Origin of the sequence: Paraburkholderia heleia NBRC 101817 (assembly GCF_000739775.1) — a bacterium.
Lineage (GTDB): Bacteria > Pseudomonadota > Gammaproteobacteria > Burkholderiales > Burkholderiaceae > Paraburkholderia > Paraburkholderia heleia.
The window spans coordinates 1-56,820 of the sequence record NZ_BBJH01000006.1; the positions used below are offsets into that span (position 1 = coordinate 1).

Below are 56,820 nucleotides of genomic sequence, written 5' to 3' on the forward strand. Positions count from 1 at the left end.
GAACGGCTGGCCGATCGTGTACTTGTACGCCATGGCAACGAGCGTCGGCAGCTTCGCGATCATGCGGATCGCCGACACCTCGCGATGCTTTGCGTCGTTGATGTCGAGCGAATCGTGATAGAACGCGGACAGCGCGCCGACCGCCGCCACCAGAATCGCCATCGGATGTGCGTCACGGCGGAACCCCCTGAAAAAGAAGTGCATCTGCTCGTGAACCATCGTGTGATTCTTCACCGAGGCCACGAACTCATCCTGCTGCTGCTGCGTGGGCAGCTCGCCCTTGAGCAGGAGGTAGCAGCTTTCGAGGAAATCGGCGTTTTGCGCAAGGTTATCGATCGGGTAGCCGCGATAAAGCAGCTCGCCCTTGTCGCCGTCGATGTACGTGATCGCCGAGTTGCACGACGCCGTCGACATGAAGCCCGGGTCATACGTGAACATGCCGGTCTGGCCGTACAGCTTGCGGATGTCGATCACATCCGGGCCCATCGTGCCCTTGTAGACCGGCAACGGCACGCCTTCAGCGTGGCCGGGGATCGTGAGCGTGGCGTGTGTTTTCGAGTCGATCATTATCTGTCCTTGAATTGCTGTGACTTCGCAATACTTCGCGCAAACCTCGCGCAACAGGACGCAGCCGCCGGAAGGGCCGGCATTGCTGCGACCGCCTGCCGCATTCTAAGGCGCGCTGCAGCAACGATTGATAGCGCAGCCAGCAACAATCCCTCTTCAGGCCCGCAACACTGCAAAGCTTGCGGCTTCCTTAACGTCGATTCCTGCAACAATATTTTTCTCTTGCGGCGCAACATGTCGCACCCCATCTTTGCGATACTGCTTGACATGCAAGGGTTTTCCATTACTTGCATTTTGTAATCCAGCCTGCTTCTGGTAGCAGGCTTTTTTCATCGCCACACGCGCTTAAAGCAAAACGTAAGGAAGCAACAGATGAACATCTCGGTCGACACCCTGTTCGCAGAAGACGAACAAGCAGAGGGCGCCGTCGTCACGGCACTCAATCACCAGGACATCGTGGTCGCGCTCTCGGCCGCACTCGCCAGCGAGCGCGTGGCCGTGCTGCACATGCTGTATCCGCGCACCGACGCGCGCACGCACCGCAGCCTCGATCACCTCGTGGACGCGCTCAACGGCCACGGCCTGCACCGGGTCGCCCGCCTCGTTTCGCAGGAAGCACACTATCTCGTGTTCAAGGATCCGGCGAAGGCATGGAAGGCCTTCCACGAAATCCGCAACGATTCGCTTGCGATCGGCGTCCACCTCTTCTACGCGGGCCTCGTAGGCGAGGCTGCCGAGCACAAGCTCGACGCCCACGCGCACGGCCGCGACTAAGCGAAAATCGTTCGGATAGCGATATTTATCGCAGCAATAAAGAGGGCGGCCGCGGATCCAGTTCTGCATGGCCGCCCTTTTTGCATCGGCGTGCGTCAGCGCCCGTGTCCGCTCACGAAGCGATCGATCAATTCGTTGAACGCCGCGGGCCGCGCCAGATTCATCCCATGCGATGCGCCCGCCACACTGGCGCGGCGCGCATTGGGCAGCCATGCGTCGAGCGCGGCCACGGCCCGGTGAAACACCTCCGGGCTCAGCTCGCCGTCGATCAGCTGCACGGGGCATCCCACTTCGGCGGCTTGCTCGCGCGTGTACGCGGGCAGCGGATCCTGGAACTGCGGCCCGAGTGTGTGCGCGTTGTCGGTGGCCATGCGGCGAAACGCATGCGTGCTCCTTGCCCAGAAGCCGGGCCGGCTCACCGAGTCGACGAACAATTCCAGCCCCGCGTCCACCTGGCCCGACTCGATCAGCGCCACGGCGCGGGCGCGCAGCGCGTTGACGGTCTCCGGCAGCGTGGCGAATCGCTGGCCCGGCTGCTGGACCGGCCCGCCCGGATCGGCGAGCGTGAGCGTGCGCACGTGCTGCGGATGGCGCCGCGCGAACTGGAACGACACGAGGCCGCCGCGCGAATGCCCGATCACGTGCGCGGGCCCTGCGCCCAGGGCTTCGACAAACGCCGCGAGTTCGTCCGCATGCTGCCGCCAGCTGAAAGGCTGGCCGCGCGCAACATCCCCGGCGGGCCAGTAGTGCGTGAGACTCACCGACACACAGCGATAATGCTGCGCGAGGCCGGCCAGCTGCGGCCGCCAGTAGCGGTAATCGCAAAGCGAGCCGTGCACGAAGAGAAGGAGTTCGCCCGTGCCCCGTTCGACATAGGGCATGGGCAGGCCGCCGGGCAGTTCGATGAACGTGCCGGGGGCCGGAAAAGCGGCTGGATTCACGGCTGGACGATGTGGAGACAACGGGACAGCGGCGCATTGCAACGGACTACGGCCTACGGCAACCCATCGCGGCGCACACCGGTAAAGTGGCGTATTGTCCCATGCCCGCGGCGCGAACACCGGGGACGCCGGCGCCCTGGCGAAGCCCTGTTGCCGCGTGCGCCGGCTCGCGCCGTTATTCGACCATTTCGAAAGCGTGCTCGCTCATGAGCGAGGCCGCCGCGCCCGCGCCGCGCACCGCGCAGGTGAGCGGCTCGTCGGCCACCCGCACGGCCACGCCAAGCTCGGCGGCGAGGCACTGGTCGAGCCGGCCGAGCAGCGAGCCGCCGCCCGTGAGCACGATGCCGCTATCGGCGATATCGGTGACGAGTTCGGCGGGCGCCGTCTCGAGCACCTGCCGCACGGTGTTGATCACCACGCGCAGCGGCGCGGCCAGGGCGTCCACCACGTCGTGGCTCGTGATCTCGACCGTGCGCGGCAAACCGTCTTCCATGCTGCGCCCGGTCGCGCGTATGCGTTCGATGGGTTCGCCATAGAGCGCGCAGCCAATTGTCTTTTTCACGTGTTCGGCGGTCTGCTCGCCCAGCACGACGCCATAGAGCGTGCGCACATGATCGACGATGGCACGGTCGAACTGGTCGCCGCCCACGCGCACCGAACCGCTGCACGCCACGCCGCCCAGCGCGACGATGCCCACTTCCGTCGTGCCGCCGCCGATATCCACGACCATCGAGCCGGTTGCCGCGTGCACCGGCAAACCCGCGCCGAGCGCCGAAGCCAGCGACTCGCCGATCAGGTTCACGCTCGCCGCGCCTGCTGCGAAGGCCGCCTCGCGAATCGCGCGGCGCTCGACGCGCGTCGCGCCCGCCGGCACGCACACCGTGAATGCCGCACGGCGGCCGAGCAGGCGGCGCGGCTGCGCCATCGCCACGAAGCGGCGCATCATGTGCTCGGCAGCGGAAAAATTGGCGATCACCCCGTGCGAAAGCGGCCGCACCGTCTCCAGGTTCGCCGGCGTGCGGCCGAGCAGATCCTTCGCCTCACGGCCCACCGCGGCCACCGTCGTCTCGCTCGCGCCCGCGCGCCTCTCGAAGCAGACCACCGAGGGCTGGTCCAGCACGATGCCCTTGTCGGCGGTATAGATGAGCGTGTTGGCCGTACCGAGATCGAGCGCCACGTCCTCCTGGCGGAACAGCCTTTTGGAAAAGATGGAATGCGGCTTGGCTCGGGCCATATGGGTCTGAAGTTCGGTTCTTTTTGGCGACCCGGCAGACGATGCGCCGCCGGATGGCATTCCCGATGGCGGCCTCGTCCAGGCAGCGCGAACTCGCCGCGCGCCGGGCGGAACGGGCCTACGCGGCCCATAAGGTCGCGGCGACTCCCCGTATTAACGGCCGCGACCGGCGCGAACTTTAGCCGGTCTAAAAACGACTGCCTAGGTTATCCGGAAAATATGGCCGAAATACGACACCGCGGGCTTATGCGACTGCCAATTTGTACCGGTTTGGCCGCCGGGCCATGCCGCTTAACGGGGCCCGACCTCGCCCCGCCAGCGATCGGATCCGCCCCGCGGTTAGCCATGCGCGAGCGCGCGCACCAGCGCGTCGCGCCCGAGCATGACGCCCTGCGGCGTGATCGTGTGGCCGACGCCCGGCAACGCGAAAGCGGTAACCGCGAAGCCCGCATCGCTGAACGCAGCGGCGGCGCGCTCCAGTTCGCTCGCCGGAATCACTTCGTCGTCCTCGCCGTGCACGAGCGTGAGCACCGTGCGGCTTTTCGCGACCACGGGCGTGACGAGCCGGCCCGCATACGCGACCACGGCCGCCGCGCCCGCCGCCTGCGTGGCCACGTGGTAGAGCGACATGATCGAGCCTTGCGAGAAGCCCACCAGCGCGAGCGCGTCGTGGCCGAGCCCCCAATGGGCGAGCTCGGCGTCGAGCCGCCGCTCGAGCACCTGCGAGGCGGCAACGACGCGCGCCTCGCGGTTGCTCTCGCTGATGTCGCGCAGACTGAACCACTGGCGTCCGCCAAAGCCGCCGTCGAACGGTTCGCTGCCGTCGAGCGACGTGAACGCAACGCCCGGCAGCGCATCGCGCCAGACGTCGGCGAGCGGCGTGAGGTCCTGTGCGTTGCTGCCGACGCCGTGCAGCAGCACGACGAGCGCGCGCGCGGCGCCATCGGCCGGCGCCAGACGCCAGCCCCCTTCGAATGCTTCCCAGCTCATGGTCGAACCTCCCCTTGACTGACGATCGTATTGTGGGTCCAGCGCACGCATCTTGCGCGGCGCGCGGCAGGCGCAAGGATACGCTCGCCGCGCAACGCGTGTACGAAAGACTCCATTTCCTCTCGCTAGCTAAAGCCGCCACGGCAGCCCGATCGCGCGAAAGCCATTCGCAAGCCCCATGACCCTGCTCCGCATGGGGGTGCTCCGCGGCCGGCGATGACAAAAGGCGATTACAGGTATCCTGTGCCGCAAACCGGATACGCGGAGAACACGCTTGAACCAGCCCGCCGCATCATCGACGCCGCCCGCGCCACCGCCCCCGCTCCAGGGCGGCAGCCTGATCCTCGGCACCGTCGCGGTCTCGCTCGCGACCTTCATGAACGTGCTCGACACGTCGATCGCCAACGTCGCCATTCCGACCATCTCCGGCGACATGGGCGTTTCCGTGGACGAAGGCACGTGGGTCATCACCGTGTTCGCGGCGGCCAACGCCGTTTCCATTCCGCTCACCGGCTGGCTCACGCAGCGCTTTGGCCAGGTGCGCCTGTTCGTCACCTCGATTCTCTCGTTCGTGCTGGCGTCGTGGCTGTGCGGCATCGCCCCGACCCTGCCGTTCCTGCTGGTCGCGCGCGTGTTGCAAGGCGCCGTGGCCGGCCCGCTGATTCCGCTCTCGCAAGCCATCCTGCTCGGCTCCTGGCCCAAGGACAAATCGGCGACCGCGCTGGCGTTCTGGGCGATGACGACGACGGTCGGCCCGATCGCGGGACCGGCGCTCGGCGGCTGGATCACGGATAGCTACAACTGGGCGTGGATCTTCTACATCAACATCCCGGTGGGTTTCTTCGCGGCTTTCGTGACGTGGTCGATTTACCGCAGCCGCGAATCCGCCACGCGCAAACCGCCTATCGACGTGGTGGGCCTCGGCCTGCTGGTCGCCTGGGTCGCCTCGCTCCAGATCATGCTGGATAAAGGCAAAGACCTCGACTGGTTCAACTCGCCTGTGATCGTCACGCTCGGCCTCGTCGCGCTCATCAGCTTTGCGTTCTTTCTCGTCTGGGAGCTGACCGAGGCGCATCCGATCGTCGACTTGCGTTTATTCGGACAACGGAACTTTCTCGGCGGCACGATCGCGATTTCCGTGGCCTACGCCGTGTTCTTCGGCAATCTCGTGTTGCTGCCGCAGTGGATGCAGGAGTATCTGAATTACCGCTCGGTGGACGCGGGCCTCGTGACCGCGCCGCTCGGCGTCTTCGCGATGCTGCTCTCGCCCGTCGTGGGGCGCCTGCTGCCGCGCTCCGACGCGCGCATCATCGCGACGCTCGCGTTCGTGATGTTCGCGGGCGTGTTCTACATGCGTTCGCGGTACGTCATCGAAATCGACACCTTCCACCTCGTGCTGCCCACGCTGCTGCAAGGCATCCCCATGGCGCTCTTCTTCGTGCCGCTCACGGCGATCATTCTCGCGGGGCAGCCGCCGGGCCGCGTGCCCGCGGCGGCGGGCCTGTCAAACTTCGTGCGCGTGTTCTGCGGCGCGGTGGGCACCTCGATCGCAACCAACGCATGGAACAACCGCACGATCCTCCATCACGCGCGGCTCACGGAGCAGGCTTCGATCAACAACCCGACCTTCGTGCAGGCGATCGACCAGACCCAGAAGGTGCTGAATCTGAGCGAGCCCTCCGCACGCGCGCTGTTCGACTTTCAGCTCACCACGCAGGCCGCCATGATGGGGCTGAACGACATTTTCTATATCTCGGCGATCATCTTTCTCGTGATCATTCCGCTCATCTGGATCACGAAGTCGACGAAGGGCGGCGGCGGCGGCGGCGCGGCGGGGGCGCATTGAGCCGCGAGAGGTTCGGTCAACGCGCGCAATGACGCCGTGGCGGTAAGCGCGAGCCGCTACAATCGCGGGGACCGCGGCGGGCGCTCCGCCGCGACTGCCCTGCTCCGCCCATGAATCACACGTTCGACTACACGCCCATCCTCGAAGCCATCCATCGCGACCTGCAGCCGTATATCGGCGCGGGCCGCGTTGCCGACTACATTCCCGAACTCGCCACGGTGCGCGCCGATCACTTCGGCATGGCTATCGTGACGGTGGACGGCCAGGTGTATCGCACCGGCGACGCCGATGTGCGCTTTTCCATCCAGAGCATTTCGAAGCTGTTCGCCTGCACGCTCGCGTTCCAGCTACTCGGCGACGCGCTCTGGCAGCGTGTGGGCCGCGAGCCTTCGGGCACGGCATTCAACTCGCTCGTGCAGCTCGAATTCGAGGCGGGCAAGCCGCGCAACCCGTTCATCAACGCGGGCGCGCTCGTCGTGACCGACGTGCTGTGCCGCCGCTTCGTGCAGGCCGAGACCGCGCTCGTCGATTTCATGCGGCGGCTTTCGGGCGAGCCCGGCATCGGCTACGACCTGCGTGTCGCGCAGTCGGAACTCGCGCACGCCGAGCGCAATCGCGCGATGGCGCATTTCATCGCGAGCTTCGGCAACCTGGACATGCCCGCCGATGCCGTGATCGACGCGTATTGCCGCCAGTGCGCGATCTCGATGAGCTGCGTGGAACTGGCGCGCGCGGCGCTCTTTCTGGCCAACGGCGGCGTTTCGCCCGCGAGCGGCGAACCCGTGCTCGACGCGAGTTCGGCCAAGCGCCTTTCGGCGCTGATGCTGACCTGCGGCACCTACGACGCCGCGGGCGATTTCGTCTACCGCGTGGGCTTGCCTGCGAAGAGCGGTGTGGGCGGCGGGATCGTTGCGGTGCTGCCGGGCGAGTTCGCGGTGTGCGTGTGGTCGCCGGGCCTCGACGCGACCGGGAATTCGCTGGTGGGCTCGCTGGCGCTGGAGTGGTTGACGACGCGCACCGGGCGCTCGATTTTCTGAGGCCGTGGCGAACGCCATTCACTGAAGCCGCCCCCTGCCCGACAACGCAGCCGCAAAGCAGCGGCCCGTGGGGGCGATCGCGGCCTGCCTACACCATGATGTAGCCGTGCCGCATACCGAGCATCACCGCTTCGGTGCGATTGGTCGCGCCGAGTTTGCCGAAGATGGACGAGAGATGGGATTTCACCGTGTTGTCCGAGATGTCGAGTTGCCGGGCGATCTCCTTGTTGCCGAGTCCGTCGGCGAGCATCGCCAGCACTTCGGTCTCCCGCAGCGACAAGGCTTCGAGCGGTCCACCAGATATCGTCTGGCGCAATGGCTTTCGTCCGGCCAGCAGCCTTGCGAGGATGTCGGGCGAGAGCACGCACAGGCCGGCGGCGGCGGCTTCGATGGCCGCGACGATTTCGGCGGGCGTCACGTCGCGCGACAGGATCGCCGTCGTCTCGGCGGGCAGTTCGTCGGGGAATCCGTCGCTATCCGGGTCGTCGAGCAACAGGACCAGCGCCGCCGGCACGTGGTGAGAATCGAACAGCGTCTTGAGCGCATCGCTTGCCTGCGGCCCGATGTCGGCCACGACGACATCCGGCATCGAACCGGCGAGGTAAGCGGCGAGCGTTTCGGCATCGGCTGCGCTGCCGAGGAACGCGAGCGGCCGCTGCGCCTCGACAATCGCCTGCAAGCTTGCGCGCACCTGCGACGACGACGCAATGACCGCGACCCGCACCGGCCCCATGTGTTCCATCGTTCCATCCGACATTTGGCCGCTTCCCGGACCTCACCTGCACGAATGCCGCTGGGGCCGTTCGCCCACGGTGACCGTGCAGGCGTGGCGCTCGCCACCCCGGATCAACGTGACTGGCAACGGCTGTCCGATGCTCGTCGAGCCCAGCGCGGCGTGCAGGTCGCCAAGGTCGCGGCAAGGTTGGCCGTCCAGTTCGATCAGCACATCGCCAATCAGTATGCCCGCCTGTTCCGCTGGACCGCCCGGCGCAAGCGAACTGATCAGCAATCCGCTATTGAACGACAGCTTCATTTTGTCCACCCACGCGTTGAGCAGGCCGACCTGTTGCGTGCCGACGCCAAGATAGCCCCGCGACACGCGCCCCTTGGCCAGCAGTTCGTCGGCGACGCGCTCCACCGTCGTCGCGGGAATCACCATGCCTGCGCCGCGCAGCAGTCCCGACGTGCAGATACCCACGACCTGGCCGCGCATATCGGCCAGGGCCGCGCCCGAGAAACCCGGGCGCAGACCGCCGTCCAGCCGCACGAATGCGTCGAGTTGTCCACCTCTCCACGTGCGCCAGGGACCACCCGTGCTGCCGATCACGCCAAAATCGGCACTGGCGCCGAGTTCGTCGGCACGCGCGACGGCGAGCGCCAGATGACCCGGCTTGAGCGAGCGGACATCGCCGGACTCGACCGGATCCGGGTCCACGCCGTCCAGCTTCAGCACGGCGAGATCGGTGCCCAGATCCAGCCCTGCGAGGACCGCGGCGACCGTACGGCCGTCGGTCAAGGTGATTTCGATCCCTTCCTCGCGCCGGATCGTATGGGCAGCCGTCACGACGACGCCGTGGCGCCAGATTACCCCACTCGACGGCATGCGATGCCGGCCATGGATTGTCACGACGCTCTGGCCGACTCGCGCGACAATGTCGGCGAGACCGTCCGAGAGAATCGCTAAAGGATTTGCACTCGAGGATGTCGATTCCATTTCAAGTCTCCTGCCAATCGTTTGAGTCCACACGTTCGGGTTCACACGTTCGGGTCCGCGCTTCGTGGGTTCACAATGACAGAAGGACACGCGGCGCGCACCACCCAAATGGGTAGTCGGACTGCTGCAGTTCACACGCAGTCAAAACGGGAGGAAGGCCATGAGTACGCTTGCCAGATTCACGTCGGGCATCCGGCGCACGCGCCTGTGGTGGATGGCCGCGATGACCGCGGCGCTCTGTTTGCTGGGCCAGGGCGCTTTCGCGCAAGCGGACGCCAGCGCGGCGAGCCTGCGCGAAAAGTACCAGAGTCTCACGCAGCAACTCGCGCAAAACCCGTTTCAGCGACCGCTGTACCTCGAATCGCAGGAGTTGCCATCGGCACTCAAAGGCGATATTTACGGTGTGGTCAACTTCCCTTTCGCGACGGTCAACGACACGTTCAACCATCCGACTCAAGGGCCTGCGAACTGGTGCGACGTGCTGATCCTGCACTTGAACATCAAGTACTGCCATGCCTCGACCAGCGCGAGCGGCACGGTTCTCGCGGTGAATATCGGCAAGAAAACCGAGGAATCGCTTTCCTCGTCATACCGCGTGCAATTCGCCTGGCACCAGGCGGTGAGCAGCCCTGACTATTTTCGCGTGGAGCTCTCCGCCGCCACGGGTCCGCTGAGCACGAAAGACTACCGGATCGTTCTGGAGGCCATACCCGTGAGCGACGATCGCACTTTTATTCACCTGACTTATGCCTACGGTTACGGGACGGCGGGACGGCTTGCCATGAAAGCCTATCTGGCGACGATAGGCAGCGATAAAGTCGGCTTTTCCATGACCCGCGATCCGTCGACGAACGAGACGCGATACATCGGCGGCGTGCGCGGTCTGGTCGAACGCAATACCATGCGCTATTACCTCGCCATTCAGGCGTATCTCGATGCGCTTTCCAGCCCGCCCGCCGCCCGCCTCGACAAACGCCTCGCGGAGTGGTTCGACGCCACCGAACAGTATCCGCGGCAGTTGCACGAGGTCAGCCGCGCCGACTACATGCAAATGAAGCACGACGAATATCAGCGTCAGCAGATCGCGCAGTAGCTTGCACAATAGTTTGCACAGTCGCTTGCGTAGTAGTTCGCGTAATAGTCCGCACAGCGCGCGGGCATTACCGGTCCGTTTGCGAACGTCCTGACCTATGACGATGCAGTTTCTGGCGCGCGCCGTTTGAAAGAAGGCGCAGCAACGCCTTCGATCATGACGTTCAGGCAGGCTGGCAGCTTTGCGTTCTGCGCAGCCTGCGCCCGCTCGATCGCGTCGTTCATCTCGTCCGCACGTTCGACGAGCGCGCCCGTTCCGCCGAAAGCCTCGGTCACGCGATCGTAGCGTGCAGGCAATAGCTCGCAGCCGATCAGCCGCTCATGGCCATAACTGCGCAACTGGATCTGATATTCGGCGTTCCAGCGCGCATCGTTGCCGACCACGGCCACGAACGGTAATCCGTAGCGCACGGCGGTATCCATTTCCGCCGCATGAAAACCGAACGTGCCATCCCCCATCACGGCGACGACGGGCGCAGCAGGGTGTGCCACGCGTGCAGCCAGCGCGAACGGAAGTGCGGCGCCAATCGCCCCGGCGACGCCGTTGATCACGCGATTGGGCGCGTGCAGGCAGGCTTGCGCCCACTGCCCGAATTCGCCGCCATCGGAGACGAAAACCGCATCGGGATGGCTGTCGAGCAACGCCTGCAACGGCGCGAGCGCCTGAACAGGATGAAGCCGTCTTTCGAGCGACGACGACGCCGTGCGCCATGGCTCGGGCCGCCATGCAATCGCACCCTGCACGTCGCGCGTCCATCGTTCATCGCAAGTGTGGCTATTGCCGCAAACGGTAGCCAGCCTCTCGAGCGCGGGCTCGCTATCCGCCACTGCCGTGCCGATCAAGCGCTCACCCACCGCGCGACGCGTACGTGTAATCTCTTGCGGCTCCGGGTCGATCTGGACAAACGTGCAATCCGGCGCGAACGCGGGCGATTTCCCGAATGCCAGCGTGAAATCCATGCGCTTGCCGACCAGCATCACGCGGTCAGCCTGCGCCAGAACCTCGGCGAACGCCCCAAGCGCCGGATCGTTGATGCCTCGCGGACTCTCCATGCCGACGACCGGAATGCCGAGCGCCGCCGCAAGCGTGTCCGTCCGCTCGCGGCCGGCGCGCGTCATGCACGCGGGCCCCACGAGAATCAGCGGGCGCGACGCGTTCGCGAGGCTCGAGACGAGGCGCATGGCCGTTGTATCGTCAAGCCTCTGCCTCGCTGGCAAAAAACGCTCGGCATTCATTTCGGCGGGCACGTGCGCTGCGCCCTCCAACACATCCGTCGGCAGGCTCAGGTGAACGGGGCCGGGCCGCCCCGACTGGGCTATGCGCAGCGCGTGGACCAGTTCATCGACGAGGGTGTCCGGATGCTGTGCGATGGCGGCCATTTTCACCAGCGGCGCCGCGACATCCGCTTGCCGCATCTCCTGAAATGCGCCCAGGCCCAACTGGCCGTGCGGTGCATGCCCGGAGAGCAGCAGAACGGGCGATTCCGCCATCTGCGCCGTATAGAGCGCCGAAACCGCATTGGCGTGGCCGGGACCGCCCGTCACCAACGCGACGCCGACCTTGCCGGTCAAGCGTGCATAGGCGTCAGCCATATGCACGGCGGCGGCCTCGTGGCGCGTGTGGAACAACTCGATACCCGAGTCGATGCAGGCGTCGAACACCGGCATGATGTGGTTGCCCGACAAGGTGAAGACATGCTTCACCCCTGCTCTGGACAGCGCCTTTACCAGCGCGTCAGCGCCGCGGCATGCAATCGACATTGTGATATCTCCTGTTCAAGACGAATGGATTCCCGCATCAAATGGGTGGCGAGTGGATTATTCGCGTCATCTGGCAGAGCGAAAAGTCAGTCATTCTTGAAGTGAGCAAAAGAATGGCTTCGTCTCGCGCACGATGCGCCGACACCCATGTTTTCCCTGATGGCAATCCGAAGGCTAACACATTACATTGCAACTCATACATATGAGTTGTATGACTGTGTCGAACAGATGACGCTCCTGCAGGCCATGGGCATGCACAGGCTGCATAGTCAATTCCGATTCGCAGTGCTACCCGCAGTACTACCTTTTGCCTGCCGCGTCCGGGCCCGGCTACGTTGCCGGACCTCGCTCTCCAGACTTCATGCGCCGGGCTGCGCTGCGGATGCCAATCGCTCAGGCGGCGGAGGTGTGCGTTGAACCTCGGAGTATCTTTCAGCAAGGATTACTACGCCGGCGCACTGATGGTCGTGATCGGCGCGAGCGCCGCGTACGCCGGCATGTCCTATGACGTGGGATCGCTGACGAGCATGGGTGCGGGTTTCTTTCCCGTAGCCGTGGGCACGCTTCTGGCTGTCGTCGGCATTCTGATCGCGCTCTCGGCGAAGGATCTGCCCAAACCCGCTCCGAACACGACGGATGCGGATGCGCATTCGCGGCTGCCCGACCTGCGTGGCGCCGTTTGCATTATCGCGGGCACGCTCGCCTTCATCCTGCTCGGCAAGTACGGCGGCCTGATTCCCGCCACCTTCGCGATCGTCTTCATTTGCGCGCTCGGAGACCGAACCAATACCCTGTTTCGCGCAGCCGCATTGTCGATCGTCATGTGCGCGATCGCCCTCGTTGTTTTCTCTTGGGCGCTGAAACTTCAGCTGGCGCCATTTGCCTGGGGATAGTGAGCAACATGATCGAACAATCCTTGCACGACCTCTTTTATGGCTTCTCGGTGGCGCTTCAAGGCACCAACCTGATGTGGTCGTTCTTCGGCGTCCTCGTGGGCAACATGGTGGGCGTGTTGCCGGGCATGGGCGCGCTGTCGGCAATCTCGATCCTGTTGCCGCTCACCTATGTCATGCACCCCGTACCGGCGATCCTGATGCTCGCCGGTATTTTCTACGGCTCGCAATACGGCGGCGCGATCGGCGCCATTCTGCTCAATCTGCCTTCTCACCCGCCGCATGCGATCACCTGTCTCGACGGGTATCCCATGGCAAAGGCCGGCAGAGGCGGTGCGGCGCTCGGCATCACGATGTTGAGTTCGTTCTTCGCGGCGTCGACCGGCATCATCCTGATGATTTTCGCCTCTCCCTTGCTCACGGCCATGGCATTCAAGTTCGGCCCCTCGGAGATCTTCTCGGTCATGCTTCTTGGCCTGCTCGCCGGCTCGACGATGTCGAGAGGCTCAGCGCTCAAAGGCATCGCCATGACGCTTTTCGGTCTGCTTTGCGGCATGGCCGGCACGGATGTCAATACCGGCACGTTCCGCTTCACGTTTGGCCTGACCGACATGAACGACGGGCTCGAACTGGTGGCGATCGCAATGGGGCTCTTTGGCGTGGCCGACTTCCTGTGCAACGTCAACCGAATGCAGGTATCGAGCAAGTCGCTCAGCGTGCGCTTCAAGGACATGCGCCCCACGCGTGAGGAACTCAAGGCGACCTTCTGGCCAATGACACGAGGAACCGCCGTGGGCGCGCTGTTCGGCGCCATGCCGGGAACCGGACCGACGATCACGACGTTCGTGGCCTATGCGCTCGAGCGCAAGCTCTCGAAGCAACCTCAGGCGTTCGGCACGGGCGTGATTGCCGGCGTCGCCGCGCCTGAAGCGTCGTCGCACTCGAAGACGCAGGTCGATTTCATTCCGACGATGAGCCTCGGCATACCCGGCGATCCGGTGATGGCGCTGATTCTCGGCGCCCTCATCATTCAGGGCATTACGCCTGGTCCCCAGTTGATCTCCGAGCACCCCGACATCTTCTGGGGACTCATTGCGAGCTTCTGGATCGGCAATATTCTTCTCGTTCTGCTCAATGTGCCGATGATCGGCGTGTGGGTCAAACTGCTCAGACTGCCTTACCGCTACCTGTTTCCCTCTGCGATGTTCTTTATTGCCGTCGGCGTGTTCAGTACCCAGAACAGCCTTTTCGAAGTGTGGCAAGTTCTGGCGTTCGGCTTGATCGGCACCGTGTTCAACTACCTCGGCTTTTCAGTCGCGCCAGTTCTGCTCGGTTTCGTCCTCGGGCCGATGATCGAAGAGAACTTTCGCCGCGCGCTGCTCATTTCGCACGGGAATATGTCGATTTTCGTCGAGCGGCCCATCAGCTGCGGATTCCTCATCGCATCGCTGTTGCTCGTCGTGCTGGTCACCCTGTCGGCACAACGGAACCGCCGCCGCGCGAGCAGGACGCAACGCGTGCGCCAGGGTGGAGCGCGAGCCGAACTGCCTCGGGCAAGCAGCGATTAATCGGGGCAGCATAAAGACCGCCCGGCTGCAACTGCCCGGGCGGTAAAGTCGTTCACCTGCTCGTCTCAACGCCAGTACAATACGGGTTACTACCTAACTGAAAACCCGATTGTCGTGAATACCCCCTCCTCGCCCGTTCACACTTCCCCCGATACCTTCCAACGCATTCGACGGCAGATCGCTGCGGCCGCACGGTGGACGCTCGAGCTGCACGACGACATCAGCGATCTGAAAGCGGCCGTCAATCGTCGCCCGATTCAGTCCTGACCCAGACTCGGCCGCCGCGCTTGCGCTACGAGGCTGCGAATCAGCCGACGAATTGAAAAAAACCCGCCGGAACATCGCATCCGGCGGGCCTGACAACAACGACCGTCAACGGTCGAATTCAGTTTGCGCTGATATGGCTCGCGCTGACGACTTTTTGCCATTTCGCCGATTCCGTGGCGATTCTGGCCTGAAGCTGGGCAGGCGTATCGCCTACCGGGTCCATACCGAGCACGGCCAGGTGCTTGCGAGTGTCGGGCTGTGCGAGCACCTTCACGGTGTCCTGCTGAATCTTGTTGATCACGTTCGCGGGCGTGCCGGCCGGCGCCACGAGTGCGAACCAGCCGGTCACAGTGAAACCGGGCAAGCCGGCTTCGCTCACGGTCGGAATATCGGGCCACGCAGCCGAACGATGGTCGCCGGTCACGGCGAGCACCTTGATCGTCTTGCCCTTCATGAAGGGCATGGCCGCGGCGATGTTGGGCAACACGACCTGCACGCGGTCGGCCATCAGATCGTTCAGCGCGAGCACTTCGCCCTTATAGGGCACGTGAACCATCGGTATGCCCGCCGCGCCCGAGAACGCTTCGTCGGCCATGTGAACCTGGCTGCCGATACCGGCCGAACCGAAGTTCAGCTTGGGATGCTGTGTTTTCCCGTACGCAATCAGCTCCTTGACATTCGAAATGGGCAGCGAGGGCGCAACGGCAACGACCATCGGATTACTCGCCACCGTCGTGATATAGCTGAAGTCCTTGCCCGTATAGGGGAGCTTTTTGTAGATGTACTGATTGACGGTGAACATGCTGCCCGACGCCAGCATCAATGTGTAGCCGTCAGGCGGAGACTTCGCTTCCACTTCAGCGCCGATCATGCCGCCCGCGCCGGGGCGATTGTCGATCACCACGGACTGCTTCCAGAGCGTTCCCAATCCCTGTCCGATCGTGCGGGCCAGCACATCGGTGGAGCCGCCGGCAGAGAAGGGAACGATGATGCGGATCGGCTGGGAAGGCCACGCGTCTTCCGCATGAGCGGTCGACTGCGCTTGCACGATAGCGGTACATGCGGCGGCGAGCACGAGAGCGCGCCGAAGCGTGCGAACAATATTGGGGGGCATTGCGTTGTCTCCGTTTGAAATAGTGTGGATCGGCCATGGCTCGGTTCGACGTGGACAGCGAAGCAGTTTCCGCAAATGCGCTTGCCGCGCAGCACCCCTCATTGCGCCATCTGCTCGCAAAGAATCGTCTCTCCCGGGCGTACCCGGCTAAATGTCACTGGCTCCTGTTTGATCTCGACCTCTCCTTCATTTTTTCGAATCGTCGTAAAAGCGGACCTTTCCAGATCGCCGGCCTGCGGATAATCCTCGCGGAAATGAGCGCCCCGCGAATTCTCCCGGGATAGGGCCGCCTCGGTAATGATCTGGCTGACTGCAACCAGATTCTTCAGGTTCAGCCAGTCGTGCCACTGTGCGTTGAATGCGCGATCGCCATCCACGACGCCGGTGAGCATCAACCGTTCATGAAGTTCGCCGAGGCGCTTGCGTGCCTGCAAGAGCCCGTCGCGATCGCGAATGATGCCGACATGCGTCCACATGCATTCGTAGAGCGCTTCGCGAATGCTTTCGAGGCCTGTTCCATTCCGGGAGAAAGGGATTTCGGCTTCCTTGACGGCGCCTTCGATGGCAAGCGAATCGGGTTCGCAAAACTGGCCTTGCGCCTTGACCCACTTCGCCATGCTCTCGCCCGCGATGCCACCGAACACCGTGGAATTCGCCACACCGTTGCCGCCCAGCCGGTTCGCGCCGTGCACGCCGCCCGTATCCTCTCCGGCGGCGAAGAGGCCGCTCAGTTCGGTGCTGCAGTCGGTGTGGAACGTCACGCCGCCCATCATGTAATGCGCGGTCGGCACCACTTCGACGAGGCCGCCTGCGAGATCGAATCCGCAGTCCGCACAACGTTCCACCATGCCCTTGAACTGCTTGCGGACCTTGTCCGGGCCGAGGTGGCTCATCTGGATGTACACCCCGCCATTGGGCGAGGTCCGCCCCTCACGCATTTCCGCATAGATGCCGCGCGAAACGATGTCGCGCGTGGCGCGTTCGCCGCGCTTGTCATAGCGGTCCATGAACCGCTCTTTCGCGCCGTTCAACAAGTACCCTCCTGCTCCGCGGAGTCCTTCTTCGAGCACGGTCCCGGTCATCCGCGTGTGACTGCCGGCAAGCAGTCCGGTGGGGTGAAACTGCACCATTTCCATATCGCGCAGCGTGAGGCCCGCGCGCAGCGCCATCGCAAGCCCATCGCAGCTCTTGTCGCCCGACGGCGTATGGAACTTGTACATCGTCGGACCGCCGCCCGTTGCGAGCAGCACTGCCTGCGCCTGCACGAATACGAACCTGCCCGTGCGCATGTCGATCATCAACACGCCCGCGACATGCCTGCCGTCGCGCGTCTTGATCAGCTCGATGGCCCGATGCTCCTCCAGGCGATCGATGCCGCGGCTCCACACCTGTTCGGCCAGGCGGTTGATGATCTCGATGCCGGTCAGGTCGCCCTTGTGGACCGTTCTGTCGAACGTCTGACCCGCGAACGCTTTCTGGTGAATCGATCCGTCCGGGTTACGGTCGAAAAAGCAGCCGAGCTCGTTTTCCAGCTCGCGCACGCGCTCGACCGCCGTGCTCACCAACGCCCACGCGAGGTCCTGGTTGGACAACCACTTGCTTCCTTCGATCGTGTCCATGAAGTGGCGCTCGACCGAATCGCCGGGCGCTAGCGCGACGTTATAGCCGCCCTGCACCATGCGTGTACAGCCGCATTTGCCGAGCAGCCCTTTCACGGCAACCGTGATCGAGAGATCGGGCGCCTGCCTGTGCGCGTGCAGCGCGGCAAAGAGACCGGCGCCGCCCGACCCGAGAATCAGGATATCCGTCTTGACGTGCTCGATATTCATTTGTTCTGCACTCCGAGGCTTTCGAGAACTTCGGCGCGTCGCGAAGCGGTGTCGCCCCTGACTTCGTCGTACAGGCTGCCGCCGTGGCTGTCCATGGCCACGAGCAGCGGACCGAAGCCCTTGATCCTGAATTTCCAGAGCGACTCCGGATTGAGGTCATCCAGATCGACCGCTTCGATCTTTTCGATCCATGTCGTTTCGAGCGCCGCCGTACCGCCGATGATGGCGAGGTAGACGCCACCCAGATCCTGGAACGCCGACTTCGATCCTTCGCGCAAGCCGCCCTTGCCAACGATCATGCGCACGCCGTACTGCTCCATCAGCGGACGCGTGAAGCGTTCCATGCGGTCCGACGTGGTCGTGCCGATGCAGACCGGTTGATATCCCGCCGGGAATTCGCTGGTTGGTGCGACCTTGCGCACGTTGGGCGCCGTGTGAATGACCGCGTGCCCGCGCAGGTCGAATTCTGTCGTGCGCCCCTTGTCGAACAGATGGATCTGCGTGGCATCGCGAATGCCGAACAGGGTGTGATGCAAGGTCACCGTATCGTTCACGCGCAGCTTGCGGATCTGCGGCTCGTCGACAGGCGTATGGAGGTCGTAGTGAGCCATTTCAGAATCCGTAAGTAAGACCGGTTGTGGTAAACAGCGCCTTCGCGCGCCGCGCCGAATGACACTGCATGTTGACCGCGACGGGATTCATCGTGATGTGCGTCGACGCCAGCTCGATATGCACCGCGAACGCCGTGCTATCGCCCCCGAGACCCTGAGGCCCGACCCCGAGACGGTTCACGGCCTCCGACAGTTCGCGTTCGAGTGCTGCGCCCTCTGGGTCGGCGCACGCCGTGCCCAGCGCGCGCGTCGCGGCACGCTTGGCGAGCGCGATGGAAAGATCGGACGTGCCGCCGAGGCCCACGCCCACGATCGTCGGCGGGCACGTCTTGCCGCCTGCCGAAATCACACAGTCGACGACGAACATCTTGATCGCATCGATCCCCTCGGCAGGCACGGCCATCTTCAGGAAGGAATTGTTCTCCGAGCCGCTGCCTTTCGGCACCATCTCGATGGTTGCGGTCTCGTTCTCGCTGGTGAAGTCGACATGAATGACAGGCACTTCGATGCCGCACGACGTGTGATTGTTCTTGCGCGTAAGCGGATGCACGACCGAGGAACGCAGCGGGTGCTCTCTCGTGGCGCGCTCGCAGCCTTTGCGGATGGCCGCCTTCAATTCGAATCCGTCGAACTCGACATTGCGGCCAAGCGCGACGTTATAGATAGGGATGCCCGTATCCTGGCAAAGCAGGTTCTCCGTATCCTCCGCGACACGGATATTGGTCCGCATCGTTTCGAGAACCCGCTGCGCGACCGGCGACGTCTCGCTAGCAGAAAGTCTTTCAATGCCATCTTTCACGTCGGGCGGGAGCAACTTGAGGGCGCGGACATACAGTTCCTTCGAGGCTTCCTCGACGACGTCGAGATCGAGTTTCATGGCCGTCTCTTCCAATAAACAAGTGATGGGGCTGTCGCGCAGCGTGGATTCCCGCCATACGGAGCTAATGCACGAGCGCGAGCAGGAAAGCCAGGCCCGTACAGGTGCTTGCCCCCAAACCGAAGGCGAGCCAGTTCTTTCTCAAGCCGGTCCAGGGCAGAAATTCAATCAGCAAGAGGCGAATCCCACCCATCATGTGAAGCGAGAGCAGCACCACGAGCCCCCATTCGCCGAACCGGAAAAGCGGCTGGTCAGTCAGACGAAGAAAGCCATCGAGAGAAGCCTCTCCCGTAATGGCGTGGCCGAGTGCCCAGAAGTGAACCGGCAGGAACAATGCCAGCGCCAGACCGGAAAGACGATGCACGAGAAAAGCCCACCAGGCGGGATGCGTGCGGGCGCGATAGTCATTCTTTCGCATCACCATACGACTCCATAAACGGCGCGCAAACCCATCAGCGCGAGACCAGCGGAAAATGCGAAACAGGCGAACTGCGCGGTCTTTGTGCGCCAGTGCAGCCACTCCTCTGAGACTCTGAGCAGACCGACAGGCACATGGATCGCGCACCCGATCACGAACACCGTATAGAAGGCGCCGAACAGCCAGTTTCCACGCGTGCGGCCGAGAATGGCCGACGCGCTCAAGCCGCTATGGACGGCGTAGATGATGACGCCGAGATGAACGAACACGCAGAGCGCGAGCACAGCCGCGCTCATGCGCTGCCAGTACCAAAGACGAGCCTGCATACGAAGAGAGAGCCCTTGCATTACAGGTCTCCTTCGCGTGCGGCCTTCATCGTCATCCGCTTGAGGCCGGCAATGCCGGCCGTCGGCGAGAGATGCTTGGGACAACGCTCCGTACACGTGGCCTGCGTGTGACACGAGTGGCAGCCCGCGTCGCCGGCCACGGCACGCAGACGTTCCAGCGTTTGCGTGTCGCGTTCGTCGTTGACGAGCGTCCACGCCCGGTTCAGCGCGGCGGGCCCGAGATAATCCGGACGCCACGTCACGACGTCGCACGACGAGTAGCACACGCCGCAACCGATACACTCGATGCCGGCGTCCGCCGCCTTTCGTTGCGCGCTCTCGGGACTCACTCTGGCGAAATCGTCGTGGCGCGAGCGGCTACCCGAGAACTGCCCCCTGGCCCGGCTCCACTTGTCGAAGAAGTCGCTCATGTCGGTCACGAGGTCCTTGATGACGGGCAGATTGGAGAGCGGCGCGATCTCCAGTGCGTCGTTCACCGCGACTTTCGACACATGCGTGCGGCACGTCCAGCGCGCCTTGCCGTTGACGTTCATCGCGCAGGATCCGCACATGCCCACGCGGCACGCAAACCGGTATGCGAGATCGGGCTGCAGTTGCCGCTGAATGAACGTGACGACGTCCAGTACCGTTTGACTTTCGTAACGCGGTACGTCGTACGCGACGAGCCCCCGTGTAGCACTTCTCCAGACCCTGACTCGAAGTTTGTCGGTATTCACGATGCCTCTCGAATAGCTGCTGACGCAGTACGATTGAACGGATTTCGTACATCGATTGTTCAGCAATTCTTCGTCAAGAAAAATCGAATAATTCTGACGTTCAGACCAAGCTTTCCTATGCCTCGCCGCGCACGCGCCGAAGCTTCAGCACGGTGGCCATTTGCGCGTTGTCGCGCTCCTTTTCGAGTCCGGAAACCACGAGCGTGGCAACGGCGTTGCCGATCATGTTGGTGACGGCCCGCACTTCGGAAATGAAACGGTCCACGCCGAGAATGAGGGCCGCGCCTTCAATGGGAATCTGCTTGAATGCCGTGAGCGTGGCGAGCAGCGTGACGAATCCTGCGCCCGATACGCCGGCCGCGCCTTTCGAGCTGATCATCGAGAGGACCATCAGCCCGATTTGATCTCCCCACGACAGCGGCACGTTATAGGCCTGGGCGATGAACATCGCGCATATCACCTGCGCGACGCAGGTCCCGTCGAGGTTGAACGAGTAGCCCATCGGCATCACGATACCGACGACCTGCTTCGGACACCCCATGCCTTCGAGCTTGCGGATCAACTGCGGGAAAACCGATTCGGACGACGTCGTGGCAAGCACGAGCAGAATCTCTCCCTTCAAATAATTGACCAGTCGAAGCAAGCTGAAGCCGCTCATCCGGCAGATGGTGCCCAGCACGACGACAAGGAAAAAGATGGTCGCCACATAGATCGTGACGAGCAGCATGCCGAGCGAATTCAATGCCGACAGTCCGTATTTCCCGACTGCAAAGCCCATCGCTCCCAACGCGCCGAGCGGTGCGAGCTTCATGATGAAGCCGACAATCCTGAAGAGCACCGCCGACACGGACTCGAAGAACGTCAGGACCGGCTGGCCTTTCTCGCCGATATACGACAAGCCCACCGCGAACAGGCAGGCGATCACGACGATCTGCAGCATGTCGCCCGAAGCAAACGGACTCAGGAAGCTCGAAGGGATGATATTGAGGAAAAAACCGGTGAGGCCGCCGCCGTGATGCACTTCCGTCTGATATTGCGCCAGCACGTGCACGTCGGCTGTACCGGGCTGGATATTCATGCCGACGCCGGGCCCGACCAGGTTCACCATCAACATGCCGATCAGCAGGGCCAGCGTGGTCACCACCTCGAAATAAATAATGGTCTTGCCCGCGATCCGGCCCAGCGTGCGCATCTCGCCGATTTGCGAGGCGCCGCATACGATCGTGGTGAAGATCAACGGCGGCGTAATCATCTTGATCAGCCGGATGAATGCATCCGATAACGGCTTCAGGGACTGGGCAAACGTCGGGAAGCAATGTCCGACGACGATCCCGATCAGAATGGCGATCAGGACCTGAACATAAATGTGCCTGCAAAAACGTCGCAACATGGTGTCTCCTTGATCTCGCCTCGCGCCGCGCGCTCGCGACTTGGCGAGAAAGATGCCCGGCCGCGCGGACCCGGCACTCTGACCCGTTGTGGCAACGGGCTGGCGTTCGCCTCTGCCGGGCGAATATTTCCAGACCGTCTCATGCATTCAATCCTGATTGCCGCCTTACCAGCGCTTCGTCTTGATGTTGTGAACGTGAGCGTGCTCACCCGCCTTGATGGGCGCCACCACCTTGCCGATATCGACGCCGTACTTGTAGACGGTGTCGCCCACGGCCATGTCCTTGAGCGCCACCTTGTGACCGATCGGTATATCCTGCCGGGCGACGATCGCAACGACCTTGTCGTCATCCATGATCCAGGCGTTCAGCGCCAGGCCCGCCTTGATGCCCTCGACCACGGCAACGCCAACCGTGTCTTCGCGCTCATGCAACACCGCGTGAATCATCGTCTGCTCCTTTAAGGTAAACGAGGTGTGAATCTGGCCTACCCGAACAAGGCAGGCACCGAACGAATGATCAAATTGACCGCCGCGACGACAAGAACGATCCAAAGCAGCGTGAGCACGCGTGGCGCCGAAATGGCGCTGCGCAGCCTCGCGCCCGCGAACAATCCCACCGCGCCACAAGGCAACAGAAAGCTGGCGAGCGGCAGGACAGCAGGGTTTCTATAAAGTCCGGAAACAGAGAAGAGAATCAGCCGGGCGACCGCCGTGACGGTAATGAGTGCGCTGATGGTTGCTCGCCGCTGGTCGGGATCGCGCAGGCGGCCGGCCAGATAAATCGTGTAAACCGGGCCGCCGGTACCGAATACTGCGGTCAGGCATCCGCCAAAAAAACCCAGGGGAAGTGCCCAGCGCCCGCCTATCTCGCGAAATTCGCCGCGAGACAGGACTTTCCAGAGCGAGTAGGTCAGCAGGCACACGCCAAGAATGAGTTCGAGCGGCTTTTCCGGCACGCAAACCAGTACGCTCACGCCCAGCAGAAGCCCGATGCACAACCATGGCCCGAGCCTTTTGAGTTCCTGGGTCTGAACCGACTGAAGATTGCGCATGCCCACGAGCATCCCGGCGACGAGATCCAGCACCAGCATCACAGGCGTTGCCGTGCGCAGGGGCACCAGTTGCGTGAGCAACGGGATGGCAACGATCGACGAACCAAAGCCCGTCAGCCCGTACACCAGATACGCGATCGCCACGACCCCGCCTGCCACTGCGATCGAACCGACACCGATTCCGATAGCGCAGGCGGCGATGTGCGCATTCAGCCAGGCTGTCATTGATGAAGGGTCCCGGAGCGACTTTCCGTGTTGTAGGGGCATGCAGGCGACACGTTGATTGCGCCGGCCAGGAAATTTCGGCCGCATTGCTGCGTCCATTGTCGCTTGCGGCTTGCTAAAGATAAACGCAGTAATGGTTTTCCTGAGACCAGGAAATACTTTAGCTTGCGTAAAATTTCGGGCATCGAAGCGAGCCTGTCTTCTCCGCGGAACGTGAGAAAAACGCGAGCAATGCCATCCATTCGCACCCTCAAAATATTTCTCTCCGTCGCGCGATGCGGCACCTTTGCCGCCGCCGGCAACAAGGTCGGCCTCACCGCTGCCGCCGTCGGCCTGCAGATTCGCGCGCTCGAAAGCGATCTCAATGTTCAGCTTTTCGACCGCAACGCACGCGCGGCGGTGCTCAATCCCGTTGGCCGCGCCCTCATTCCCGAGATCGAGGAAATCGTGCGCCGCTACGAGCTTCTCGAGGTCGCCGCCGGCGGCGACGAAATGTCGGGAACGGTCGTGATCGGCGCACTCGTCTCCGCGCTGATGGGCGCGTTCGCGGATGCCTTATGGTCAATACGTCAACACCATCCTCGCCTCGACGTGCATCTGCTCGCCGGCATGTCCAGCGATTTCGCGCGCCAGGTCGAAGTCGGCGAACTCGATGCGGCGGTCGTCACGCAGTCTCCGCATCCCCTGGCATCCACACTCCTTTGGACACCTCTGTATTCGGAACCGATGATTCTCATCATGCCGACGGCCCCGCACTTCGATTTGCCGCCGCAGCAGGACGACATCCTCCGCCATGCGCCATTCATGCGCTTCGACCGCAGCACATGGACCGGACACCTCGTGCAGAATGTGCTCGATCAATGCAAGGTCGAAGTCAACGAAGCGATGGAACTGAACTCCGTCGAGGCGATCGTCGCCCTGGTGCGTCAGGGCTTCGGCATTTCGATCGTTCCCGAACTCGCGAACGTCGATTTCGTGAACGATCGCGCGATCCACGTCATGCCGCTCGACGGCGTCGACGTGCGGCGCCACGTTGGCCTGCTCGAACGCACGAGGCACAGCCGGACGGCATTCACCGGCGCGATCAAGCATTACTTCAAGGCGACCTGACACCTCTCGCGACCGCTGCGCGCGCTCACGCCGCCAACGCGCGCAGCTGATCGAGCAGCGCAGCGGGAATGTCGATGCCCTCGCGCGCCGCGGTGTCGGCGAGACCGGAGCGTCGTTGCCCCGGCAACCGTACCTCGGTGTCCTGCAGCATCACTTCGATCAACGCCTCGACGCGCGCAAGATAGGCGGCATGGCCCGCCAGCGCACCTGGATCGATCGCCCAGAACAGGTGGCCCACGCGCGACTTCTCGCCCGCTTCGGTCAGGAACGAACCCGCCTCGTAGCCGAAGTTCGCCCCGGCCAGCGCGGCTGCCAGCAATTCGACCATGAGCGCGAGCATTGCCCCTTTCGCCCCGCCGAACGGCAGCATCATGCCTTCCAGCGCGGCCTTCGCATCGGTTGTCGGCCGGCCGTCGCGCGAGGTCGCCCACCCTTCGGGAATCGGCTTGCCTTCGCGGGCGGCCACCATGATCTTGCCGCGCGCGACGTTGGACAACGACAGGTCGATCATCAACGGCGAGCCGTCGCGGCGTGGAAACACGGCCGCCACGGGGTTGGTGCCGAACACGGCATGCCGCCCGCCCCACGCCGGCATCGCGGCGGGCGTGTTGCTGAACGCAAGCCCCACCATGCCGGCCGCGCCGACCGGCTCCAGATGCCAGGCGCCCGCGCCGAGATGGTGGCTGCGCTTCACGCTCACGACCGCACTGCCGTGTTCGCGCGCGCGGTTCACGAGCGTTTCGACGGCCAGTTCGCAAGCCGGAAACGCCATGCCGTCCGCCGCATCGATCAAGACCGCGGCATGGCGCGACGCGACGACTGACGGGCTGGCTTTCGCGTCGACACGGCCGTTGCGCAACTGCGCGACATACATCGGCAAACGCGCGACACCGTGCGAAGACAGGCCGCGTTCGTCGGCATAGACGAGCGCGCGCGCCGTGGCCTGCGCCGTGCGCGGCGTGGCGCCCGCAGCAAGCATCGTGCGCGCGGCCAGGTCGTGAAGATCACCGGACGAGATCCGCGTCATATCAGTGTTCCTTCGTTGTCGTTGAGTCATGCTCGCCCGCGAGCAACGCATTCGTCACGCGCGACGCGACCAGCGTGCTCACGCGCTCGTTGGACTGCACGGTCAAGCCCGCAATATGCGGCGTGAGGATCAGGTTGGGCGCGCCGGCAAGCGGCGAGCCCGCCTTGAGCGGTTCGTCGGCGAACACATCGAGCGCGGCGCCGCCCAGGCGGCCTTGCGTCAGCGCTTCGGCCAGCGCGCGTTCGTCGATCACGCCGCCGCGCGACGTATTGATCACGATGGCGTGCGGTTTGAGCCTCTGCAGTTGCGCCGGGCCGAGCAGATTGCGCGTGCTCTCGACGAGCGGCACGTGAACGGTCACGACGTCGGCAGCGCGCAGTGCGTCGTCAAACGACATGCCCCGGGTGCCCGTCTCCTGCCAGCAGGCCGCATCCGCCGGAATCTGCGGATCGAAGCCCACGACCTGCATGCCGATGCCGCGCGCCAGCCGCGCGACGAGCCGCCCAATGCCGCCAAAACCGATCACGGCCATCGTGCCACCCGCCGCTTCACGTCCGTTCGAGAGCGCGGTACGCGGCCACTGCCCTTGCGCGACGGCGGCGCTCGACAGGTACGCGCCGCGCAGCAGCATCAGCGACGTCGCGATCACATACTCGGCCACGGCTGCCGCGTTGGCGCCCGTGGCAGGAAACACCTGCACGCCGCGCTCGCTGCACGCGCCGAGTGCGATATTGTCGAGCCCGACGCCGAGCCGCCCGACCACGGACAAGCGCGGTGCGTCGGCCAGCAGCGCGGCGGTGACCTGTGTCCGGTTGCGCACGATCAGCGCGTCGGCGTCCGCCAGCAGACTGCTCAGCCGCTCGGGTTCGTCCACGAGCGACGCGTGTGCGTGCACGTCGAAATGACGCCGCAGCGATTCCACCGCCGGCGCATCCATGAATTCGCTGATAACGATTTTTTTGCGACCGGTTTTCAATTTGGGCGCTCCTGTGCATAAGCGGGCGCCTTGCTTTCGTTGGCGCTCCCAACCGCTTCGGACTCCATATCGCTCATGCCATGAACGGCGCGCGGCGCGGCCAGCACCTTGCGCGCCGCCTCGGCGTCGAACACGCCCTCCCAGCGCGCGACCACGATGGTCGCCACCGCGTTGCCGATCATGTTGACGATCGCGCGAATTTCGTTGAGCACGCGGTCGATGCCGATGATCAGCGTGATGCCGGCAACAGGAATGATGTTGTGGGTGGAGAGCGTGGCCGTGAGCGCCACCAGCGCCGCGCCTGCAACGCCCGCGCCGCCCTTGGAGGTCAGCAGCAGGATGGCGAGCAGGCCGAGCTGCTGCAGCAGCGACAGATGCGTGTTGGTCGCCTGTGCGATGAAAAGCGACGTCATCGTGAGATAGATGGCCGCGCCGTCCAGATTGAACGAATAGCCGGTTGGCAGCACGAGGCCGACGACGGGCTTCGGGCAGCCCAGGCGCTCGAGCTTGTCCATCAGGCGCGGCAGCACCGATTCCGTGGTCGACGTGCCGAGCACGATCAGCAGCTCCTCGCGCAGATAGTTGAGCAGCGGCCACAAGCCGACGCCGGCCCAGCGACAGATCGTGCCGAGCACGAGGACGATGAACAGGATGCTGGTGAGATAGAAACAGACGATCAGCAGGCCGAGTTGCTGCAGCGTCCCGATGCCATACTTGCCCACCGTGAACGCCATCGCGCCGAACGCACCGAGCGGCGCAAGACGCATGATCATTTCGACGATACGCATGAGCGCCTCGCCACTCTGCTCGATCACGCGCGCGAGGAACCGGCTGCTGCGCGACATGATCGACAACGCTACGCCGAACAGCACGGAAAACAGCAGCACCTGCAGCAGGTTGCCGTGCGCGAACGCACCGACCACCGAGTTCGGCACGATTTCTTCGAGGAGGCTTTGCGACGCCGCTGCATGCGCTTCGCTTACATAGTGGCTCACGGCCTGCGTGTCGAGCGAAGCCGGATCGATATTGAGCCCTTCGCCAGGATGCAGCACGTTCGCCACCACCAGACCGATGACCAGTGCAAGCGTCGTCACGGCTTCGAAATAGACGATTGTCTTGACGCCCACTCGCCCGACATGCTTGAGGTTTTCCATCCGTGCGATGCCGAGCGACACGGTGCAGAAAATCACCAGCGTAATGAGCATCTTGATCAGGCGAATGAACGTGTCGCCCAATGGTTTCATTTCGACGCCGAAATGCGGCCAGAAATAGCCGACGAGAATACCGGCCGCCAGTCCGATCAGGACCTGGGCATAGAGATGTCTGAGCACGCGCAAGGTGGTGTCTCCTCCACTCGCTGCTGCCTGGTGAAACAGCTTCGCGCACCGTGGGCGGACTTCCGTGGTCCACGTTCGACGGCCATGCCTGCAAGGCCTTTTGCGCCGCGGCGCGCGCAACTGTCATGGAACTGCGGGGATACTGCATTCGCAAGCCCGCCGCACAGGCGGGCTTGCGGGACGTGGCTTGCGTGGCTCAGGCGCTTTCGAACAGACGCGTGAGCACGAACTCGCGATGGCCCAGCGTTTCCGCCGCGGTCCAGCGGCCGTTCGCCGTTGCGAGCATCGATTCGAGCAGCTTGTCGCCGGCCTGGTCGAGGTTCTGCTCGCGCTGCAGCAGGCCCGACACATCGACGTCGATGTGCTCGCTCATCGTGCGCACGGTGCGCGGATTCGCGCAGATCTTGATGACCGGCACGATCGGATTGCCGATCACGTTGCCCTGTCCCGTCGGGAAGAAATGCACGGCGAAACCGGAAGCCGCGCACAGCGTCACCATCTCCGCCGCCGCCGAAGACGAGTCCATGAACCACAGGCCCGAATGGGTCGGCTCCTCGGCCTTGTCGAGCACGCCGTCCACGCGGCACTTCTTGCCGATCTTCTGGATGTTGCCGAGCGCCTTCTCCTCGATCGTGGTCAGGCCGCCGGCGATATTGCCCTTGGTGGGCTGCGACTCCGAGAGGTCGTCGGTCTTCCAGCGGTTGATCATGTCCTGATAGCGGTCGAACATGAACTGGAAGCGCTCGCGCACCTGGTCGTTTGCGCAACGCGCCGCGACGATCTGCTCGCCGCCCGTCAGCTCCGACGTCTCGCCGAACACGAGCGTCGTGCCGAGGCCGTAGAGCTTGTCGAACGCATTGCCGACCGTCGGGTTCGCGCCGCAGCCCGAAGTCGTATCCGACTCGCCGCACTTGGTCGACACCCACAGATCGGCGATCGGGCACGCCTCACGCTCGAGCGTCGTCGCCCACTGCACCATTTCCTTCGCGGCCTTCGAAGCGCGCATGATCGTGTCATGGTCGCCGTGCAGTTCGATGCCGAAGCCCATCACCGGCTTGCCCGACTTCGCAATGCCGTCCACCACGCGCTTGGTCCAGCCTTCCTCGATGCCGATGACGATCACGCCGGCCACATTCGGGTTGCAGCCCGCGCCGATCAGCGTACGGAAATGCAGATCGAGGTCCGCGCCGAACTGGAGGCGGCCGTACGGATGCGGCAGCGCCATGGTGCCCTTGATGTTGTGCTCGACCGCTTGCGCGGCGGCGTTCGACAGGTCGTCGACGGGCAGGACGATGACGTGGTTACGCACGCCAACGCGGCCGTTCGAGCGGCGATAGCCGCGGAAAAGGGTGTTCTGGTCAATCACGCTCATGGTGTCTCTCTCTGAATGGGAGGGGTTCGACTGGCTGGCTCGATCGCCGTGCGACGCGCGGCTTACCAGCGCTTCGTCTTGATGTTGTGAACGTGAGCGTGCTCACCCGCCTTGATGGGCGCCACCACCTTGCCGATATCGACGCCGTACTTGTAGACGGTGTCGCCCACGGCCATGTCCTTGAGCGCCACCTTGTGACCGATCGGGATGTCCTGCTTCGCCGGGACCGTGACGATTTCGTCCTCGTCCATGATCCACGCGTTCAGCTGCGTACCCGCCTTGATGCCCTCGACGACCGCGACACCCACCGTGTCCTTCGCCTCGTGCAGCACGATGTGAATCGTCCTGCGTGCCGGATCGGCATGGGCCGCCGTTGAATCGGCCTGCTGTGGTGCTTGAGCTGCCTGGCTCATATGAGTTGTCTCCAGTTGGTTCACGGGGGTCTGGCGCGCGGCCATGCTGCGCATCTTAGACACCCAACTCATCCATGTCAACCATATCATCTATATGTGTTGAATCAGCCAGATGGGGTAAAATCGTCCAACAGTCTGGAAGGCACACCAGGAAGGGAGCACAGCGCCATGAACACGTTGAAGAACAGCGTGCCCCAAGCGAGCGGGGCAGCGAATGCGCCCGTCATCGGGGGTACGCGTTACAAGGAAGTCAAAAACGGCATCCTCGCCGCACTGTCGGCGAAGGAATGGAAAGGCGGCGAGGCGATACCTTCAGAGAAGCGCCTGTCCGAGCGCTTTGGCGTGTCGATCGGGACGCTGCGCAAGGCGATCGACGAACTCGTGGCGGACAACATTCTCGTGCGCCATCAGGGGCTCGGCACGTTCGTCGCGCAACATCAGCGCGATCGCTATTTCTTCCGATTTTTCCGCGTCGTGCGCCAGGACGGCGAGAAGAGCTACCCCACGGTGAGCCTCGTGTCGTTCACGAAGGCCAAGGCCACGCGGGACGTCGCCGCGATTCTCGGCATCGAGCCGAACGCGCGGGTTTTCTCGTTCGTGAACCGCCTGGCGCTGCATGGCGAGGCGGTCATGATCGACAGCATCACCGTTGCTGAGGAGCGTTTCGCGGGACTGACCGAAGCTGCATTGCGCGAGCGCCCCAGCACGCTTTACAACTTCTACCAGGACGCGTTCCACATCAACGTGGTCGGCACCGAAGAACGGTTGCGCGTCGCGACGGCCAACGAGGTCGAGAGTGAGCTTCTCGAGGTGGCGCCTGGTACACCATTGCTCGAAGTTCGGCGCATTGCCTACTCGTATCATCAGGAACCGGTCGAGCTTCGCATCTCGCACGTGAACACCGCGCGCTACGAATACGTCGGTCCTTCCGCTTCACACGAAGAACCGCTCTAGGTTTTCACGCTGCCGCTGCGCTCGCCCCGCTGGACGGGCGCAGCGTTGCCGTCGCTCAGGCGGCCAGGTGAAACACGCTCACTGTCCTTTCGAGCAGCCTCGCCTGGTCCTGCATGGATTGCGCCGCCGCCGACGCCTGCTCCACGAGCGCAGCGTTCTGTTGCGTCGCTTCGTCGATCTGGCTGATCGCGCGGTTGACCTGCTCGATACCCTCCGTCTGCTCATGGGTGGCCGCCGAAATCTCGGCCATGATGCCGGTCACGCGCCCCACGCTCTCGACGATTTCCGACATCGTCGAACCGGCGCGCGCCACGAGCGCGCTGCCCGTGTCGACCCTCGCCACCGAGTCGTCGATCAGCGCCTTGATCTCCTTGGCGGCTGCCGCGGAGCGCTGCGCGAGACTGCGAACCTCGGCGGCAACCACCGCGAAGCCGCGTCCCTGCTCGCCGGCACGCGCCGCCTCGACGGCGGCGTTGAGCGCGAGAATGTTGGTCTGGAAGGCGATACCGTCGATCACGCCGATGATGTCGACGATCTTGCGCGAGGACTCGTTGATGGATTTCATCGTGTCCACTACCTCGGAGACCACCGCGCCACCCCTGCCCGCCGCTTCCGACGCCGACGCCGCGAGGTCGTTCGCATGCTGTGCGTTCGACGCGCTCTGCTGCACCGTCGACGTCAGCTCCTCCATGGACGCAGCCGTCTCCTGCAGCGATGCGGCCTGCTGCTCCGTGCGCGACGACAGGTCGAGATTGCCCGAGGCGATCTGTTGCGAAGCCGTACTGACCGACGCGGTCGACGCCAGCACGGTGCCGATCACGCCAACGAGGCTCTCCTGCATGCGCTTTGCAGCCAGGGCAAGCGTGCCGATCTCATTGTGGCCGTGTTCGCCGATGCGCGCGGACAGGTCGCCTTGGGCGACGCGGTCAAGATGCTCGCCCAAGGCTTGCAGCGGCTTCTGAACGACGCGGGACAGCGCCCGGCGCGCGGCTACCGCGACCACGACGGTGAAAACGAGGCACACCGCGATCATGATCTGGAGGAACGACGTCGTGTCGTTCGCGGCTTCCTTCGCCGCGTGGCCGCGTTTGGTGGCACGCTTGACGAACTTGTCCATCTCGTCGTTGAACGCGCGCGATGCCGCGATGCTTTCGATCGCGCTGATGTGATTGAAGGTGGCCATGTCGTTGGCCGCGAGCGCCTTCTGTTCGTTGCGCACGCAATCGTTCAGCGCGTTGTAGGTCTCGACGATACGGCGGGCGAGTTGCTGGTCGTCCGGGTCGGAGCGCGGAATCTTCGCGAACGCCTCGATGCGCGCCTGGCCCTGCGCCAGCCTCGCGTCGACGGTCTCCGTCAAATTCTTTGCCGCCGCGGTTTCACCGATCTGGGCCGCGCTCTGTGCGGCCGAGATCGACACGCGGGCGCGTTGCGTGGCGGCAAACGCCTCGCTCACGTCGGTCACTTCGACCGTCGCCTGGCTCATCGCCTCGACCGAGGCCGCAGTCTCACGCACCCCCTTGAGCGCCATGAGATTGCTGACGCCAATCACGACGACCAGCAGCGACAGCACTGCGGTCAGGATAGTACTGATCCGGAATTTGCCCACTTCTGTCCCCAAGTGTCAGCTTTTTTTGTGACTGCGGGTAGTCGCGGTGGGTGGTACCGCTGCGACTACGACCTGCATATCGGCAAGGCGCTCACGACACTTGAGGATCTTTTGATAATCTGACAAAAACAGAACATCCGCCGGCTCAAGAAAGCATTCTGTCAACTTGCGTAACGCGGGCCCTCGGACAAGCCACGGTTTGGCGCTCGCCACTTTTCCCGATCCGCGCCAGCAAGATATTCAGGATGCCTTCAGGTATGCGATAGCCACCGGAGTCAGTAGCGCGCAAGCTGGCTGCCATTGACCTGCACGCGGTCGCCGGGGCGCAGGTCGCCGGGCGTCGGCACGTTGAACGCACGGGTTGAGCCGTCGCTCAATTGCACGTCGATCTGGAATCCTGCGGGCTGGCCCATCTGCTGGCCGATCTGGTTGCCTGCATAGGCTCCGCCGAGCGCGCCGATGACGGTCGCGGCGTCGCGGCCGTGGCCGCCGCCGACCTGATTGCCGAGAACGCCGCCAACCAGCGCGCCGACCACGGTTCCGGCGATGCCCGAAGCCCCCGTGGCGTTGCTCAACGGCCGGATGCTCGAGATCGTGCCGTACTGCGTTCCGTATTGGTTGCCGTATTGCGGGTTGTTGTACTGCGCACCGTACTGACCGTTGCTTTGCGTGTCGTACGGCGGTTGCGGCGCAGGCGGCGGCGCATAGGCGGGTTGCTGCACGGTGCCCGGCTGCGCGTAAGCGGGCTGGCTATAGGCAGGCGCCGCATACTGGCTCGGGTAGCCTTGCTGCGCGCCGTACGGCGTGTAGCCCGGGGCAACGCATGCGGACAACGACAGACTGGCTGCCGCGACAAGCGCGGCGGTGAGGGCGGACTGGGTAGAGAGCATGAACGTCACGGTGGGTTCGCATTGCCGCCGAAGCGGGCACGGCAAGCATAGGGAGGAATGGCGATTGCGCGGAGTATACGGAAAGCCCGCCCGGACGTCCGCTGCGCGAGGGTAACAACATGTAAAGTCCGTTGCCGGGTGAAGGGCGGCGCGCCGCGCGCGGCGCCCTTCACCCGTTGGACTCAGTCAGTCGCCGGATTCCCCGGGATTTTCAATGCAGGGTCTGGACGGTGCCCATGGCATCGGCATATTCCGACGCGGCCTGCTCGAGGATCGCGCAGCGGAAGTCGAACTTGACGCGGAGGATCGCGGATTCGACCCGTGCGTCGCCGCGATGGCCCCTCAGGCGAGTGTCGATCGCCTCCTCGACGGCGAGAATCGCCTGCTCGATACTCTCCGGATCGTCGCTGTCGAACCCGACCTCGACCTCGATGCTCTCCAGCAGGTTCAACGCGGTCGCAATGTCTTCGGAAGCGACGAATAGCGTCTCGGCGTGTTCTCTCATCTACCCCTCCCCGTTGGTTGTCCAGCTCTTCAGGCAGCTGCGAGTTGCACGCCTATCGTTGCACATCCGGAACGATCCTGCCGGCGACGAAGGGCGGTGTTGGGTTCGAAACAACGGTAGGGTTGCAGTCCATCCTGAGGCGAATAGAATCGAAGGTTCCAGCCGATAGCGTAAAGGCAATCGGGCCGCCGTCGGGCGCGTGTTTGACCTGCTAGACTGGAAGTTCCCCCGCGAACCATGGAGGGAATCATGACGACTGTCTACGTGGTGAAGACCGGTGAGCAGTACCTCTGCTGCGCAGAGGACGGCGATATCGGCATGGCACCGGAGATTGGCGGGGCCAAGTCGTTCGTCTCATATGAGGAAGCCGAAAAGGCGGCGTCCCTGCACGCCGACCCCGGATACGAAATCGTCGCCGTCAGCGTTGCCACACACTGACGCGCAAGGCTCTTCCCCTCGACTTACTGGAACTTGCCAGCCGGCGCTTTCGGCTGGCTTTCGGCTGCACTGCCGGCCAGCGCATGAACCGATCCGGCAAGGAAGTCCAGGATCAACGCGTTCACCTCGTCCGGGCGCTCTTGCTGCACCCAGTGACCCGCTTTCGCAATGAGATGCTTCTTCCAGAGGTTGGGAACGTTGATCTCCAGCGCGTCGTAGTCCTTCGCGGCCATCTTCACGACGCCGTCCAGCGCTCCCGCGAGAAAGAGCGTCGGCTGCATGATGCGGGCGCCGTCGAGGAAGCTGGTCAGCGCCCAGTTGCGATCGATATTCCGATACCAGTTGATTGGTCCACGAAACCCGCTGCGCTCGAACTGCGCCACGAAATATTGCAGATCCGTCTCGGTCAGCCACGGCGGAAGCGCGTCGGGCAACGTGAGGTTGTCCACGAGCCGGGTCGATTTGGGAAAGGTCGCGAAGTTGGCCGGCTGCCCTTTCATGACCGGGTCTCCCGACGCCGTGTAGAGAATGCCAAGGATCGAGTGGCGGACACTCTCTTCCAGTTCGTGCTCGACGCGTCCCGGCAACTGAAAATAGTCCTGATAGAAATGACACTCCTGCGTGATCTGTGCGAAGCGCACCGACGGGCGGACCGGACGTCGAGGCATGTAAGGAACGCTCAGCAGGCCGAGAACGGGAAACAGGTCCGGACGCAGCAGTGCCGCGTAAGCGGCGACAGCAGCGCCCCAGTCATGTCCGATCAGAATCGCCCGCTCCTCGCCGAGAGCCTTGACGAGGCCGACCAGGTCACCGACGAGGTTCAGAATATCGTAAGCCTCGACGGATTCCGGGGCATCGGTGAGCCCGTATCCGCGCTGGTCGGGCGCCACCGCGCGATAGCCCGCGGCCGCCAGCGCGTCGATCTGCCAGCGCCACACATACCAGGACTCCGGCCAGCCGTGACAGAGCAGCACGAGCGGGCCCGTGCCTTTTTCGACGTAGTGCATGCGGATGCCGTTCACGTACGCGAACTTCTCTTGCAACCCGTTCATCATGGAGTCGACCTCGTCTCACGCGGTGGGAAAGCGCCTGGCGACCATTGTGAATGCAGCATCGCAAGGCTTCAACCACGCCAGTCGTTTCGAGCGCGAACCGGGAGATCAGGGATCGGCGCGTGCCGTGCGGCCCTCCGCGCGCGCCGTGACGCTCAGGTAGTCGGCGGGGGTATCCATGTCGACACAAAAGCGGTCGTGCGCCGCCTGATGGAGAAACACCTCGCCGCCATGCCCGGCGATCAGCTTGCGGCAGCCCGGATTCACGCGGCCGCCCACGACCTCGGGACAATAGCTCGACGCAAACACCACAGGATTGCCGCGTACGCCGTCAAACATCGGCACCAGGATCGAACCGTACGGCATCGACGCGTAGGCTTCGATCAGTTCGCGATAGTCGGCCGTTTCGAGCAGCACCTGGTCGGCGAGGCAGATCATCACGGCGTCGCACGGCGCCTGCAGCGCGGCAACGCCGCTCGCAACCGACGTCATCTGTCCTTCCCGGTAGCGCGGGTTGCTCTGGAAGCGCACGTCGAGGCCATCGAGCGCTTCGAATATGGCCCGGCCATTGAATCCGGTCACGACGACGACCTCCTCGGGTCGCGCCGAAACGATGGCGCGCACGACGCGCCGCACGGCGGGCTCGCCGCCCACCGGCAGCAACAGCTTGTGACGCCCCTCCATGCGCGCGGACAGGCCCGCCGCGAGCACCACAGCCGAAAACCTCCGGCCGCTCATCGCGCCCCCGCGGGCGGGCCGTCCGGGCGACCGGCAGCGAGCGGGGCGGCCTCCAGATAGCGCCCGGGGGCGCGCTCGAACTCGGACTTGCAGCCGTCGCAGCAGAAGTACACCTTGCGTCCGCGATAGTCGAGAACATGCTTTGCCTTCGCAATCTCGACGCTCATGCCGCAGACGGGGTTCACATAGCGTCCCGCCTCCGCCACGGCTGCGCCGAGCGCCTCGCACGGCGGCAGCGGCGGTACGGCTTCCGTCGCGATCGCGGCCCGCGGCGCCGCCGCCTCGGCCATCTCCTGCATTTCGTGCATCTCGTGCCGCAGCGCGACGAGTCCCGCCACGGCGCCCAGTGCGATCTCCTGCGGCGTGTGCGCATGGATCGCCGGACCCGCCGGCGCGTGCAGCGCCGCGAGCCGGGTTTCGTCGATGCCGCGCAGGCGCATTGCTGCGCGCAACCGCTCGGCCTTTCTGTGACTCGCGATCAGCAGCACCGCCGCCGCGGCGCTGCGCAGCGCGGCTTCGAGCGCCTCCTCGTCGCGCTCGCCTTGTGTGGCGATCAGCACGAACGACGTACCGGCGCGATCCAGCGCGGCGGCATCGACGCCCGGCTGCCCGGCGCGCGCCACGTCGGCCGCCAGGCTCGCGCGAAACCCGACGCGCCGTGCGAGCCCACACGCCTCCTGCGCCGCGGGCGTGGCGCCGAGCACGGCCACGAGCGGCGCGGGCACGGTGGGCTGGATGAAGAGTTCCAGCGCGCCGTTGCTCGCGCACGGCATCGCATGCGCCTCGACTTCGGCCTCGGCTGGCGCCGGCTCATTGCTGATCCGCACGCGCCGCGGCTGCCCCGTGCGGATCGACTCCCGCGCGGCCTCGATGACGATCGTCCGCGAGCAGCCCCCGCCTACCCAACCGTGCAGCGCGCCGTCGGCCGCAACAAGCGCCTGGGCGCCGACGTGCGTCGAGCTTGGCGGCGCGGCACGGATCACGGTGACGACCGCGAACGGTGCGCCCGCATCGATCAGCCGCTGCTCGCGCTGCAGCAGATCCGCGGCGTCCGGGAGGGTCTCGCTCGATTCGGCATGGACATTCATTGCAACGCCTCGAGAATGTGAGGAAAGATCCGTTCGAGACTCGCGAGGTCGCGGGCCCCGGCAAACAGGTCGAGATGCGGCAGCGCGGCCTGCATGCCCGCGCTGACCGGCGCGAATCCGGGACGATCGCCGAGCGGGTTGAGCCAGACGAGCGAATGGCAGCGCCGCCGGATCGCGGCAAGCGACGCGCCGAGCTGCGCCACGTCGCCCGCGTCGTAGCCGTCGCTGACGATCACGACCGCGGTCCGCGCATGCAGCAGGCGCGGCGCGTAGTGCGCATTGAAAGCGGCGAGACTCTCGCCGATGCGCGTCCCGCCGGCCCAGCCCTCCGAGATGAGCTGCAGGCGCTCCTGGGCGCGGCGCGGATCGGGGTCGCGCAGCGCTTCGTCGACGCAGACGAGCCGCGTATGGAAGACGAAGCTGTGGACGTCCGGCAAACGCCCGCTCAACACGCGCGCGAGCCGCAGGAAGAAGAAGCTGTAGAGGCTCATCGAGCGGCTCACGTCGAGCAGCATGACGATGCGCGGGCGCTGCCGGCGTTTGCGCCGCCAGCCGAGTTCGACCGGCAGCCCGCCGCGCGAGACGCTGCGCCGCAGGGTCCAGTGCAGATCGAGCGCGCGCCCGCGGCTCGCGCGTTGCTCGCGGCGCGTCTGGATGCCGTGCAGGCGCTGGGCGAAGCGGCGGATTGCGGCATCGATGGCGAAGAGTTCGCTGCGATCGTTCAGGTGGCGCAAATCCGCATGCGCGAGCGACTCGCTGCGCGTGGCGCCCTCGTTCGCGGCGCAGCCCTCCTGCGCGGCGCCATCGCCGCATCCTGCGAGCGACACCGGCGTGCCCTCACCCGCATCGGACGGGCCGCAGGCCGTGTCGTCGCGCGCAAGCGGCCCGGCGCCGCCGGCACGCGTCCCGGCGAGCTTGCGCCGGTTCGGCGCGAGGAAGTACGCGTCGAACAGTTCGTCGAAGCGCCGCCACTCCTGCGCGCGCGAGCACAGCAGCGCACGCAGGCTCCAGCGCAGCACGTCGCGCTCCGTCTGGCCCATGCGCTGCACCACCTCGAGCATTGCAGCAATGTCCGCGTTCGTCACGCCGAATGCGTTCGCGCGCAGCCAGCCCGCGAAGCCCGCATAGCGCGCGACGACGCGATCGGCGAGAGCGTGCGGCGCCGCGCGAGGCATCGTGCTGTCGATGCCGGTCAGCATGACGCCACCAGTTTTTCGACCACGGGCCGCGTGAGACTGGCCTGATCCTCGCGTGTTTTCACAAGCGCGGCGAGCGAATCCATCACGCGGTCCACGCCGTTTTCGTCGAGCGCACTCACGCCGAGGCGCAGCAGCGCGGCCACCCAGTCGAGCGTTTCCGCGAGGCCGGGCTTGCGGCGCAGCGCCATCTCGCGCACCGCATGGACGAATTCGACGATCTGGGCCGCCAGCGCCTGGGGCACCTCGGGAACCTGGGTCCGCACGATCATGAGTTCGCGCTGGAACGACGGGTAGTCGACGTACTGGTACAGGCAGCGGCGGCGCAGCGCGTCGGAGATCTCGCGCGTGCCGTTCGAGGTGAGGATCACATAGGGCCGCTCGGTCGCGCGGATCACGCCAAGCTCGGGAATCGAAAGCTGGAAATCCGATAGCAGCTCGAGCAGGTAGGCCTCGAACGCCTCATCGGTACGGTCGATTTCGTCGATCAGCAGCACGGGCGCGGGCGCGGTCGTAATGGCTTCGAGCAGCGGGCGCTTGAGCAGATAGCGCTCGGAGAAGATGTCGTGCTCCTTGTCGCGCAGCGGCCGCGTGTCCTGCTCGAAGAGCTTGATCGCGAGCAGCTGGTGGACATAGTTCCACTCGTATAGCGCCGCGTGCGCGTCGAGCCCCTCGTAGCATTGCAGGCGGATCAGCGGCGCGTCGAGCAGGCGCGCGAGCGCCTTCGCGACCTCGGTCTTGCCTACACCCGCCTCGCCCTCCAGCAGCAGCGGGCGGCGCATTTCCAGCGTGAGCAGCAGCGCCGCCGCGAAGCTGCGCTCCACGATGAACCGGTGGCTCGCCAGCTTCGCCTGCAGCGCGAGGACGTCCGGCATGCGGTCGGTTTGCGCCATGGCGTGCCTCAGCGGCCTTGCGCCTTGTGCGTGAAAAGCCCGCGCAGCCAGTCGCGCACGATGGCCCAGACAAACGCAATGCCATTGAGCTCGGTGGCTTGCGCAGGCGCGGCGGCCGCCCTCGAAACCGGCGCCGATACCGGCTCGTCCGCCGCGCTCCCGGCAGCGCCTGCCGTGGCTTGCGGCGGCGGCGCCACGGCACTCAGGCGCGCCGAGAAGTTCGCGACGAACTGCTTGAGCAGCTGCTCCGACACCGGTCCCATGAGCCGCCCGCCCAGCGCGGCGGCCTTGCCGCTCATCGTCACTTCGCTCTTGCCGGCCAGCGTGCTCGTCTCGCCCGTGGGCTGCACACTGGCCGTGAGATCCATCGTCGCCGCCGAGCTGCCGGTCGAATCCGTGCCCTTGCCGAGCAGATGCAGGCTGCGTGCCGAGGCGTCGAGCGCGAGCACTTCGATGTCGCCCTTGAACGCCATCGTCGCCGGCCCGAGCCGCACCGTGATGGTTCCTTTGTAGTGCGTATCGTCGACGCGCTCGGTGATCTTCGCACCCGGCATGCAGCCGGCCACCGCCTCGATGTCCTGCATCAACGCCCAGGCGCGCTCCGCGCTCGCGTCGAGCGCAAATGCCTTGTCGAGTACGACTTTCATTGCGGACTCCTCATGCGCGCGTGCTTCGGCTCAGACTGGCCGCGTCAATCCCAGCTCGCGGCATTGCTGCCACACGCGAAATGCGTTGTGCGGCATGTTCATGTGCGTGACGCCGAGATGCGCGAAAGCGTCGACCACGGCTGCGGTAAAGCATGGAATCGAGCCCACGTGCGGCGATTCGGCCACGCCCTTTGCGCCGATCGGGTGGTGCGGCGAAGGCGTCACCGTGAAGTCCGTTTCCCAATGCGGCGTTTCCACGGCCGTCGGCACAAAGTAGTCGAGCAGCGTCGCGCCGAGCAGGTTGCCCGCTTCGTCGTACGGCAGTTCCTGTCCGAGCGCGACGGCGAAGCCTTCGGTCAGGCCGCCGTGAATCTGCCCCTCGATGATCATCGGATTGATGCGCGTGCCGCAGTCGTCGAGCGCGTAAAAGCGGCGCACGCGAATCTCGCCGGTATAGCGGTTGATGTCGAGCACGCAGACGTATGCGCCGAACGGGAACGTGAAGTTGGGCGGATCGTAATAGTCGACGGCCTCGAGGCCCATCTCGAGGCCCTCGGGAACGTTGTGATACGCGGCCCACGCGACCTCCTTCACGGTCTTGAACGCATCCGGCGAGCCCTTCAGCACGAAGCGGTCCAGATCGAACTCGACGTCGTCCGGGCTCGCTTCGAGCAGATGCGCGGCGATGCGGCGCGCCTTCTCGCGAATCTTGCGCGAGGCGCGCGCCACCGCGGCGCCCGCAACGGGCGTCGAACGCGAGCCATAGGTGCCGAGGCCGTAGGGCGCCGTGGCGGTATCGCCCTCTTCCACCGTGATTTTCGAGGCGGGAATGCCAGCCTCCGATGCAATGATCTGCGCGTAGGTGGTCTGGTGTCCCTGACCCTGCGTGATCGTGCCCATGCGAGCGATGGCCGAGCCGTCCGGATGCACGCGAATCTCGCATGAATCGAACATGCCCACGCCAAGGATGTCGCACATTTTCGACGGCCCGGCGCCGACGATCTCGGTGAAGTTCACGACGCCGATGCCCATGAGCCACTCGGCATCAGGGTCGGCGCGGCGCTGTGCCTGCTCCTTGCGCAGCGCGTCGTAATCGACGGCGGCCAGCACCTTTTTCAGCGCGGTCTCGTAGTCGCCCGAATCGTATTCGAGGCCAAGCGGCGTCGTGTACGGGAACTGGTCGCGGCCGATGAAGTTGCGCAAGCGGATCTCCGCCTTGTCGATGCCGAGCTTCTGCGCGAGCACGTCCACCATGCGCTCGATCAGGTACACGGCCTCGGTCACGCGAAACGAACAGCGGTAGGCGACGCCGCCCGGAAACTTGTTCGTGTACACGCCCTCGACGCTGACGAACGCATTCGGGATCGCATACGAGCCCGTGCATACATGGAACATGCCGGCAGGCCATTTGGTCGGATCGGCACACGCGTCGAACGCGCCGTGGTCGGCCACCACATTCACGCGCAGTGCCTTGATGCGGCCGTCCTTGCCGGCGGCCAGCTCGCCCGTCATGTGATAGTCGCGCGCGAACGCGGTGCTGGAGAGGTTCTCGTTGCGCGACTCGATCCACTTGACCGGACGCCCGAGCACGATGGACGCCACGATCGACGTCACGTAGCCCGGATACACGCCGACCTTGTTGCCGAAGCCGCCGCCGATGTCGGGCGAAATGATGCGGATATTCGACTCGGGAATCGACGACAGCAGCCCGACCACAGTGCGCACGACGTGAGGCGCCTGCGACGTGATGTAGACCGTGAGGTCGCCGCGCACCTTGTCGAACGACGCGACGCAGCCGCAGGTTTCGAGCGGGCACGGATGCACGCGCGGATACACGATATCCTGCCTGACCGTGACTTCCGCGTTCTCGAACATGCGGTCCGTCTTGTCCCGGTCGCCCATCGTCCACGTGAAGATATGATTAGGATGCCTTCTCGCCCCATGCGCGCCGCCGTCCTTGTCGCGGATGTCCTCGCGAATCACGGGCGCGTCGGGTGCGAGCGCCTTCATGGGATCGACGAGCGCGGGCAATGCCTCGTACTCGACCTCGACGAGTTCGGCCGCGTCGGCGGCGACGTAGCGGTCGTCGGCCACCACGAATGCGACTTCCTGATTCTGGAAGCAGACTTTTTCGTCGGCAAGCACCGCCTGCACGTCGCCTGCGAGCGTCGGCATCCAGTGCAGCTTGAGGGGTTTGAGGTCGTCCGCCGTGAGCACGGCGTGCACGCCGGGATGCGCGAGCGCACGCGCCTTGTCGATACGCTTCACGCGCGCATGAGCGTAAGGACTGCGCACCATCACGCCGAACAGCATGCCCGGCATCTTGATGTCGTCCACGTAGCTGCCCTTGCCCTGGATGAAGCGCGGATCCTCGCGGCGCTTGCGCGAGCAGCCCATGCCTTCGAGCGCGGCGAGACGTTCGAGATTGGCGTCGGGATGGTTCATGGCGTCTCTCCCGGCGCTCAGTGCGCGTGTACCGCGCCCGCTTCGATGAGCGGATGCGAGGTTTCGGCCGCTTCGCCGCGCAACTTGCGCGCCGCGTATTGCACGGCCTTCACGATGTTCTGATAGCCCGTGCAGCGGCACAGGTTCCCTGCCATCCAGTAGCGGATTTCCGCTTCCGTCGGCGCGGGATTCTCCTGGAGCAGGCGGTACGCGCGCATCAGCATGCCGGGCGTGCAGAAGCCGCATTGCAGCCCGTGCTCCTGCATGAAGCCTTCCTGCAGCGCATGCAGCGCGCCGCCTTCGGCGAGCCCTTCCACCGTGCGGATTTCAGCGCCCTGTGCCTGTACGGTGAGCAGCGTGCACGATTTCACGGACATGCCGTTGAAATCGACGGTGCAGGCGCCGCAATGCGACGTCTCGCAACCGATATGCGGCCCGGTGTGCTGGCATTTTTCGCGCAGCGTGTGAATCAGCAGTTCGCGCGGCTCGACGACGACGTCGACCTCGCTGCCGTTGAGGCTGAACGACACCATGGTTTTGCTGGCCATCTCGCGATCTCCGTGAGTCAGGTCGCTGCGTCAGGGGCGTGCTGCGTTTGCGGTCCGTTCGAAGGCGGTATTGAGCGCCCTGCGGGTCATCTCGCCCGTCATCGCGCGCTTGTAGTCGGCGTCGCCGCGCAGATCCTCCACCGGATTGCACGCCGCCATCGCGAGCCGCGCCGCTTCGTCGAGCGCGCGCGCGTCGAACGGCTTGCCGATCAGGGCCTGCTCGGCGTCCACGGCGCGGATCACCGTGTCGCCGACATTCGTCAGAGCAATGCGCGCGTGCTCGACGTGGCCGCCGCCCAGGCGCAGCGTGACGGCCGCCGCCGCGGTCGCGAAGTCACCGGTCTTGCGCTTGAGCTTCGCGTAGCAATAGCCGGTGCCGGGCTGCGGCACGGGAATGCGGATGCCGGTCATGATCTCGCCGGGCGCGAGCAGCGTCGCATAGGTGCCGACGAAAAAGCCGTCCGCGCTCACCTCGCGCTCGCCCGCCGCGCCTTGCAGCACGAACGAAGCATCGAGCGCGATCATCAGCGCGGGATGGTCATTGCCGGGATCGCCGTGCGAAAGATCGCCGCCCAGCGTGCCGCGATAGCGCACCTGCGGGTCGGCGATCTGCCGCGCGCCCTCGACGATGAGCGGACAGCGCGCTTGCAGCAGCGTGGACCAGATCAGCTCGTTCTCGGTCGTCATCGCGCCGATCCACAGCGTGCCGTTTTCTTCGCGGATGCCCTTGAGCTCGGCCAGCCGGCCGAGGTCGATCAGGTGATCGGGCTGGGCAAAGCGCAGTTTCATCATCGGCAGCAGGCTGTGGCCGCCCGCGAGCAGCTTCGCCGTTTCGCCGTGTGCGCCGAGCAAGGCGAACACCTCGGACAAGGTTTGCGGAGCGTGGTATTCGAATGGACGGGGAATCACACGGGTCACCTTGTTGTCATTGCGTTGAAGTTCAGCATTTCACAATGCAACGCAGCAATTCAACGGGTTTTCCCGAATGGCGGCGTGACTGCGCCGGGTGCCGGAAAACTTGCGTGAAAAGGGGAAAGGACATAATACTGAGGCAGCGTCCCGCCGCCGCAGACGCCACGCACAACGCCGCGGCAGCATCGGGGAGAACCCTGGATGAAACCGTTCGAGCACGCCATGCCGTCCACCGACGCGCGCCGCGCCGAGACTTTTCAGCACCGCCTCGAGCAGTTCAATCCGGGCGTGGTGTGGCTCGATGCGCAGGGGCGCGTCAGTGCGTTCAACGACGTCGCGCTGCAGATTCTCGGACCTGCGGGCGAGCAGTCGCTGGGCGTGGCCCAGGAGAAGCTGTTCGGCATCGATGTCGTGCAGTTGCACCCGGCAAAAAGCCGCGACAAGCTGCGCTTTCTGCTGCAGTCGCGCGACGCCGGTGGCTGCCCCGTGAAGTCGCCGCCGCCGGTTGCGATGATGATCAACATTCCCGACCGCATTCTCATGCTCAAGGTGTCCCGCATGTCGGACATGAACGGCGCGTGCGGCACCTGCATGATTTTCTACGACCTCACCGACCTCACGACCGAGCCGTCGGCCGAGCCGCCGGCTCAGTCGCTCGCCGGCGCGCCCACCCCGCCGCGGCGGCTCTTCAAGATTCCGGTGTACCGCAAGAACCGCGTGATGCTGATCGACCTGCAGGACGTCGTGCGTTTTCAGGGCGACGGCCACTACACGACGATCGTCACGAAGGACGATCGCTACCTCTCCAACCTGTCGCTTGCGGACCTCGAACTGCGGCTCGACAGCAATACGTTTTTGCGCGTGCATCGCAGCCACATCGTCAACCTGCCGTACGCGGTCGAACTCGTCAAAGCCGACGACAGCGTAAACCTCGTGATGGACGACGGCGAACGCAGCGTCGTGCCGGTGAGCCGCTCACGCGCCGCACAACTGAAAGAGTGGCTCGGCGTGGTTTGAGGCAGGCGCCGACCGCTTGACTCCTGCCAACCAGTCTCCTTCGTCCTAGAATTCATGTATCAGGGGGCGAGGCGACATGAAGCGCGAAGTGGTCACCGGGCTACTGTGCGGCACACTGCTCGCCGGCTGCGTGACGGCCGGCGTCGAGGTCAGGCCCGAGCAGATGGCAAACTTCAGGCACGGCGTAACGACACTGCAGGACGTGATCGCCGCGCTCGGTCCGGCATCGGTCGAGACCGCGCTGGACGATGGCTCGACGCTGCTCGTCTACACCTACGTGACGTCGAGGCCGCACCCGGAAAGCTATATCCCGTTCATCGGTTCACTGGTCGCCGGCGCCGACACGCACTCCTCCGCGGCCGTGTTCCTGTTCGATTCGCACGGTCTGCTCAAAAGCGCGAACACCACGAGCTCGAACGTCGGCACGGGCATGACCGGTGCCCATAGCGCGCAGCCCGGCCCACCCGCGCCGGTCTCCGAGGCACCCGTCGTGGTCAAGAGCGTCCCGGCGCCCGCCGTTCACACCGTTGCACCGACGCCGGAAGAAGACGTCGCGCCCACGTCGCAAATGCCCGGCGAACCTCAACCAGAAAATAGCGTTCAGCCGGCTCCCGCCGAATAGTCGTCGCGCTCCGTGCGGAAATGCGCGCTTTTGCGCAGCCGAAAAGCCCTTCGAAAGGCGACGTTGTCTTGCCTTCGCGCGACAGCACATCTGGATGTCGCTTCCAGCGCGTCACCATGTCGGCTTCGTTCTAGGAGCGGCATTTCTGGTCGCATTAACTGTGCAAATCATCACCGTGCGACGTCAGCCTGAAACCGCTCGCCTCTCATGGCTTCGCCATTCGGGGGGTGATACGCACGCCTTATTCAACGCACAAGGGACAGCCAGACAATGAAAGCGTACCAGCCCAAGGTGGACCCGAAGACGCTTCGCAAGGTGATCGTTGCCGCTGCGGTAGGCAATTTTGTCGAATGGTTCGACTTCGCCGTGTACGGATTTCTGGCAACACTGCTGACTCGCCAGTTCTTCCCGAATGGCGACCCGGCGATCGCGTTGATGAAGACCTTCGCGGTTTTCGCCGTCGCCTTTGCATTCAGGCCGCTCGGCGGCATCTTCTTCGGCGTGGTGGGAGACCGGGTGGGCCGCAAGAAAACGCTGGCACTGACCATCCTGATCATGGCCGGTGCAACAACGGTCATCGGCTTCCTGCCGACCTACGCATCGGTCGGCATGCTTGCCCCCTTGCTGCTCGCGATCGTGCGCTGCGTGCAAGGTTTTTCCGCCGGCGGCGAGTACGCAGGCGCCTGCGCGTATCTGATGGAACATGCGCCGAAACACCAGCGCGCGCGCTACGGAAGCTTTCTCCCGGTCTCCACATTCCTCTCGTTCGCGAGCGCCGCCGTGGTGGCGTCCGGGCTCGACGCCGCGCTGTCGCCGGAGGCAATGAGCAGCTGGGGCTGGAGAATCCCGTTCATCGCTGCGGCGCCTATCGGCCTCGTCGGGCTGTATCTGCGCACGCGCCTTGGCGAAACGCCGGCATTCGCCGCAGTCGAACACGATCACGACCTGGCGCACGCCCCACTGCGCGAAACGCTCAGGACCCAGGCAAGCGCGATCGTGCGCCTGGGTGCCTTCGTGTCCGTAACTGCGCTCTCCTTCTATACCTTCACGACCTATTTTGCGACGTATCTGCAGGTCGTCGGTCATCTAGGCCGCGCCAGCGCATTGTGGGTGACGGTCGTTGCACTCGTATTCGCCGCGGCCATCTGTCCGCTTGCCGGCCTCTACTCGGACGCAGTGGGAAGACGGAAAACCGTCTTCACGGCATGTGCCATCCTGATCGCCGCGGTGTACCCTTCTTTCTCACTGGGAGGGTCGGGCGATTTTCGATCCGCGATTGCCGGTGCGTGCATGCTCGCGCTGGGCGCGGTCCTCTCGGGTGTGGTCACGGCGGCACTGCTCTCCGAAGTCTTTCCGACCCGAACGCGTTATACCGCTTCAGCGATCACCTACAACCTGGCCTATACGATCTTTGGCGGCACGGCACCGCTTGTCGCCACCTGGCTGATCGAGTCGACGGGCAACAGCGTCTCGCCCGCCTTCTACCTGATCGCCGTCTCGCTGCTCGCACTGATTGGCGGGATGGCCTTGCCGGAAACGTCGCGGCTATCGCTTGACGATCATCCGCATGAAGGCATGACAGAACGCGTCGTGGCGCGAGGTCTGCAAGACGCGCCGCACAATTCAGTCTGACGCTCACGCTGGCCTTCGGCATCGTTCTTTTCTACGTTCTGCTCACGGTGTAGCTGTCGTGCCAGTTCCACCACTGGTAGGTTGGGGTCTGCGCGCGCCTCTTCCTACACTTGCGATGAAACGACCGGTGGAGTGAGCATGGCGGGCTGCCCGCCTTTCCTTCCGTTTTCGGCTGATGAACTCATGGCTTTTGCGACCTCCTGAATTGGGCAACTTGCTGCGGTGCGATTGCATCCGCTACGTGTCGTCGCCTCGTGTGTCACATGAGTAGTTTCGCGCCGGCAATCGCAGGTTGGGAGTAACAAGTGCGGCGCTATTTTGCGGAGTCGCTGAATGGAGTCGCCGGGCTGGGCCAATCTTGCCGGTTCGCCAGCTTCGCTGATTATCTGCCCCCATTTTTTCTCCCCGGCTTCAGATGATCGCTGCAATCATTCATGTGATTGATTTGCGCAAATCTCCGACCAATATTACACTTCGATCTGATCGACATGATCATTTTTAGGTTGGCTCGTGCGCGAACCAATCACCGCAACAAATAAAGCCAGGAGACATGCATGGTTCAGATTCCAATCAAGCGCTCGATCGAACGCATCCCCGGCGGCATGATGATCGTGCCGCTGCTGGCCGGCTCGATGGTCGCGACGTTCATGCCGGGCATGCCGAAATTCTTCGGCTCATTCACCAATGCGCTGTTCACGGGCGCGCTGCCGATCCTCGCCGTCTTCTACGTATGCATGGGCGCGGGCATCGATGTGAAGGCGACGCCCTACCTGATGAAGAAAGGCGGTGCGCTGCTCGTCACGAAGGTCGGTGCGGCCGTGATCGTCGGCGTGATACTTGGTCATCTGCTCGGCGAGCAGCCAATCTCTGCCGGACTCTTTGCGGGGATCTCGACGCTTGCCGTCGTCGCGGCGATGAACGATACCAACGGCGGCCTCTACATGGCGCTGATGGGCCAGTACGGCCGCTCGGAAGACGTGGGCGCCTACACGCTGATGTCGCTCGAATCCGGGCCGTTCCTGACGATGGTCACGCTCGGGGTGGCGGGGCTCTCGGCATTCCCGTGGCAGACCCTGGTGGGCAGCATCCTGCCGTTGGCTCTCGGCATGCTGCTCGGCAATCTGGATCGCGAGATGCGCGCGTTTCTGGCGAAGGCGGTCCCGGTCATGATTCCGTTCTTCGCGCTGGCGCTCGGCGCGGGTCTCGATCTGCACAAGGTATGGCAGGCTGGACTGCTCGGGATCGGACTCGGCGTCGCGGTCGTCGTCGTGACGGGCATTCCGCTGTATTTCGCCGATCGCCTGACGGGCGGCACCGGCGTCGCCGGCGTGGCCGCAGCCAATACCGCAGGCAACGCGGCCGCGGTACCTGCGCTCGTCGCCGCAGCGAACCCGGTGTACGAGCCGGCAGCACAAAGCGCGACGCTGCTCGTCGCGGCGTGCGTCGTCGTGACCGCGATCCTCTCGCCGATCCTCACGGCGTCCATCGCGAAACGCTACCAGCAGCGGCACGTCAATGCCGGAGCGCAGAATCAGGCGGAACAGGTGCAATGAAGATCCTGATCATTGCGGACGACCTCTCGGGCGCCGCGGACTGCGCGACTGGCTTTGCGGGTGCGGGGCATCGTACGGTCGTCACGCTGGAAGCGGCACGCACACAGGCGCACGACGACGCGGATACCATCGCCGTCGACACCGATACGCGCCGTCTGTCGCCTGAAGAGGCGTCGGCGCGCACGGCGGCCGCATATGCCGAAATGAGCGTGAGCGGCCAGCGGCTTTACAAGAAGATCGATTCGACACTGCGCGGGAACTGGGCGGCTGAAGTGGCGCGGCTGCAGGCGCTCGCTGGCATGGCCATCATTGCCCCCGCGTTTCCGGCCACCGGGCGCACGGTGCGCGAAGGCCGGGTCTACGTGCACGGCGAACCCCTGGAGCAGACGGCGACGTGGCAGCTGGAGCACAGCGGTCGCTGCGCGGACATTGCCTCACAGCTAACGCGGGCAGGTCTCGCCTCCGAGCGCCTCGACGCCGACGCCTTGCGCGACGATCCGCAGGCGCTCGCGACCCGCATCGAGGCGAACGCCGCCCGCGGCGTGCAGGCGCTGATCGTCGACGCGCAATCCGAACCGGCGCTGCGCGCACTGGCGCAGGCGACGCTGCAAAGCAGTGCGAATTTTTTCTGGGTCGGCTCGGGCGGTCTCGCGCGAGAGATAGCCGCGCTCGATCAGCGCGCACGTGTGCGCAACGATGCCAGGACCACGGCATTCCCCGGCGGCCCGATCCTCATTCTCGTTGGCAGCCTGTCCGCCGTGAGCGAGCGGCAATGCGCCATGCTGCGCGAGCGCGGCGGCGTTGAGGAGCGGATTGTGCCGCCGGTTGTACTGCGTTCGGGTGCAAGCCATCCCGACTGGGGCAAGTGGCAGCGTCAGATCGCCGTGCCGCTTCGCTCGGGCCGCGATCTGCTGCTGCGCATTGGACGTGACGACGCGTTTGATCCGGCCGAAGGCATGCAGCTTTCGACAGCACTCGCAGCGCTTGTCGAGCCGCATTTCACGCAGGCCGGTGGTCTGATCGCCACGGGCGGCGAAACCGCGCGTGCGATGCTTGCAGTTGCGAAGATTACCGATCTGCATCTGCTGGCCGAAGTCGAAGCCGGCGTGGCGGTGGCGCGACCCCTTGATGCCGCCCGCGAACATCGCCCCGGCATCGTCACGAAGGCGGGCGCCTTCGGTACCGACCGCGCGCTGTACGCGGCGTGGCTGACCCTGCGCAATGAAACCCAAACGGACGTCGCACCCCATTGATGTCCGTGCATGAACAGAAGCAAACCCTGACGTCAAAAGAGATCACATCATGAGCAACTATCTTCCCGTAATCGGCATCACGATGGGCGATGCAGCCGGCGTTGGCGCGGAGGTCGTCGTCAAGAGCCTGGCGCACGCGTCGGTCTACGCGCAATGCCGTCCGCTCGTGATTGGCGATGCAAAGCGTCTCGAACGCGCGAATACCATCGTCGGCGGTCAGATGAAGGTTCGCCGCATCGAGAATGCAGAACAGGCACGCTACGAGCAGGGCACGATAGACTGCATCGACCTCGGCCTGATTCCTGAAGACCTGCCGTTCGGGCAGCTGTCGGCCGTTGCGGGCGATGCAGCGTACCAGTACATCAAGCGCGCAGCCGCACTCGCCCAGGCCGGCCAGATCGATGCGATCTGCACGGCGCCCCTGAACAAGGAAGCGCTGCATGCGGGCGGCCACAAGTATCCCGGCCATACGGAAATGCTCGCGCACCTCACCGGCGTCGAAGAAGTATCGATGATGCTTGTCGCGCCGCAACTGCGCGTGATCCACGTGACGACGCACATCGGCATCATCGACGCGATCCGCAAGATCGAGCCGGGTCTCGTGCAGCGGACCATCGAGCGCGGCAACGCAACGCTCGTGAAGGCGGGTATCGATAGGCCGCGCATCGGCGTGTGCGGGATCAACCCGCACGCGGGGGAAAACGGCCTGTTTGGCTACGGCGAGGAAGAAGAGAAGATCATTCCGGCAGTCAAGCGGCTGCAGGAGCGCGGCCTTGACGTCACGGGACCGCTGCCCGCCGACACGCTGTTCTTCCGCGCCGGCCGCGGCGACTTCGATCTGGTGGTGGCGATGTATCACGACCAGGGACATGGTCCGGTGAAAGTGCTCGGCCTCGAGGCCGGTGTGAACGTGACGGTCGGACTGGAAGTGATCCGCACGTCCGTCGATCACGGCACCGCGTTCGACATTGCCGGCAAGGGCGTCGTGGATGAAGGCAGCATGCTCGAAGCCTTGCGCCAGGGGGCGGAACTGGCGACGCGCCGCCACTGAAGCCATGGGCGCGCACGCAAGGGGTCGGGTAAGATTGCAATCCCCTGGTTACCGCCCCTTGCGACGCAGCTGACGAAGTGAAAAAGACGACCGAACGCCATCAGGCCATTCTTGAGTTTGTCCGTACCCGGGACGCGAGCGTCGAGGAACTGTGCGCCGCGCTGGAGGTGTCGGAAGCGACAGTCCGGCGCGACCTGACCGTGCTCGCGAAGCAGCGCCGCCTTGTGCGCACGTACGGCGGGGCAACGGCGCTGGTTGGCGTCCATGAACCCGAGGCTTCGCTCGAAGAGCGCAAGTCGGCGCACAGCGAACAGAAGGAAGCCATTGCGCAGGCGGCGGCGGCCCACGTTCGCAATGGCGATACTGTGCTGCTCGACGGAGGGACGACGTGTGCCGCGCTTGCGCGCCGCCTGTCCACGCGCGAAGACCTGCATGTCGTCACGAACAACCTGCTCGCGGTAACGGCGCTCGCCAACGCGCCGGGCGTGCGGCTCACGCTGATCGGCGGCGAGCTGCGCAGTTCGAGCATGAGCACGCTCGGGCCGCTCGCTGAACTCATGCTGGGCCGGCTGACGGTCGATGTCGCGTTTCTCGGCGCGGACGGCGTGGTGGCGGGATTCGGCCTGTGCGAGGCGTCGGCCCAGCAAGCCTGGCTCAAGGAATGCATTGTTGCACGCGCCGCTGAGGTGATCGTGCTCGCCGATTCGGACAAGCTCGGCCGCGCACGTCAGCAGCACTGGACGCCGCTGCTGCGTGACTGGCGGCTGATCACCTCGGCACTCGCGGACGAAGCGGCGCTCGCGCCATTTCGCGAACGCGACGAGGTCAGCGTCGAGCTGGCTGCAGAAGTCGGGACGCCGCCCCTTTCCTGAGCGCCCGCCCGGAATCACGACGGACCCGGCTTCACGCCGTCACATGTCGGACGACGCCAGCGCCGGTTCATGAAGAACGTCGTGCGCCGAGGCAATCGTGCATTTGCCGCGCATCTCCGCCACGGTTCGCGCGCCGCACATCGCCATCGTCGTTTCGAGTTCGTGCCGGAGAATCTCGAGGGCGCGCGCCACGCCGGGTTCGCCCTTTGCCGCGAGCCCATAGAGCGTGGCACGCCCGAGCTGGACGCCGTGCGCGCCGAGCGCGAGCGCTTTTGCAATGTCCGATCCGGTACGGAAGCCACTGTCGACAAGGACCGTCAGATCATCGTGCGCGGCGTCGCAAAACGCCAGGAGTGCCTCGATGGTCGAACCCGCACCATCCAGTTGACGGCCTCCATGATTCGACACGACCACGCCGTCTGCGCCGACCTCGCGCGCAAGGCGTGCGTGCGCCGGGGCAATGAGCCCCTTCAGTACGAGTGTTCCCTGCCACTGGTCGCGCAGCCACGCGATATCGTTCCACGTCAGCGACGCGCTGATCTGCTGTTGCATGACCTCTGAGATCGTCGACCCGCGCGCCGCGCTACCCAGCAGATCCGCAAATACCTTGAGCGACGGAACACCTTGCCTTGCCATTTGAAAGGCCCAGCGCCAATGCCGGGCGCCGTCGAGCAGGTTCGCAGCGGTCCAGCGGAACGGCAGCGTGAAACCATTGCGAATGTCGCGGTTGCGACGTCCGCCTACCGCTGTGTCGACCGTCAACTGCAGCACACCGAACCCGTAGCGGGCGATCTGTTGCAGAAATTCCCGCGCAAGTCCCTTGTCCTTCAGCATGTATAGCTGAAACCAGCGCAGCCGCCCGGCGGCCGCGTCCATCTCCGGCAATCCGACGGTCGCGGCGGTGCTCATCACGAACGGAATGTTCGCACGCGCGGCACCCCGCGCGAGACACAGATCGCCCGACTCCCACGCTGCGCCATTCAGGCCCGTGGGGCCGACGACCACCGGCATCGCCACGTCCTGGCCGAAAAGGCGCGTCGCGGTCGAGCGGGTGGAGACATCGACCAGCACCTCCGGGTTCAGCAACACGCGCTGAAAAGCGGCCCGGTTGCGCCACGCGGTATGTTCTTCACCGGCGGCGCCGTCGATGTAATCGAACACCATGCGCGGCAAGCGGCGACGCGCGAGTGCCCGCAGATCCCCGATACTCGCGGCGCGGCGCAATTGGCGGTCATGGGCGGCAACGGGGCGTCGGGTCATGAGCGGGATACGGCGAGTGCGGCACGCGGTCCGATATGTCCGCTGAGTGCCTTGAAGCCGAAAGTTCCGGCGAACGTGATGACCGCGCAGGCGATCATGAGAAGTCCCGGCGACGTGGGGTCGCCGGTCTTGCCGATCAGCCACGTCGCCACCAGCGGCGTAGGGCCGCTGAAAATGGTCATGCCGAGATTGAACGCGATGGCCACGCCGCTAAACCGGACGCGCGTCGGGAACATGTCGGCAACGATGCAGGCGAAGGTTCCGTTGGTGAGCGCGGCCCCGAGTCCCGCCAGTATCATCAACGCCGACAGATTCATGCTGTGCGCGACGGCGGCGCGATAGAACGGCATGCTGAGCACGATCAGCAGCAGCGCGCCCGCGCGCATCAGATGGCGGCGCGACACGCTGTCTCCGAGACGTCCAACCAGCAGAATGCCCAGCGACGCGGTCGCGAGCGCGAGATTCTGCCCGATTGCCACGCTGCGCGCATCGTAGTGCAGCACCTTCTCGAGATAGGCAGGCATGTGCGCGAACAGCAAACCGTTGTAGCCCGCGGTGGCAACCGTCGCCGCGATACCGAAAAGGACGGCTCGCCAATGTTCGCGCAGCAGTTCGGCAAGCGGGTGTTTCGACGCGATGCTTTTCATGCTGGAGAATTCAGGTGTCTCCTCCAGCTTGCGGCGCAGCCAGAAGCCGAGCAACCCGATCAGACCGCCGAAGACGAACGCGATGCGCCAGCCATAGGCCGCAACGTCCGGTGGAGCGAGCAGCAGATGCACGGCAAGATTGACCGCCGCCGCGAGCAGGACGCCCGAATTCACGCAGAAGAACACGATGCCGCACACGAACCCCGCGCGACGCGGCACCGTTTCGACGACGTATGTGATCGACCCGGGCAGTTCGCCGCCCAGACAGAAGCCCTGAATCAGCCGCAAGAGGATCATCGTCACCGTTGCCGCGATTCCCCAGCTCGCGTAGGTCGGCACGAGCCCCATGCCGATCGTCGACAGCGATACGACGATGACCGACACGATGAACACGCGCCGGCGGCCGTAGCGGTCGCCGAACCAGCTGAGGACCGCGCCCCCGAGCGGTCGCGACAGATAGCCGATCGCGAACACGGCAAACGACATGGCGAGCGCCATCAGCGGCGCGAGCATCGAGAAAAACGCGCGGCCGATGTACTGCGCAAACACGCCATAAACGACGAAGTCATAGAACTCCAGCGCGCCGCCGAGACTCGCCAGTATGATCAGGCGCCATTGGCTGGCCGTTAGCGCTTCGTGCTGCATGTCGAGCATGCGATCCGATTCGAGGGTGGGCATCGTGTCTCCTGGATGGATTTATTTTGTACTGCACAGTGCTGGCCTGCATCCTTTTTCACAGGCAGACCGTTGTTCGCGCAGTCATGCGTCAGTCGGGTTCGACCTGCACGACCTGCGAGATATCGGCGTCGCCGAGTCCTTGCGCGACCGCGCGAACGAGCAGTTCGCGCACCACGGCTGCAACCGGAAGCCTGACCTCGTGCTCGCGTGCAAACGCTTCGAGCGCGTCGAGATCCTTCAGCATCGTGCGGATCGTGCCGCTCGCCTCGGAGGGCGCGTCGATCATTCGCGGCATCAGCGTTTGCAGCAATACCGAGTCGGCCCATCCGCCTTTCAATGCGGCCGGGATGCTGGCGCCATCGATCCCCGTGTGTCGGGCGAGACGCGTCGCTTCGGCCAGCGCGGCGATGGTCGTCATGACGATGGTCTGATTGGCGAGCTTCGTCGCCTGCCCGGCGCCGCTCTCGCCCATGCGCGTCAGGGTCGTCGCGTACGCACGAAGCACGGGGCGCACGCTCGCGATCGCCTCCTCGCTGCCGCCGGCCATCACCGCGAGCGTCCCGGCTGCCGCCCCGGCCGTGCCGCCCGACACCGGCGCGTCGATCCAGCTGCCGCCGTTGCCGTCGCGCCAGCGCGAGGCAAGCACACGTGTGGTCGCTGGCGCGATCGTCGAATGATCGACCACGGTCAGGTTCGGCCGCGCGCCCTCTGCCAGGCCGTCTGCGCCGAATGCGACCGCCTCGACCGCTGCGCCATCGGTCAGACACAGCATCACCGCCTCGCTCGAAGCGGCCACCTCCGCCGGGCTCGCGCAGACGATCGTCGACGCCGGCGCCGCCTGCTTCACGAGCGCACACTTGTCCACCGAGCGGTTCCATACGGCCACACGGTAACCGGCCGCCGCGAGGCGACGCGCCATGGGCAGCCCCATGCGGCCGAGCCCGCAGAATCCAACGCAGCGCATCGTCGCGCCGGAGTTGTCGTTCGCGCTCATTCCGGGTCTCCATGCGTACGCGCGTCATAGGGCCAGTCGAGATTGCCCGAATGCGTTACCGCGCCGAGATGCGCGGGACCGACGAGCGCCGCGTATTTCTCGAGCACGCCCGCCAGTCGCCGCGGGGCCGGCGCACGGCGCTGCGCGTTGCGTTGTGCGAGTTCGGCGTCGGAGAGTTCGACGCGCAGGATCCCGTTGCGCGCATCGATCTGGATCAGATCGCCTTCGCGCAGCAGCGCGATCGGGCCGCCCTCGGCGGCCTCGGGTCCCACATACCCGATACACATCCCACGCGTCGCACCGGAAAACCGGCCGTCGGTGAGAAGCGCAACCTTTTCTCCCATTCCCTGCCCATAGATCGCCGCGGTCACACTGAGCATCTCGCGCATGCCCGGCCCGCCTTTCGGCCCTTCGTTGCGAATCACGAGGACATCTCCCTCGCGATAGTCCCGGGCCGCGACGACCTTCATGCATTCCTCCTCGCACTCGAAAATGCGTGCCTTGCCCGTGAAGGTGAGCGATTTCAGGCCGGCGATCTTGAGGCACGCGCCGTCCGGCGCGAGGTTGCCCCGCAGAATCACGAGTCCGCCGTTGTCCGATAGCGGCGCATCGCACGCGCGCACCACCTCGCCGTCGGGACCCGCGAAGCGGCTGAGCGCCTGGGCGAGCGTGAGCCCCTCGAGCGTCGGGACATCGCCGTGCAGATGTCCGCCGGCGAGCAGCGCATTGAGCACGGCCGGCACGCCACCCGCGTGATACAGGTCCTGCGCGAGATACCGGCCGCCTGGCTGCAGATCACCGATCAGCGGAATGCGCGCAAACACGCGCTCGATGTCGTCGAGCGTGAAACGGACCCCCGCCTCGTGCGCGATAGCTGGGATATGCAGCGCGGCGTTGGTCGAGCCGCCCGTCGCCGCCACTGCGGCGCAGGCGTTTTCCAGACTCTCGCGCGTGACCAGCTCGCGCGGCAAAGGTCCGCCGGTCTTCAGCGCGGTCATCACGGTCTCGCCCGCGCGCCGTGCAATGGCGATGCGTTCGCTGTAGACGGCCGGCACCATCGCCGAGCCGAGCGGCGCGAGTCCGAGCGTTTCGGCGACCATCGCCATCGTATTGGCGGTGAACTGCCCAGGACATGACCCCGCGGTCGGCGTGCAGCGCTTCTCGATTTCGTCGAGTTGCGCGCGCGAGAGATCACCGCGTTGCGTGGTGCCCACGGCCTCGATCGTCGTCAGGATGGTCGCCTGCCGCTGCAGGCCGGCAGCGGCGCCGCCCGGGATGGCCCCCGGCGCGGTGCCGGGCAGCATTGCACCGCCGAACAGGAAGACGCCCGGCACATTCACGCGCACCATTCCCATCAGGATGCCCGGTAACGTCTTGTCGCAGCCGGCCACGCCGACGAGCGCGTCGTAACCGTGCGCGCGCACGAACAGCTCGACGCTGTCCGCGACGACTTCGCGCGACACGAGGCTCATGCGCATGCCGGCATGATTCATCGACGTGCCGTCGGAGACTGAAATCGCCGAGCCGCGGATCGGCACGCCGCCGCCCGCGGCGACGCCGAGCCGGACGTTGTCGGAAATCTGGTTCAACGACATCGAGCACGGCGTGTTTTCGCCGAAGGTGTCGACAATCGCCACGAAGGGTTTTTGCATCGCCGCGTCGTCCAGCCCGGTCGCGCGCAGAAACGCGCGGTGCGGCGCGCGCGTCACGCCGTCCGTCACCATGCGTGAGCGATGTTTGTGCAGATTCGTCATGTATGACCCGATTCGTCCGTTACAGGTGTGAGGAACTGCTGGTCGCCTCGCTCGCGGCGCGCTCAGAGGCCCGTCAG

At 64.8% G+C, this 56,820-nt stretch carries 56 protein-coding genes (1 of these 56 only partly in view); 16 read left to right on the forward strand and 40 right to left on the reverse strand.

The window, feature by feature from the left end:
• Together BHE01S_RS05660 and BHE01S_RS37625 are read right to left on the reverse strand one after the other, a co-directional pair.
• On the reverse strand, positions 1–567 hold a 567-nt coding region (locus BHE01S_RS05660), incomplete at its 3' end, for a citrate/2-methylcitrate synthase (RefSeq protein ID WP_042261530.1).
• Positions 568–723: 156 nt separating this feature from the next.
• Entirely contained in the window at positions 724–900 is a 177-nt protein-coding gene (locus BHE01S_RS37625; protein WP_157025155.1) for a hypothetical protein, read from the reverse strand.
• A gap of 39 nt (positions 901–939) precedes the next feature.
• Here BHE01S_RS37625 and BHE01S_RS05665 point away from each other — a divergent pair, with 39 nt between their 5' ends.
• Positions 940–1,341: a hypothetical protein gene (locus BHE01S_RS05665; RefSeq protein ID WP_042261532.1), complete on the forward strand. Its 402-nt coding sequence runs from the start codon at positions 940–942 to the stop codon at positions 1,339–1,341.
• A gap of 95 nt (positions 1,342–1,436) precedes the next feature.
• On the opposite strand, the gene BHE01S_RS05670 is transcribed toward BHE01S_RS05665, so the two are convergent.
• The 3 genes from BHE01S_RS05670 to BHE01S_RS05680 form a co-directional block, all read right to left on the reverse strand.
• Positions 1,437–2,222, reverse strand: coding sequence for an alpha/beta fold hydrolase (locus tag BHE01S_RS05670; protein WP_042262067.1), 786 nt, complete (start codon positions 2,220–2,222; stop codon positions 1,437–1,439).
• Positions 2,223–2,457: 235 nt separating this feature from the next.
• Positions 2,458–3,516, reverse strand: a complete 1,059-nt coding sequence (gene mreB / locus BHE01S_RS05675) for a rod shape-determining protein (protein ID WP_042261534.1) — start codon at positions 3,514–3,516, stop codon at positions 2,458–2,460.
• Positions 3,517–3,855: 339 nt separating this feature from the next.
• Positions 3,856–4,506, reverse strand: coding sequence for an alpha/beta hydrolase (locus BHE01S_RS05680; protein ID WP_042261536.1), 651 nt, complete (start codon positions 4,504–4,506; stop codon positions 3,856–3,858).
• Between the two features lie 274 nt (positions 4,507–4,780).
• Between BHE01S_RS05680 and BHE01S_RS05685 the strand changes: the two genes are divergently transcribed.
• Positions 4,781–6,352, forward strand: coding sequence for a DHA2 family efflux MFS transporter permease subunit (locus tag BHE01S_RS05685; protein WP_042261537.1), 1,572 nt, complete (start codon positions 4,781–4,783; stop codon positions 6,350–6,352).
• Between the two features lie 110 nt (positions 6,353–6,462).
• Complete coding sequence (locus tag BHE01S_RS05690; RefSeq protein WP_042261539.1) at positions 6,463–7,389, forward strand: glutaminase; 927 nt, start codon at positions 6,463–6,465, stop codon at positions 7,387–7,389.
• A gap of 88 nt (positions 7,390–7,477) precedes the next feature.
• On the opposite strand, the gene BHE01S_RS05695 is transcribed toward BHE01S_RS05690, so the two are convergent.
• Both BHE01S_RS05695 and BHE01S_RS05700 read right to left on the reverse strand, forming a co-directional pair.
• The gene (locus BHE01S_RS05695; RefSeq protein ID WP_042261540.1) at positions 7,478–8,146 is read right to left on the reverse strand and encodes a response regulator transcription factor; all 669 of its coding nucleotides are present in this window, start codon (positions 8,144–8,146) and stop codon (positions 7,478–7,480) included.
• 18 nt (positions 8,147–8,164) lie between these two features.
• Complete coding sequence (locus tag BHE01S_RS05700) at positions 8,165–9,103, reverse strand: S1C family serine protease (RefSeq protein WP_042261542.1); 939 nt, start codon at positions 9,101–9,103, stop codon at positions 8,165–8,167.
• Positions 9,104–9,263: 160 nt separating this feature from the next.
• Here BHE01S_RS05700 and BHE01S_RS05705 point away from each other — a divergent pair, with 160 nt between their 5' ends.
• Positions 9,264–10,196 carry a hypothetical protein gene (locus tag BHE01S_RS05705; protein ID WP_042261543.1) on the forward strand — a complete coding sequence of 311 codons (933 nt, stop codon included), beginning with the start codon at positions 9,264–9,266 and terminating at the stop codon, positions 10,194–10,196.
• Between the two features lie 95 nt (positions 10,197–10,291).
• Here BHE01S_RS05705 and BHE01S_RS05710 read toward each other — a convergent pair whose 3' ends face one another.
• The gene (locus BHE01S_RS05710; RefSeq protein WP_042261545.1) at positions 10,292–11,956 is read right to left on the reverse strand and encodes a thiamine pyrophosphate-binding protein; all 1,665 of its coding nucleotides are present in this window, start codon (positions 11,954–11,956) and stop codon (positions 10,292–10,294) included.
• A 461-nt stretch (positions 11,957–12,417) separates the two neighbouring features.
• Here BHE01S_RS05710 and BHE01S_RS05715 point away from each other — a divergent pair, with 461 nt between their 5' ends.
• A complete protein-coding gene (locus BHE01S_RS05715; protein ID WP_042262070.1) occupies positions 12,418–12,849 on the forward strand; it encodes a tripartite tricarboxylate transporter TctB family protein in 432 nt (143 codons plus the stop codon).
• 8 nt (positions 12,850–12,857) lie between these two features.
• Complete coding sequence (locus BHE01S_RS05720; RefSeq protein WP_084068631.1) at positions 12,858–14,417, forward strand: tripartite tricarboxylate transporter permease; 1,560 nt, start codon at positions 12,858–12,860, stop codon at positions 14,415–14,417.
• Between the two features lie 385 nt (positions 14,418–14,802).
• On the opposite strand, the gene BHE01S_RS05725 is transcribed toward BHE01S_RS05720, so the two are convergent.
• From BHE01S_RS05725 to BHE01S_RS05770, 10 genes are all read right to left on the reverse strand, one after another.
• A complete protein-coding gene (locus BHE01S_RS05725) occupies positions 14,803–15,798 on the reverse strand; it encodes a Bug family tripartite tricarboxylate transporter substrate binding protein (RefSeq protein ID WP_042261547.1) in 996 nt (331 codons plus the stop codon).
• Between the two features lie 98 nt (positions 15,799–15,896).
• A complete protein-coding gene (locus BHE01S_RS05730) occupies positions 15,897–17,627 on the reverse strand; it encodes an L-aspartate oxidase (RefSeq protein ID WP_042261549.1) in 1,731 nt (576 codons plus the stop codon).
• A complete protein-coding gene (locus BHE01S_RS05735; RefSeq protein ID WP_042261551.1) occupies positions 17,624–18,238 on the reverse strand; it encodes a fumarate hydratase C-terminal domain-containing protein in 615 nt (204 codons plus the stop codon). The genes BHE01S_RS05730 and BHE01S_RS05735 overlap by 4 nt, the downstream gene beginning before the upstream one ends.
• A gap of 1 nt (position 18,239) precedes the next feature.
• A complete protein-coding gene (locus BHE01S_RS05740; protein ID WP_042261553.1) occupies positions 18,240–19,115 on the reverse strand; it encodes a fumarate hydratase in 876 nt (291 codons plus the stop codon).
• 64 nt (positions 19,116–19,179) lie between these two features.
• Positions 19,180–19,533, reverse strand: coding sequence for a succinate dehydrogenase, cytochrome b556 subunit (sdhC, locus tag BHE01S_RS05745; RefSeq protein WP_042262073.1), 354 nt, complete (start codon positions 19,531–19,533; stop codon positions 19,180–19,182).
• A complete protein-coding gene (locus BHE01S_RS05750) occupies positions 19,533–19,880 on the reverse strand; it encodes a succinate dehydrogenase (RefSeq protein ID WP_218000399.1) in 348 nt (115 codons plus the stop codon). Before BHE01S_RS05750 ends, sdhC begins: the two co-directional genes overlap by 1 nt.
• Positions 19,880–20,596 carry a succinate dehydrogenase/fumarate reductase iron-sulfur subunit gene (locus BHE01S_RS05755; RefSeq protein ID WP_042261556.1) on the reverse strand — a complete coding sequence of 239 codons (717 nt, stop codon included), beginning with the start codon at positions 20,594–20,596 and terminating at the stop codon, positions 19,880–19,882. Before BHE01S_RS05755 ends, BHE01S_RS05750 begins: the two co-directional genes overlap by 1 nt.
• A gap of 115 nt (positions 20,597–20,711) precedes the next feature.
• Positions 20,712–21,986 carry a C4-dicarboxylate transporter DctA gene (dctA, locus tag BHE01S_RS05760; protein ID WP_042261558.1) on the reverse strand — a complete coding sequence of 425 codons (1,275 nt, stop codon included), beginning with the start codon at positions 21,984–21,986 and terminating at the stop codon, positions 20,712–20,714.
• 165 nt (positions 21,987–22,151) lie between these two features.
• Positions 22,152–22,433: a UxaA family hydrolase gene (locus tag BHE01S_RS05765; RefSeq protein WP_042261561.1), complete on the reverse strand. Its 282-nt coding sequence runs from the start codon at positions 22,431–22,433 to the stop codon at positions 22,152–22,154.
• Positions 22,434–22,471: 38 nt separating this feature from the next.
• Positions 22,472–23,263, reverse strand: a complete 792-nt coding sequence (locus BHE01S_RS05770) for a sulfite exporter TauE/SafE family protein (protein WP_042261563.1) — start codon at positions 23,261–23,263, stop codon at positions 22,472–22,474.
• A 54-nt stretch (positions 23,264–23,317) separates the two neighbouring features.
• Between BHE01S_RS05770 and BHE01S_RS05775 the strand changes: the two genes are divergently transcribed.
• Entirely contained in the window at positions 23,318–24,373 is a 1,056-nt protein-coding gene (locus tag BHE01S_RS05775) for a LysR family transcriptional regulator (protein WP_245639648.1), read from the forward strand.
• 25 nt (positions 24,374–24,398) lie between these two features.
• Here the strand turns inward: BHE01S_RS05775 and BHE01S_RS05780 are convergent, their stop codons facing one another.
• The 5 genes from BHE01S_RS05780 to BHE01S_RS05800 form a co-directional block, all read right to left on the reverse strand.
• A complete protein-coding gene (locus BHE01S_RS05780; protein WP_042261569.1) occupies positions 24,399–25,400 on the reverse strand; it encodes an Ldh family oxidoreductase in 1,002 nt (333 codons plus the stop codon).
• Position 25,401: 1 nt separating this feature from the next.
• The gene (locus BHE01S_RS05785; RefSeq protein ID WP_281177742.1) at positions 25,402–26,376 is read right to left on the reverse strand and encodes a hydroxyacid dehydrogenase; all 975 of its coding nucleotides are present in this window, start codon (positions 26,374–26,376) and stop codon (positions 25,402–25,404) included.
• Entirely contained in the window at positions 26,373–27,713 is a 1,341-nt protein-coding gene (gene dctA, locus BHE01S_RS05790) for a C4-dicarboxylate transporter DctA (protein WP_042261571.1), read from the reverse strand. Before dctA (BHE01S_RS05790) ends, BHE01S_RS05785 begins: the two co-directional genes overlap by 4 nt.
• Before the next feature lie 196 nt (positions 27,714–27,909).
• Entirely contained in the window at positions 27,910–29,085 is a 1,176-nt protein-coding gene (locus BHE01S_RS05795) for a UxaA family hydrolase (protein ID WP_042261572.1), read from the reverse strand.
• A gap of 62 nt (positions 29,086–29,147) precedes the next feature.
• On the reverse strand, positions 29,148–29,498 hold the full coding sequence (locus tag BHE01S_RS05800; protein WP_281177743.1) for a UxaA family hydrolase: 351 nt from the start codon (positions 29,496–29,498) through the stop codon (positions 29,148–29,150).
• Positions 29,499–29,666: 168 nt separating this feature from the next.
• Between BHE01S_RS05800 and BHE01S_RS05805 the strand changes: the two genes are divergently transcribed.
• Positions 29,667–30,452 carry a GntR family transcriptional regulator gene (locus BHE01S_RS05805; RefSeq protein WP_042261576.1) on the forward strand — a complete coding sequence of 262 codons (786 nt, stop codon included), beginning with the start codon at positions 29,667–29,669 and terminating at the stop codon, positions 30,450–30,452.
• 55 nt (positions 30,453–30,507) lie between these two features.
• On the opposite strand, the gene BHE01S_RS39500 is transcribed toward BHE01S_RS05805, so the two are convergent.
• The 3 genes from BHE01S_RS39500 to BHE01S_RS05820 all read right to left on the reverse strand — a co-directional run bounded on the left by BHE01S_RS39500 (position 30,508) and on the right by BHE01S_RS05820 (position 33,453).
• Positions 30,508–32,058, reverse strand: a complete 1,551-nt coding sequence (locus BHE01S_RS39500; RefSeq protein WP_281177744.1) for a methyl-accepting chemotaxis protein — start codon at positions 32,056–32,058, stop codon at positions 30,508–30,510.
• A 275-nt stretch (positions 32,059–32,333) separates the two neighbouring features.
• A complete protein-coding gene (locus BHE01S_RS05815) occupies positions 32,334–32,957 on the reverse strand; it encodes an outer membrane lipoprotein (RefSeq protein WP_157025159.1) in 624 nt (207 codons plus the stop codon).
• 202 nt (positions 32,958–33,159) lie between these two features.
• Positions 33,160–33,453, reverse strand: a complete 294-nt coding sequence (locus tag BHE01S_RS05820) for a hypothetical protein (protein WP_042261578.1) — start codon at positions 33,451–33,453, stop codon at positions 33,160–33,162.
• Positions 33,454–33,702: 249 nt separating this feature from the next.
• Here BHE01S_RS05820 and BHE01S_RS05825 point away from each other — a divergent pair, with 249 nt between their 5' ends.
• A complete protein-coding gene (locus BHE01S_RS05825) occupies positions 33,703–33,891 on the forward strand; it encodes a hypothetical protein (RefSeq protein WP_042262082.1) in 189 nt (62 codons plus the stop codon).
• Positions 33,892–33,914: 23 nt separating this feature from the next.
• Here the strand turns inward: BHE01S_RS05825 and BHE01S_RS05830 are convergent, their stop codons facing one another.
• The 9 genes from BHE01S_RS05830 to BHE01S_RS05870 all read right to left on the reverse strand — a co-directional run bounded on the left by BHE01S_RS05830 (position 33,915) and on the right by BHE01S_RS05870 (position 43,407).
• On the reverse strand, positions 33,915–34,913 hold the full coding sequence (locus tag BHE01S_RS05830; protein WP_218000400.1) for an alpha/beta fold hydrolase: 999 nt from the start codon (positions 34,911–34,913) through the stop codon (positions 33,915–33,917).
• A gap of 138 nt (positions 34,914–35,051) precedes the next feature.
• Positions 35,052–35,681 (reverse strand): nucleotidyltransferase family protein, encoded by a 630-nt coding sequence (locus BHE01S_RS05835; protein ID WP_042261580.1) that lies wholly within the window; start codon positions 35,679–35,681, stop codon positions 35,052–35,054.
• On the reverse strand, positions 35,678–36,769 hold the full coding sequence (locus tag BHE01S_RS05840; RefSeq protein WP_042261581.1) for an XdhC family protein: 1,092 nt from the start codon (positions 36,767–36,769) through the stop codon (positions 35,678–35,680). The genes BHE01S_RS05835 and BHE01S_RS05840 overlap by 4 nt, the downstream gene beginning before the upstream one ends.
• Entirely contained in the window at positions 36,766–37,968 is a 1,203-nt protein-coding gene (locus tag BHE01S_RS05845) for a vWA domain-containing protein (RefSeq protein ID WP_042261583.1), read from the reverse strand. Before BHE01S_RS05845 ends, BHE01S_RS05840 begins: the two co-directional genes overlap by 4 nt.
• On the reverse strand, positions 37,962–38,858 hold the full coding sequence (locus tag BHE01S_RS05850) for an AAA family ATPase (RefSeq protein ID WP_084068593.1): 897 nt from the start codon (positions 38,856–38,858) through the stop codon (positions 37,962–37,964). Before BHE01S_RS05850 ends, BHE01S_RS05845 begins: the two co-directional genes overlap by 7 nt.
• Before the next feature lie 8 nt (positions 38,859–38,866).
• Positions 38,867–39,505 (reverse strand): SRPBCC family protein, encoded by a 639-nt coding sequence (locus BHE01S_RS05855; protein WP_042261586.1) that lies wholly within the window; start codon positions 39,503–39,505, stop codon positions 38,867–38,869.
• A 30-nt stretch (positions 39,506–39,535) separates the two neighbouring features.
• On the reverse strand, positions 39,536–41,950 hold the full coding sequence (locus BHE01S_RS05860) for an aerobic carbon-monoxide dehydrogenase large subunit (protein WP_042261589.1): 2,415 nt from the start codon (positions 41,948–41,950) through the stop codon (positions 39,536–39,538).
• 17 nt (positions 41,951–41,967) lie between these two features.
• On the reverse strand, positions 41,968–42,498 hold the full coding sequence (locus BHE01S_RS05865) for a (2Fe-2S)-binding protein (RefSeq protein WP_042261591.1): 531 nt from the start codon (positions 42,496–42,498) through the stop codon (positions 41,968–41,970).
• A 30-nt stretch (positions 42,499–42,528) separates the two neighbouring features.
• Entirely contained in the window at positions 42,529–43,407 is an 879-nt protein-coding gene (locus tag BHE01S_RS05870) for an FAD binding domain-containing protein (protein WP_042261593.1), read from the reverse strand.
• Positions 43,408–43,611: 204 nt separating this feature from the next.
• Here BHE01S_RS05870 and BHE01S_RS05875 point away from each other — a divergent pair, with 204 nt between their 5' ends.
• From BHE01S_RS05875 to BHE01S_RS05905, 7 genes are all read left to right on the forward strand, one after another.
• Entirely contained in the window at positions 43,612–44,427 is an 816-nt protein-coding gene (locus BHE01S_RS05875; protein WP_042261595.1) for a PAS domain-containing transcriptional regulator, read from the forward strand.
• Between the two features lie 76 nt (positions 44,428–44,503).
• Entirely contained in the window at positions 44,504–45,049 is a 546-nt protein-coding gene (locus tag BHE01S_RS05880; RefSeq protein ID WP_042261597.1) for a hypothetical protein, read from the forward strand.
• Positions 45,050–45,319: 270 nt separating this feature from the next.
• Complete coding sequence (locus BHE01S_RS05885) at positions 45,320–46,681, forward strand: MFS transporter (protein WP_042261599.1); 1,362 nt, start codon at positions 45,320–45,322, stop codon at positions 46,679–46,681.
• A gap of 554 nt (positions 46,682–47,235) precedes the next feature.
• Positions 47,236–48,234 (forward strand): 2-keto-3-deoxygluconate permease, encoded by a 999-nt coding sequence (locus BHE01S_RS05890; RefSeq protein WP_042261602.1) that lies wholly within the window; start codon positions 47,236–47,238, stop codon positions 48,232–48,234.
• A complete protein-coding gene (locus BHE01S_RS05895; protein WP_042261604.1) occupies positions 48,231–49,487 on the forward strand; it encodes a four-carbon acid sugar kinase family protein in 1,257 nt (418 codons plus the stop codon). The genes BHE01S_RS05890 and BHE01S_RS05895 overlap by 4 nt, the downstream gene beginning before the upstream one ends.
• Before the next feature lie 49 nt (positions 49,488–49,536).
• A complete protein-coding gene (pdxA, locus tag BHE01S_RS05900; RefSeq protein ID WP_042261605.1) occupies positions 49,537–50,538 on the forward strand; it encodes a 4-hydroxythreonine-4-phosphate dehydrogenase PdxA in 1,002 nt (333 codons plus the stop codon).
• A 77-nt stretch (positions 50,539–50,615) separates the two neighbouring features.
• Positions 50,616–51,410 carry a DeoR/GlpR family DNA-binding transcription regulator gene (locus BHE01S_RS05905; RefSeq protein WP_042261607.1) on the forward strand — a complete coding sequence of 265 codons (795 nt, stop codon included), beginning with the start codon at positions 50,616–50,618 and terminating at the stop codon, positions 51,408–51,410.
• A 39-nt stretch (positions 51,411–51,449) separates the two neighbouring features.
• Here the strand turns inward: BHE01S_RS05905 and BHE01S_RS05910 are convergent, their stop codons facing one another.
• From BHE01S_RS05910 to BHE01S_RS05930, 5 genes are all read right to left on the reverse strand, one after another.
• Positions 51,450–52,670 (reverse strand): alpha-hydroxy acid oxidase, encoded by a 1,221-nt coding sequence (locus BHE01S_RS05910; protein WP_042261608.1) that lies wholly within the window; start codon positions 52,668–52,670, stop codon positions 51,450–51,452.
• Entirely contained in the window at positions 52,667–53,995 is a 1,329-nt protein-coding gene (locus BHE01S_RS05915; RefSeq protein WP_042261610.1) for an MFS transporter, read from the reverse strand. Before BHE01S_RS05915 ends, BHE01S_RS05910 begins: the two co-directional genes overlap by 4 nt.
• Positions 53,996–54,083: 88 nt before the next feature.
• Positions 54,084–54,989, reverse strand: a complete 906-nt coding sequence (locus tag BHE01S_RS05920; protein WP_245639649.1) for an NAD(P)-dependent oxidoreductase — start codon at positions 54,987–54,989, stop codon at positions 54,084–54,086.
• Positions 54,986–56,743 carry a dihydroxy-acid dehydratase gene (gene ilvD / locus BHE01S_RS05925; protein WP_042261612.1) on the reverse strand — a complete coding sequence of 586 codons (1,758 nt, stop codon included), beginning with the start codon at positions 56,741–56,743 and terminating at the stop codon, positions 54,986–54,988. Before ilvD ends, BHE01S_RS05920 begins: the two co-directional genes overlap by 4 nt.
• Positions 56,744–56,805: 62 nt before the next feature.
• Positions 56,806–56,820: the 3' portion of an SDR family NAD(P)-dependent oxidoreductase gene (locus BHE01S_RS05930; RefSeq protein ID WP_042261613.1), read on the reverse strand. It continues 777 nt past the right edge of the window; the window shows 15 of its 792 coding nt (coding positions 778–792); its start codon lies off the right edge, out of view; the stop codon is at positions 56,806–56,808.

Coding starts and splice junctions, on each gene's coding strand:
- BHE01S_RS05795 (WP_042261572.1), bottom strand. CDS start 29,085: ATGAGCGTGATTGACCAGAACACCCTTTTCCGCGGCTATCGCCGCTCG.
- BHE01S_RS05770 (WP_042261563.1), bottom strand. CDS start 23,263: ATGACAGCCTGGCTGAATGCGCACATCGCCGCCTGCGCTATCGGAATC.
- BHE01S_RS05890 (WP_042261602.1), top strand. CDS start 47,236: ATGGTTCAGATTCCAATCAAGCGCTCGATCGAACGCATCCCCGGCGGC.
- BHE01S_RS05875 (WP_042261595.1), top strand. CDS start 43,612: ATGAAACCGTTCGAGCACGCCATGCCGTCCACCGACGCGCGCCGCGCC.
- BHE01S_RS05800 (WP_281177743.1), bottom strand. CDS start 29,498: ATGAGCCAGGCAGCTCAAGCACCACAGCAGGCCGATTCAACGGCGGCC.
- BHE01S_RS05725 (WP_042261547.1), bottom strand. CDS start 15,798: ATGCCCCCCAATATTGTTCGCACGCTTCGGCGCGCTCTCGTGCTCGCC.
- BHE01S_RS05840 (WP_042261581.1), bottom strand. CDS start 36,769: ATGAATGTCCATGCCGAATCGAGCGAGACCCTCCCGGACGCCGCGGAT.
- BHE01S_RS05805 (WP_042261576.1), top strand. CDS start 29,667: ATGAACACGTTGAAGAACAGCGTGCCCCAAGCGAGCGGGGCAGCGAAT.
- BHE01S_RS05720 (WP_084068631.1), top strand. CDS start 12,858: ATGATCGAACAATCCTTGCACGACCTCTTTTATGGCTTCTCGGTGGCG.
- BHE01S_RS05885 (WP_042261599.1), top strand. CDS start 45,320: ATGAAAGCGTACCAGCCCAAGGTGGACCCGAAGACGCTTCGCAAGGTG.
- BHE01S_RS05700 (WP_042261542.1), bottom strand. CDS start 9,103: ATGGAATCGACATCCTCGAGTGCAAATCCTTTAGCGATTCTCTCGGAC.
- sdhC (WP_042262073.1), bottom strand. CDS start 19,533: ATGCGAAAGAATGACTATCGCGCCCGCACGCATCCCGCCTGGTGGGCT.
- BHE01S_RS05750 (WP_218000399.1), bottom strand. CDS start 19,880: ATGCAAGGGCTCTCTCTTCGTATGCAGGCTCGTCTTTGGTACTGGCAG.
- BHE01S_RS05850 (WP_084068593.1), bottom strand. CDS start 38,858: ATGGCGCAAACCGACCGCATGCCGGACGTCCTCGCGCTGCAGGCGAAG.
- BHE01S_RS05665 (WP_042261532.1), top strand. CDS start 940: ATGAACATCTCGGTCGACACCCTGTTCGCAGAAGACGAACAAGCAGAG.
- BHE01S_RS05680 (WP_042261536.1), bottom strand. CDS start 4,506: ATGAGCTGGGAAGCATTCGAAGGGGGCTGGCGTCTGGCGCCGGCCGAT.
- BHE01S_RS05860 (WP_042261589.1), bottom strand. CDS start 41,950: ATGAACCATCCCGACGCCAATCTCGAACGTCTCGCCGCGCTCGAAGGC.
- BHE01S_RS05865 (WP_042261591.1), bottom strand. CDS start 42,498: ATGGCCAGCAAAACCATGGTGTCGTTCAGCCTCAACGGCAGCGAGGTC.
- BHE01S_RS05735 (WP_042261551.1), bottom strand. CDS start 18,238: ATGGCTCACTACGACCTCCATACGCCTGTCGACGAGCCGCAGATCCGC.
- BHE01S_RS05730 (WP_042261549.1), bottom strand. CDS start 17,627: ATGAATATCGAGCACGTCAAGACGGATATCCTGATTCTCGGGTCGGGC.
- BHE01S_RS05915 (WP_042261610.1), bottom strand. CDS start 53,995: ATGCCCACCCTCGAATCGGATCGCATGCTCGACATGCAGCACGAAGCG.
- BHE01S_RS05910 (WP_042261608.1), bottom strand. CDS start 52,670: ATGACCCGACGCCCCGTTGCCGCCCATGACCGCCAATTGCGCCGCGCC.
- BHE01S_RS05855 (WP_042261586.1), bottom strand. CDS start 39,505: ATGAAAGTCGTACTCGACAAGGCATTTGCGCTCGACGCGAGCGCGGAG.
- BHE01S_RS05820 (WP_042261578.1), bottom strand. CDS start 33,453: ATGAGAGAACACGCCGAGACGCTATTCGTCGCTTCCGAAGACATTGCG.
- pdxA (WP_042261605.1), top strand. CDS start 49,537: ATGAGCAACTATCTTCCCGTAATCGGCATCACGATGGGCGATGCAGCC.
- BHE01S_RS05715 (WP_042262070.1), top strand. CDS start 12,418: ATGGTCGTGATCGGCGCGAGCGCCGCGTACGCCGGCATGTCCTATGAC.
- BHE01S_RS05670 (WP_042262067.1), bottom strand. CDS start 2,222: ATGCCCTATGTCGAACGGGGCACGGGCGAACTCCTTCTCTTCGTGCAC.
- mreB (WP_042261534.1), bottom strand. CDS start 3,516: ATGGCCCGAGCCAAGCCGCATTCCATCTTTTCCAAAAGGCTGTTCCGC.
- BHE01S_RS05825 (WP_042262082.1), top strand. CDS start 33,703: ATGACGACTGTCTACGTGGTGAAGACCGGTGAGCAGTACCTCTGCTGC.
- BHE01S_RS05695 (WP_042261540.1), bottom strand. CDS start 8,146: ATGTCGGATGGAACGATGGAACACATGGGGCCGGTGCGGGTCGCGGTC.
- BHE01S_RS05895 (WP_042261604.1), top strand. CDS start 48,231: ATGAAGATCCTGATCATTGCGGACGACCTCTCGGGCGCCGCGGACTGC.
- BHE01S_RS05835 (WP_042261580.1), bottom strand. CDS start 35,681: ATGAGCGGCCGGAGGTTTTCGGCTGTGGTGCTCGCGGCGGGCCTGTCC.
- BHE01S_RS05765 (WP_042261561.1), bottom strand. CDS start 22,433: ATGATTCACGCGGTGTTGCATGAGCGCGAAGACACGGTTGGCGTTGCC.
- dctA (WP_042261558.1), bottom strand. CDS start 21,986: ATGTTGCGACGTTTTTGCAGGCACATTTATGTTCAGGTCCTGATCGCC.
- BHE01S_RS05710 (WP_042261545.1), bottom strand. CDS start 11,956: ATGTCGATTGCATGCCGCGGCGCTGACGCGCTGGTAAAGGCGCTGTCC.
- BHE01S_RS05780 (WP_042261569.1), bottom strand. CDS start 25,400: ATGACGCGGATCTCGTCCGGTGATCTTCACGACCTGGCCGCGCGCACG.
- BHE01S_RS05690 (WP_042261539.1), top strand. CDS start 6,463: ATGAATCACACGTTCGACTACACGCCCATCCTCGAAGCCATCCATCGC.
- BHE01S_RS05845 (WP_042261583.1), bottom strand. CDS start 37,968: ATGCTGACCGGCATCGACAGCACGATGCCTCGCGCGGCGCCGCACGCT.
- BHE01S_RS05705 (WP_042261543.1), top strand. CDS start 9,264: ATGAGTACGCTTGCCAGATTCACGTCGGGCATCCGGCGCACGCGCCTG.
- BHE01S_RS37625 (WP_157025155.1), bottom strand. CDS start 900: ATGAAAAAAGCCTGCTACCAGAAGCAGGCTGGATTACAAAATGCAAGT.
- BHE01S_RS05740 (WP_042261553.1), bottom strand. CDS start 19,115: ATGAAACTCGATCTCGACGTCGTCGAGGAAGCCTCGAAGGAACTGTAT.
- ilvD (WP_042261612.1), bottom strand. CDS start 56,743: ATGACGAATCTGCACAAACATCGCTCACGCATGGTGACGGACGGCGTG.
- BHE01S_RS05880 (WP_042261597.1), top strand. CDS start 44,504: ATGAAGCGCGAAGTGGTCACCGGGCTACTGTGCGGCACACTGCTCGCC.
- BHE01S_RS05920 (WP_245639649.1), bottom strand. CDS start 54,989: ATGAGCGCGAACGACAACTCCGGCGCGACGATGCGCTGCGTTGGATTC.